At 60.3% G+C, this 40,933-nt stretch carries 42 protein-coding genes; 28 read left to right on the top strand and 14 right to left on the bottom strand.

The window, feature by feature from the left end; translation table 11 throughout:
• Positions 1 to 123: 123 nt before the first annotated feature.
• The gene (gene xerD / locus BFR47_RS10200; RefSeq protein WP_071472973.1) at positions 124 to 1,011 is read right to left on the bottom strand and encodes a site-specific tyrosine recombinase XerD; all 888 of its coding nucleotides are present in this window, start codon (positions 1,009 to 1,011) and stop codon (positions 124 to 126) included.
• 75 nt (positions 1,012 to 1,086) lie between these two features.
• Here xerD and fldB point away from each other — a divergent pair, with 75 nt between their 5' ends.
• The gene (gene fldB, locus BFR47_RS10205; RefSeq protein WP_071472974.1) at positions 1,087 to 1,602 is read left to right on the top strand and encodes a flavodoxin FldB; all 516 of its coding nucleotides are present in this window, start codon (positions 1,087 to 1,089) and stop codon (positions 1,600 to 1,602) included.
• Positions 1,603 to 1,669: 67 nt separating this feature from the next.
• On the opposite strand, the gene BFR47_RS10210 is transcribed toward fldB, so the two are convergent.
• The 3 genes from BFR47_RS10210 to BFR47_RS10220 form a co-directional block, all read right to left on the bottom strand.
• A complete protein-coding gene (locus BFR47_RS10210) occupies positions 1,670 to 3,004 on the bottom strand; it encodes a sensor domain-containing protein (protein ID WP_071472975.1) in 1,335 nt (444 codons plus the stop codon).
• A gap of 226 nt (positions 3,005 to 3,230) precedes the next feature.
• Positions 3,231 to 4,547 carry a branched-chain amino acid transport system II carrier protein gene (gene brnQ, locus BFR47_RS10215; RefSeq protein WP_175514096.1) on the bottom strand — a complete coding sequence of 439 codons (1,317 nt, stop codon included), beginning with the start codon at positions 4,545 to 4,547 and terminating at the stop codon, positions 3,231 to 3,233.
• Between the two features lie 152 nt (positions 4,548 to 4,699).
• On the bottom strand, positions 4,700 to 5,407 hold the full coding sequence (locus BFR47_RS10220) for a tRNA1(Val) (adenine(37)-N6)-methyltransferase (RefSeq protein WP_071472977.1): 708 nt from the start codon (positions 5,405 to 5,407) through the stop codon (positions 4,700 to 4,702).
• 70 nt (positions 5,408 to 5,477) lie between these two features.
• On the opposite strand from BFR47_RS10220, the gene srmB reads away from it, so the two are divergent.
• Together srmB and BFR47_RS18015 are read left to right on the top strand one after the other, a co-directional pair.
• Positions 5,478 to 6,842: an ATP-dependent RNA helicase SrmB gene (srmB, locus tag BFR47_RS10225; RefSeq protein ID WP_083399093.1), complete on the top strand. Its 1,365-nt coding sequence runs from the start codon at positions 5,478 to 5,480 to the stop codon at positions 6,840 to 6,842.
• A gap of 88 nt (positions 6,843 to 6,930) precedes the next feature.
• Positions 6,931 to 7,089, top strand: a complete 159-nt coding sequence (locus BFR47_RS18015; RefSeq protein ID WP_175514097.1) for a hypothetical protein — start codon at positions 6,931 to 6,933, stop codon at positions 7,087 to 7,089.
• A gap of 404 nt (positions 7,090 to 7,493) precedes the next feature.
• On the opposite strand, the gene yaaA is transcribed toward BFR47_RS18015, so the two are convergent.
• From yaaA to BFR47_RS10240, 3 genes are all read right to left on the bottom strand, one after another.
• Entirely contained in the window at positions 7,494 to 8,267 is a 774-nt protein-coding gene (yaaA, locus tag BFR47_RS10230) for a peroxide stress protein YaaA (protein ID WP_071472978.1), read from the bottom strand.
• A gap of 79 nt (positions 8,268 to 8,346) precedes the next feature.
• Positions 8,347 to 9,459: a PilT/PilU family type 4a pilus ATPase gene (locus BFR47_RS10235; RefSeq protein WP_071472979.1), complete on the bottom strand. Its 1,113-nt coding sequence runs from the start codon at positions 9,457 to 9,459 to the stop codon at positions 8,347 to 8,349.
• Positions 9,460 to 9,473: 14 nt separating this feature from the next.
• Complete coding sequence (locus BFR47_RS10240) at positions 9,474 to 10,508, bottom strand: type IV pilus twitching motility protein PilT (RefSeq protein WP_071472980.1); 1,035 nt, start codon at positions 10,506 to 10,508, stop codon at positions 9,474 to 9,476.
• Between the two features lie 34 nt (positions 10,509 to 10,542).
• Here BFR47_RS10240 and BFR47_RS10245 point away from each other — a divergent pair, with 34 nt between their 5' ends.
• From BFR47_RS10245 to BFR47_RS10295, 11 genes are all read left to right on the top strand, one after another.
• Positions 10,543 to 11,235, top strand: a complete 693-nt coding sequence (locus BFR47_RS10245; RefSeq protein WP_071472981.1) for a YggS family pyridoxal phosphate-dependent enzyme — start codon at positions 10,543 to 10,545, stop codon at positions 11,233 to 11,235.
• A gap of 10 nt (positions 11,236 to 11,245) precedes the next feature.
• Positions 11,246 to 12,067 (top strand): pyrroline-5-carboxylate reductase, encoded by an 822-nt coding sequence (gene proC, locus BFR47_RS10250; protein WP_071472982.1) that lies wholly within the window; start codon positions 11,246 to 11,248, stop codon positions 12,065 to 12,067.
• Between the two features lie 9 nt (positions 12,068 to 12,076).
• Complete coding sequence (locus tag BFR47_RS10255; protein WP_071472983.1) at positions 12,077 to 12,628, top strand: YggT family protein; 552 nt, start codon at positions 12,077 to 12,079, stop codon at positions 12,626 to 12,628.
• Entirely contained in the window at positions 12,616 to 12,927 is a 312-nt protein-coding gene (locus tag BFR47_RS10260) for a DUF167 family protein (protein ID WP_083399096.1), read from the top strand. Before BFR47_RS10255 ends, BFR47_RS10260 begins: the two co-directional genes overlap by 13 nt.
• Positions 12,928 to 12,962: 35 nt before the next feature.
• Positions 12,963 to 13,376 (top strand): DUF4426 domain-containing protein, encoded by a 414-nt coding sequence (locus BFR47_RS10265; protein ID WP_071472985.1) that lies wholly within the window; start codon positions 12,963 to 12,965, stop codon positions 13,374 to 13,376.
• Positions 13,377 to 13,483: 107 nt separating this feature from the next.
• Positions 13,484 to 14,083, top strand: a complete 600-nt coding sequence (locus tag BFR47_RS10270) for an XTP/dITP diphosphatase (protein WP_245748879.1) — start codon at positions 13,484 to 13,486, stop codon at positions 14,081 to 14,083.
• On the top strand, positions 14,083 to 15,228 hold the full coding sequence (hemW, locus tag BFR47_RS10275; RefSeq protein WP_071472987.1) for a radical SAM family heme chaperone HemW: 1,146 nt from the start codon (positions 14,083 to 14,085) through the stop codon (positions 15,226 to 15,228). Before BFR47_RS10270 ends, hemW begins: the two co-directional genes overlap by 1 nt.
• A gap of 51 nt (positions 15,229 to 15,279) precedes the next feature.
• Complete coding sequence (zapD, locus tag BFR47_RS10280) at positions 15,280 to 16,014, top strand: cell division protein ZapD (protein WP_071472988.1); 735 nt, start codon at positions 15,280 to 15,282, stop codon at positions 16,012 to 16,014.
• Positions 16,011 to 16,202, top strand: a complete 192-nt coding sequence (gene yacG, locus BFR47_RS10285; RefSeq protein ID WP_071472989.1) for a DNA gyrase inhibitor YacG — start codon at positions 16,011 to 16,013, stop codon at positions 16,200 to 16,202. The genes zapD and yacG overlap by 4 nt, the downstream gene beginning before the upstream one ends.
• The gene (gene mutT / locus BFR47_RS10290) at positions 16,192 to 16,608 is read left to right on the top strand and encodes an 8-oxo-dGTP diphosphatase MutT (protein WP_139215153.1); all 417 of its coding nucleotides are present in this window, start codon (positions 16,192 to 16,194) and stop codon (positions 16,606 to 16,608) included. The genes yacG and mutT overlap by 11 nt, the downstream gene beginning before the upstream one ends.
• A 153-nt stretch (positions 16,609 to 16,761) precedes the next feature.
• Positions 16,762 to 18,720, top strand: coding sequence for a methyl-accepting chemotaxis protein (locus tag BFR47_RS10295; RefSeq protein WP_071472991.1), 1,959 nt, complete (start codon positions 16,762 to 16,764; stop codon positions 18,718 to 18,720).
• Between the two features lie 88 nt (positions 18,721 to 18,808).
• Here BFR47_RS10295 and BFR47_RS10300 read toward each other — a convergent pair whose 3' ends face one another.
• Positions 18,809 to 19,546, bottom strand: a complete 738-nt coding sequence (locus tag BFR47_RS10300; RefSeq protein WP_071472992.1) for a FadR/GntR family transcriptional regulator — start codon at positions 19,544 to 19,546, stop codon at positions 18,809 to 18,811.
• 280 nt (positions 19,547 to 19,826) lie between these two features.
• Here BFR47_RS10300 and BFR47_RS10305 point away from each other — a divergent pair, with 280 nt between their 5' ends.
• The 8 genes from BFR47_RS10305 (at position 19,827) to BFR47_RS10335 (ending at position 27,573) form a co-directional block, all read left to right on the top strand.
• Positions 19,827 to 20,798: a TRAP transporter substrate-binding protein gene (locus tag BFR47_RS10305; RefSeq protein ID WP_071472993.1), complete on the top strand. Its 972-nt coding sequence runs from the start codon at positions 19,827 to 19,829 to the stop codon at positions 20,796 to 20,798.
• 3 nt (positions 20,799 to 20,801) lie between these two features.
• On the top strand, positions 20,802 to 21,422 hold the full coding sequence (locus BFR47_RS10310; RefSeq protein WP_083399094.1) for a TRAP transporter small permease: 621 nt from the start codon (positions 20,802 to 20,804) through the stop codon (positions 21,420 to 21,422).
• Positions 21,419 to 21,625 carry a hypothetical protein gene (locus tag BFR47_RS18210; protein WP_217645522.1) on the top strand — a complete coding sequence of 69 codons (207 nt, stop codon included), beginning with the start codon at positions 21,419 to 21,421 and terminating at the stop codon, positions 21,623 to 21,625. Before BFR47_RS10310 ends, BFR47_RS18210 begins: the two co-directional genes overlap by 4 nt.
• Complete coding sequence (locus tag BFR47_RS10315; RefSeq protein WP_217645523.1) at positions 21,625 to 22,719, top strand: TRAP transporter large permease; 1,095 nt, start codon at positions 21,625 to 21,627, stop codon at positions 22,717 to 22,719. The genes BFR47_RS18210 and BFR47_RS10315 overlap by 1 nt, the downstream gene beginning before the upstream one ends.
• Entirely contained in the window at positions 22,716 to 23,741 is a 1,026-nt protein-coding gene (locus tag BFR47_RS10320; RefSeq protein ID WP_071472995.1) for a 4-hydroxythreonine-4-phosphate dehydrogenase PdxA, read from the top strand. Before BFR47_RS10315 ends, BFR47_RS10320 begins: the two co-directional genes overlap by 4 nt.
• A 110-nt stretch (positions 23,742 to 23,851) precedes the next feature.
• On the top strand, positions 23,852 to 25,024 hold the full coding sequence (locus BFR47_RS10325; protein ID WP_071472996.1) for an L-rhamnonate dehydratase: 1,173 nt from the start codon (positions 23,852 to 23,854) through the stop codon (positions 25,022 to 25,024).
• 4 nt (positions 25,025 to 25,028) lie between these two features.
• Positions 25,029 to 26,024 (top strand): AraD1 family protein, encoded by a 996-nt coding sequence (gene araD1, locus BFR47_RS10330; protein WP_071472997.1) that lies wholly within the window; start codon positions 25,029 to 25,031, stop codon positions 26,022 to 26,024.
• A gap of 10 nt (positions 26,025 to 26,034) precedes the next feature.
• On the top strand, positions 26,035 to 27,573 hold the full coding sequence (locus tag BFR47_RS10335) for an aldehyde dehydrogenase (NADP(+)) (protein ID WP_071472998.1): 1,539 nt from the start codon (positions 26,035 to 26,037) through the stop codon (positions 27,571 to 27,573).
• Between the two features lie 99 nt (positions 27,574 to 27,672).
• Here the strand turns inward: BFR47_RS10335 and parC are convergent, their stop codons facing one another.
• From parC to BFR47_RS10360, 5 genes are all read right to left on the bottom strand, one after another.
• Positions 27,673 to 29,922 carry a DNA topoisomerase IV subunit A gene (parC, locus tag BFR47_RS10340; protein WP_071472999.1) on the bottom strand — a complete coding sequence of 750 codons (2,250 nt, stop codon included), beginning with the start codon at positions 29,920 to 29,922 and terminating at the stop codon, positions 27,673 to 27,675.
• Between the two features lie 12 nt (positions 29,923 to 29,934).
• On the bottom strand, positions 29,935 to 31,830 hold the full coding sequence (gene parE / locus BFR47_RS10345) for a DNA topoisomerase IV subunit B (protein WP_071473000.1): 1,896 nt from the start codon (positions 31,828 to 31,830) through the stop codon (positions 29,935 to 29,937).
• Positions 31,831 to 32,004: 174 nt separating this feature from the next.
• Positions 32,005 to 32,577 carry a YqiA/YcfP family alpha/beta fold hydrolase gene (locus BFR47_RS10350; RefSeq protein WP_175514098.1) on the bottom strand — a complete coding sequence of 191 codons (573 nt, stop codon included), beginning with the start codon at positions 32,575 to 32,577 and terminating at the stop codon, positions 32,005 to 32,007.
• Entirely contained in the window at positions 32,577 to 33,419 is an 843-nt protein-coding gene (cpdA, locus tag BFR47_RS10355) for a 3',5'-cyclic-AMP phosphodiesterase (protein WP_071473002.1), read from the bottom strand. The genes BFR47_RS10350 and cpdA overlap by 1 nt, the downstream gene beginning before the upstream one ends.
• Positions 33,416 to 33,913: a DUF1249 domain-containing protein gene (locus tag BFR47_RS10360; RefSeq protein WP_083399095.1), complete on the bottom strand. Its 498-nt coding sequence runs from the start codon at positions 33,911 to 33,913 to the stop codon at positions 33,416 to 33,418. The genes cpdA and BFR47_RS10360 overlap by 4 nt, the downstream gene beginning before the upstream one ends.
• 180 nt (positions 33,914 to 34,093) lie before the next feature.
• On the opposite strand from BFR47_RS10360, the gene BFR47_RS10365 reads away from it, so the two are divergent.
• The 5 genes from BFR47_RS10365 to BFR47_RS10385 all read left to right on the top strand — a co-directional run bounded on the left by BFR47_RS10365 (position 34,094) and on the right by BFR47_RS10385 (position 38,720).
• Positions 34,094 to 35,035 carry a LysR family transcriptional regulator gene (locus BFR47_RS10365; RefSeq protein WP_071473003.1) on the top strand — a complete coding sequence of 314 codons (942 nt, stop codon included), beginning with the start codon at positions 34,094 to 34,096 and terminating at the stop codon, positions 35,033 to 35,035.
• Between the two features lie 158 nt (positions 35,036 to 35,193).
• Positions 35,194 to 36,156: a TRAP transporter substrate-binding protein gene (locus BFR47_RS10370; protein WP_139215154.1), complete on the top strand. Its 963-nt coding sequence runs from the start codon at positions 35,194 to 35,196 to the stop codon at positions 36,154 to 36,156.
• 73 nt (positions 36,157 to 36,229) lie between these two features.
• Positions 36,230 to 36,691: a TRAP transporter small permease gene (locus tag BFR47_RS10375; protein ID WP_217645524.1), complete on the top strand. Its 462-nt coding sequence runs from the start codon at positions 36,230 to 36,232 to the stop codon at positions 36,689 to 36,691.
• Positions 36,688 to 37,974 (top strand): TRAP transporter large permease, encoded by a 1,287-nt coding sequence (locus tag BFR47_RS10380; RefSeq protein WP_071473005.1) that lies wholly within the window; start codon positions 36,688 to 36,690, stop codon positions 37,972 to 37,974. The genes BFR47_RS10375 and BFR47_RS10380 overlap by 4 nt, the downstream gene beginning before the upstream one ends.
• The gene (locus BFR47_RS10385) at positions 37,971 to 38,720 is read left to right on the top strand and encodes a M15 family metallopeptidase (protein ID WP_071473006.1); all 750 of its coding nucleotides are present in this window, start codon (positions 37,971 to 37,973) and stop codon (positions 38,718 to 38,720) included. Before BFR47_RS10380 ends, BFR47_RS10385 begins: the two co-directional genes overlap by 4 nt.
• On the opposite strand, the gene nudF is transcribed toward BFR47_RS10385, so the two are convergent.
• Positions 38,717 to 39,322, bottom strand: a complete 606-nt coding sequence (nudF, locus tag BFR47_RS10390) for an ADP-ribose diphosphatase (protein ID WP_071473007.1) — start codon at positions 39,320 to 39,322, stop codon at positions 38,717 to 38,719. The genes BFR47_RS10385 and nudF overlap by 4 nt on opposite strands.
• Positions 39,323 to 39,535: 213 nt before the next feature.
• Between nudF and tolC the strand changes: the two genes are divergently transcribed.
• Positions 39,536 to 40,837: an outer membrane channel protein TolC gene (gene tolC, locus BFR47_RS10395; protein ID WP_071473009.1), complete on the top strand. Its 1,302-nt coding sequence runs from the start codon at positions 39,536 to 39,538 to the stop codon at positions 40,835 to 40,837.
• The last annotated feature ends 96 nt before the right edge of the window (positions 40,838 to 40,933 follow it).

Here is a 40,933-nt window from a genome sequence, read left to right on the forward strand (position 1 = left end):
TCCTGATAGCCAAAAACACGGAAACCTCACTTGCGAAAAGCGAGGTGTCCATATAGGGTTCACGGCGAGTCGGCGGAGCTGGCCCTTTGTCCGACTTAATGCTGCAATCAGAGTCGAAAGAGGTTACCCCCGGGGGTGGTGCTCTTCGTGCAGGGCGTTGAGTCGGTGGGTCGCGACGTGGGTGTAAATCTGGGTGGTGGACAGGTCCGAGTGACCCAGCAGCAGCTGTACCACCCGCAGGTCGGCACCGTGGTTGAGCAGGTGGGTGGCAAAGGCGTGACGCAGGGTGTGTGGCGACAGTTCGATGCCGATACCGGCGCGCTGGGCATAGAGCTTGATGCGATGCCAGAAGGTCTGGCGGGTCATCTGCCGTGATCGCCGCGAGGGAAACACCACGTCGGACGATTGTTCACCCAGCAGCGTCGCCCGCGCCTCTTTCAGGTAGCGGGTCAGCCAGTACAGCGCCTCCTCTCCCATCGGCACCAGCCGTTCCTTGTTACCCTTGCCGGTCACCCGCACCAGCCCCTGACGCAGGCTGACGCTTTCCATCGTCAGGCTGACCAGTTCGGTCACCCGCAGGCCGGTGGCGTACAGCAGCTCCAGCATGGCCTTGTCGCGTAGTTCCAGCGGATCTTCAACCTCCGGCTCCTGCAACAGGCTGGAAACCTGCTGCTCGCTCAAATCCTTGGGCAGTCGTTTGGGCAGCTTGGGACCGGCGATCAGGATGCTGGGATCGTCTTCCCGCAACTGTTCGCGATGCAGGTACTGAAAAAAACGGCGCAGCACACTCAGCATGCGAGCGGTGCTGCTGGCCTTGAACCCCAGATCCAGCCGATGGGCCAGGTACTGCTGCAGGGTCAGGCCGTCCACCGCCAGCAGGCTGCTGCCCTCTCCGTCCAGCCAGGCGGCGAAGTGCGACAAGTCGCTGCGGTAAGAGGCCAGGGTGTTGTCCGCCAGACCTTTTTCCAGCCAGAGGGCATCCACAAATTGTTCCACCAGGGGGTAGCTCATCCATACTCCGGGCTCTGCCCTGTACACGGGCTTCTGTTATGATGGGGCCATTGTCTGAAGCGATAACGGAACCCCATGAATATCGGTTTATTTTACGGCTCTACCACCTGTTATACCGAGATGGCTGCCGAAAAAATCGGTGCCCAGCTCGGCGCCGATCTGGTCGACCTGCATAATATCAAGGATGTGCCGCTCAAGCGCGCCGAAGACTATCCTGTCCTGCTCTTCGGCATTTCTACCTGGGATTTCGGCGAACTGCAGGAAGACTGGGAGTCCCACTGGGACGACATCGACGACCTGGATCTGGAAGGCCGGGTCGTGGCGCTGTTCGGCATGGGTGATCAGCTCGGCTATGGCGAGTGGTTTCAGGATGCGCTGGGCATGCTGCACGACAAGGTCGTCGCCCGTGGCGCCACCCTGGTGGGCTACTGGCCCAACAAGGGTTATGAGTTCGAGGCCTCCAAAGCACTCACCGAAGACGGCGACTACTTCGTTGGCCTCTCGCTCGATGAAGCCAACCAGTACGACGACACCGACAGCCGCATCCAGACCTGGGTAGCGCAGATACTGGAAGAAATGGCCAGCCTGTAACGCCCAGGGTTTATCGGTCGGGGCTTCCGGGGCAGAAATATGTTCGGATCACTTTCGCCCCGGGGCCTCAGCTTTTTTTTGCCGAGTACATGGCGTCATCCGCATGGCGTAATAGCTGCTCTTCATCATTCCCATGAAGAGGAAAAAGCGCAATGCCGATACTCGGCAAAATATGCACCTGGCGCCCCGCCAGATCAAAGGGGCGGGCGAATACTTGGCGGATCTTTTCTGCCACCAGAGTGGCTTGCTCTGGCTGCTCGATGGACTCCAGCAATACCACAAATTCATCGCCACCCAACCGCGCCAGCGTATCGCACTCGCGTATACACAACTCAAGCCGCCGGGCCACTTTTTCCAGCAGAAGATCACCGGTCATATGGCCGAAGGTGTCGTTGATCGCCTTGAACTTGTCCAAATCCAGATAGAACAGGGCCAGCTGCCCCTGATGGCGTCGTGCCTTGGCCAGTGCCAGCTGCATGCGGTCATGGAACAGCGCCCGATTGGGCAAGCCGGTAAGCTGATCATGGAGGGCAATATGCTGCAGGCGGGCCATCATTTGTTTGCGCTCGATGGCATCGGCAACTTGCCTGGATACAAACTGCAGCAGTTCCCGATCCTTTTCCGTATAACGGCCATGCTCGGCACAACTCTGCACAATCAAGGCGCCGATAGTGCCATTGCGGGACTGAAGCGGAACACCCAGCGAGCTTTTCAAATAGTGGCCACACAGGGCACAAGCTACCGAGGCTTCGGCGCTCTCCGCTTCATCTTCCGGAGTCAGCAGCAAGGTCTGGCCACCACGAATGACCCGGTTGCAAAGTGTGTCCGAGTCTATCTGTTGCGGGGCTGGTAGGGGATCAGACTTGTCAACATGATAGGGAAAGCTCACCTCGCCGCTCGCTTCATCATAAAGCGCAATGTAAAAATGAGTCGTCGGCAGCAAGGCCCCTATGATCCGGTGAATCCGCTGGAACAAGGTGCCCAGATCATCCACCTCGTGAACGGCTTCGGAAATGGCGTACAGTGCCGCCTGCATCTGCTCCGCCTGCTTGCTGCGGGTGATGTCCCGGGCAACCGCAATTCGTACCTGGTCGGTTTCCGACCAGCGGGCCGACCACATGATGTTGACTACCTGGCCATCTTTACGTACATAGCGGTTTTCAAAGTGGGGCTGGGGTTCGCCGGAGATGACCTGGGCGGCGGTCTGCAGGGTACACTCCCTGTCTTCGGGAAAGACCAGTTCGATCATGGGCCTGCCGACCATTTCTTCCGGGGTATAACCAAATATACGCTCGCAAGCAGCACTCACGTAGACAAAGCGCCCTTCTTTATCCACCACGCAAATGGCATCGAGCAAGAGATCCATAAACTTGCTCGACGAGGCGAAGGTGTTTTCTGTCATGTTACATCCCTGTGATGGCGCAATAAGTCAGTCCCTCTGAGCCGATGCCGTGGCCGCCTGGCGCAGCCCGGTAAACCTAAGTCTAACCTACTGGCCCCATTTCAAAAATTTAGTAACCGATTTTATAAGTCAGCCCCTTGAGCCTATCTAAAAAACAATAAAAGACGGCCATTAAAAAGGGCGGCCTGCGCCGCCCCCTGGGGATGATACCGGAGTAACGTCCAGTTTATGCGATGGCTGCCTGCCTGGCCTTGCCGGCCGCCAGGCCAATCACGGCGGCGGCGAGGGTCGGCAGCACCCAGGCCATGCCGATATCGAACATCGGCAGGAAGGTGAAGACACTCATGTTCAGGCCGGCCGCCTGCATGCCGTCGATCAGGCCGAAGGCAAAGGCCACCGTCATGATCAGGCGGAAGGCGAACACCGGTGAACGCATCAGCGGCCGCAGATAGGTGGCCAGCACCAGAGCCACCGCCACCGGATAACAGGCCACCAGTACCGGAATGGACACCGAAATCAAGGTGCTCAGACCGACGTTGGCCACCAGCATACAGGCCAGGGCGTTGATGGCGACCCAGCTCCGGTAACTGCCCTTGCCGGTCAGGCGATGGAAGTAATCGGCACAGGACGACACCAGGCCCACCGCGGTGGTGATACAGGCCAGCGAGACGATGGCCGCCAGTATCCACAGGCCCGGCGCGCCGAACAGCGACAGCACATAGGCGCTGATGATCTCGCCGCCGTTGCTGGCCGACTCCACTACGCCCAGGCTGGTGCCACCCAGAATAAACAGGGATATGTAGACGAAGCCCAGACCGGCGGCGGCAATCAGCGCCGCTATCATCAGATAGCGGGACTGGGCACGGGTATCGGTCACGCCCTTCTGGCGCAACACGTCCAGGATCAGCATGCCGAACATCAGGGCGGCGAAGGTATCCATGGTGTTATAGCCTTCGATAAAGCCCTTCACGAACGGCTGAGCCAGATAGGCCTCGGCCACTTGTGGCTGAGTACCCTGGGGGCTGACGAATACCGCCACCGCCAGTGCCACCAGCAGCAGCAGCAGTATCGGGGTCAGCACCTTGCCCACCGCATCCAGCAATCGACCCTGATTGAGTGACAGCACCAGCACCAGACCGAAAAAGCCGATGGTATAGAGGGTCAGGGTCGTCTGGCCCGGATCATTCAAAAACGGCTTCAGGCCCATCTCGTAGGCCACCAGGCCGGTACGGGGTGCGGCGAAGGCCGGACCGATGATGATGAAGATGGCGGTGGCCATCAGGGTCACCACGGCCGCGGGCAGATAACGGCCCATGGTCGGCAAACCGCCACCGGCGAGGGCGGCGGCGATGAGGGTGACCAGCGGCAGACCGACGGCGGTGATCAAAAAGCCGAACATGGCGCTGTTCAGATTTTCACCGGCCAGAAAGCCGGCCAGTGGGGGGAAAATGATGTTCCCGGCCCCCAGAAAGAAGGCGAAGGTCATGAACCCCAGGCCCATCACATCAAACGTGGATAACGATCTGTTCACAGCAAACCTCATTGCGGCAGCGCGCATAATGAAAGTTTCGTTTGGAAACTAACGACATTAACGATATGGCTGACCACCGGAAATATGCGGAAAAATCCTGAAATCCGACAGCCGCCGAGCACGGCAGTAGCATAATGATGTGAAAAACAGATTCAAGGCGAAATTTACATCTTCAGGTAGAAGGGCGCCACCATTCCTTTGTATGTATCGCCATAACCATTATTTTTAGTATTAATGACAATACTTGATACCATTTTGCAGTGCTTAACTCTGGAAAATAACATCAAAAAACGAACCGGCTCCTTCCCCTCCCTAGTGATAACGTCTTGCCTTTCCACCAGATAGAAGTCATTTGAGTCAGCCTGAATCATCGCCTCCGCCAGCGCCTGTATCGGCAACACCACGGCTAAGCTGCCCGCCTCGGCCAGCAGGCGCCGACTATGAGAAAACAGCTCCGCCAGCGTCAGGCTGACCGTATGCCGTGCATCGGCCCGGGCGGCACAGCGGAAGTCCTGGCCATGCACAAAGTAAGGCGGGTTGGAGACAATCAAGTCGAAAGCCGGCGCCGAGTACTGTTGCAGGGCGCCTCGTTCGATGGTGACCTTCTCCGGCCAGGGCGATGCCAGCGCATTTTCCCGCGCCTGTCCGGCGGCGGCTTCATCCAGCTCTAATCCAACTATTTTTACCCCGGGATCGCTGCGCTGAGCCAGCATCAGTGCCACCAGCCCCGAACCGGTGCCCACGTCCAGAATGCGGCGGGCAGCGCCTGTCGGCGCCCAGGCACCGAGCAGAATACCGTCGGTGCCCACCTTCATGGCACAACGGTCGTGATTGATATGAAACTGCTTGAAAGTAAAGCCGTGGCTGCTCATGCTGATCCTGTCAGGTTTTTTTGTCCAAGTTCCCCTATAATACCCGCCTTTTAGGCTGACGAGACCGATCATGAGCAGTATGACCTTCGAGCAACTGGAACTGGATCCCATCCTGGTTCGCGCCCTGGCTGACATGGGCTATGCCAAACCGACCACCATTCAGAGCCAGGTCATCCCCGCAGCCATGAGCGGACGGGATATCATGGCTTCCGCCCCCACCGGCACCGGCAAGACGGCATCGTTTCTGCTGCCGATTTGTCAGCACCTGCTGGACTTTCCTCGTCGCCAGGCAGGTCCAGCCCGTATCCTGATCCTGACGCCCACGCGCGAGCTGGCCATACAGATCGCCGACGATGCCAAAAAGATATTGAAAAACACCGCGCTGCGGGTGGAAGTGATCACCGGCGGGGTACATGAAAGCCAGCACCTGCCTGCCCTGACCAAAACCACCGATATCGTGGTCGCCACCCCGGGCCGCCTGCTGCAATACATAGATGAAGAATCTTTCGACAGCCGCGATATCGAAATGCTGGTGCTGGATGAAGCGGACCGTATGCTGGACATGGGCTTCATCAAGGATGTGGACCGCATCGCCGCCGAGGCCCGCTGGCGCCGGCAGACCATGCTGTTCTCCGCCACCCTGGAAGGCCGCGGTCTGATGAAGTTTGCCGCCGATCTGCTGAAAGATCCGGTAGAGATTACCGCCGAGCCGCCACGCAGCGAACGCAAAAAAATCAACCAGTGGGTGCACCTGGCGGATAACCCCGAGCACAAGTTTGCCCTGCTGCTCCATCTGCTGCGCCAGCCCGACGTCACCCGCAGCATCATCTTCGTCAAGACCCGGGATCGGCTGATGGAACTGGCCAGCCGTCTGCAGCAGGAAGGGCTGCACAATGCCTGGCTGCGCGGTGAAATGGAGCAGGAAAAACGTATCGAGGCACTGGGTCGCTTTCGTATCGGCAGAGTCAATATTCTGGTGGCCACCGATGTGGCATCTCGCGGTATCGATTTACCCGAGGTGAGCCACGTGATCAACTACGATATGCCGCGCACCGCCGATGTCTACGTGCATCGCATCGGTCGTACCGGTCGTGCCGGTCAGAAAGGCACCGCCATCAGTCTGGTGGAAGCCCACGACATGCCCCTGCTGGTTCGGGTAGAAAAATATACCGAAGAAGTACTCAAGCGCCGGGTCATCGACGAACTGCGTCCCAAGCATAAAGAGGCCAAGGTCGCTTCACGCAAGAAGAAAGACGGCGACAGCAAAGGCAAGAAAACCGCTCAGCCCAAGAAAAAAGAGAAGGTGCGTCTGCGGGATACCAAAGCCAAGGGCAAACCGAAATGGGCCGTCGCCAAGCAGGATGCAACCAAGAAGCCGTCGGGCGCCAGAAAAGCCGGTAGCAACAAGGTGGAAGGCGGCAAGGACGACGAATAAACTCCTAGCCGCCGCTCGGCGAAACGCGCAACGGCGGCCGTTTCCTGCTCGACTATGCTTAGGCAACAGCAGGCAGGGAGGCATTCTGATGTTCAAGTATTATTCGGGTACGGAACGGCGGCGGCTGCAGCGCCGGCAGATCCTGGATCGACGGGATTTGCTCCGCTGGGAACCGGAACGGCAGGAACGCCGTCACCAACGCGGCAGACGCACCGTCGATAACGCCAAGACCCTGTGGGATCGGTAATATCCGCACCACTAAACATCTACTCAGACTTTAGGCCGTCTCACCAGAGGCAACACAACCGTCTCCCACGACACGCCATAAACTCATCCCTGAGGGCTCGGAAAATGCCATCCTTGGCATTTCACGGTCGTGGGAGATCGTCTCTGCTGCCTCTTCCTGAGCTCCGAGTTGCCTGCAGACAGTGCCAACAGACGACTCTGCAGCATCAAGAAGGACATGAGCATCAAAAAGATCGAAGTTTAATACGATAGGTATAAAGTGCAGCTCATAAAAAAACCGGTCCATTGGGACCGGTCAAAAAATGAAGAAGAGAGAGAATTCAAATTCAGTAAGCACACCTAATAAGAGAGCAGCCGGGACGAAAGGTTCAAGGTTTTTTGCTCTTTTTTGTGCCGAAGCCGCTTTTATTGCTCTTCCCGCCGGAACACCAGCTCGGTGGCCGTCGATTCCGCTTCCACAAAATAATAACCGGCACTGTCGAAGGCCGTCAGCTGACTCACCTCGGTCAGCCGGTGCTCTATGATATAGCGCGCCATCATGCCCCTCGCCTTCTTGGCATAGAAACTGATTATCTTGTACTGGCCATTCTTGCAATCCTTGAACACCGGCGTGATGATTTGCCCGTCCAGCTTTCTCGGTTTCACCGCCTTGAAATATTCGTTGGAGGCCAGATTGATCAGCACGTTATCGCCCTGTTCCGCCAGCGCCTGGTTGAGCCTGTCGGTGATGATATCGCCCCAGAACTGGTACAAATCCTTGCCCCGTTCGTTGTCCAGCCTGGTTCCCATCTCCAGCCGGTAGGGCTGCATCAGATCCAGCGGTCGCAGCACCCCATAGAGTCCCGACAGCATGCGCAGGTGCAATTGTGCGAAGGCGAAATCATCCGGGCTCAGACTCTCGGCGTCCAGCCCGGTATAGACATCGCCCTTGAACGCCAGCAGCGCCTGCTTGGCATTGGCCGGGGTAAAGTCCGGCTGCCAGTCGGCAAAGCGGGCGGCATTGAGCCCGGCCAGCTTGTCGCTGATCCCCATCAGCTTGCCAATCTCGGCCGGCGTCAGCCGGCGCGCACGCTCGACAAGCTCGGCCGAGTGCGCCAGCAGCTCGGGCCGGGTGAAGGCGTCGATCACCGGCGGCGTGTCGAAATCGAGGGTCTTGGCGGGGGAAACCACTATTAACATGGGGGTCCTCTGAATATCTATGACGGCTTGCTCCACCATGGCAACAGGCCACGCACGATGGGGCAAACCGCGGTATGAATTAATCGGTATCGATGGTCACGTTATCGAGCAGACCGGCATCCATGCCGCCGCCGCCCTGCAACTTGATCATCAGCCGCAGATCGTTGGGCGAATCGGCATAGGCCAGCGCTTCGGTGTAACCGATGTGGTGCTGGCTATAGAGATCAAACAACGCCTGATCGAAGGTCTGCATGCCCAGCTCGCGGGATTTGGACATGATTTCTTTCAGCCGGTGCATATCTCCCTTGCGGATCACGTCGGCCACCAGCGGGGTGTTCAGCAGGATCTCGAAGGCGCCACGGCGCTGGCGGCCATCCTGGGTCGGGATCAGCTGCTGCGCCACTATCGCCTTGAGGTTGAACGACAAGTCGAACTGCAACTGGCGATGCTTGCTTTCCGGCACCAGATGCATGATCCGATCCAGCGCCTGGTTGGCGTTATTGGCATGCAGGGTGGCCATGCACAGATGACCGGTTTCGGCGAAGGACAGCGCATAGCCCATGGTTTCTTCCGAGCGGATTTCGCCGATCAGAATCACGTTGGGCGCCTGTCGCAGGGAGCTTTTCAGCGCCGCATCGAAAGATTCGGTATCGGTGCCCACCTCGCGCTGGGTGATGATGGATCTTTCATGTTGATGGATATATTCCACCGGATCCTCGATGGTGAGGATATGCCCGTCCGAATGACGGTTGCGGTGGCCAATCATCGCCGCCAGGGAGGTGGACTTGCCGGAGCCGGTGCCGCCGACGAACAACACCAGGCCGCGTTTGGCCATGGCCACTTCCTGCAAGACCTCGGGCAGATACAGTTCCTCGAAGGTCGGGATCCGGCTCTCGATACGCCGGATCACCATGCCGGCCTGATCCTGCTGCCAGAAGGCGCTGACCCGAAAACGACCCAGTTGCTCGTCACTGATGGCGAAGTTGGCTTCTTTCTGCCGGTGAAAGCGTTCGCGCCAGTCATCGTTCATGCAGGATTCCACCAACGCCAGCGCCTCCTCCGGGCTCAGTGCCGTGTCGGTCACCGGCAGCAGCCGCCCCTGGCTTTTGACCGTTGGCGGCACGCCGACGGAGATGTACATGTCCGAGGCCTGCTTGTCCAGCATGGCCTGCAGCAAAGGCGTGAGTGTCATATTACCTCCAGCTATCAAATGCTTTGCGGATCCACCGCCTTGACGCGGGCTTCCACCGGGGCGACCATGCCGCTGCTGACCAGCAGTTTCAGGCACTGATCCATGGTTTGCATGCCGTGGGCCATGCCGGTCTGGATCACCGAATACATCTGCGCCACCTTGTCTTCCCGGATCAGGTTACGGATCGCCGGCGTACCGAGCATGATCTCGTGGGCGGCAATACGGCCCCCGGTTTCCTTCTTCAGCAGGGTCTGCGAGATCACCGCTCGCAGCGATTCGGAAAGCATGGATCGTACCATGTCCTTCTCGGCTCCGGGAAAGACATCGACGATACGATCGATGGTCTTGGCCGCAGACGAAGTATGCAGGGTACCGAACACCAGGTGGCCGGTCTCGGCCGCGGTCAGCGCCAGACGGATGGTTTCCAGATCCCGCAGTTCCCCCACCAGGATGATGTCCGGATCTTCCCGCAGGGCCGAACGCAGGGCGTTGCTGAACGAATGGGTATCACGGTGCACTTCACGCTGGTTGATCAGGCACTTCTTGTTGCTGTGCACAAATTCGATGGGATCTTCGATGGTGAGGATATGCTTGTTGTAGTTCTCGTTGATATGGTCAATCATCGCCGCCAGGGTGGTGGATTTACCGGAACCGGTCGGCCCGGTCACCAGCACCAGCCCACGGGGGAATTCGGAGATGCGACGAAAAATATCCGGCCCGCCCAGCTGATCCAGACTCCAGACCTCGCTCGGGATCACCCGGAACACCGCCGCCGCGCCACGGGACTGATGATAGGCATTAACCCGGAAACGAGCCAGGCCCGGCAGCTCGAAGGAGAAGTCGGCCTCGAGGTTTTCTTCCAGCTCCTTGCGCTGACGATCGTTCATGATGTCATACACCAGCCGTTGCACCTCGCGATGATCCAGCTCCGGCAGGTTGATCTTGCGCACCTCGCCGTCCACCCGTATCTGCGGCGAAACCCCGGCGGACAGGTGCAGATCCGATGCATTATGCTTTACACTAAACGCCAATAATTCCGTAATATCCATATCCTCTCCCTGTCGCTCTTGGTTTATTACCCATATGAATACTATCGTACAGCACCTGCAAAAAGTTCACGACAGAATCGCAGCCGCCGCCGCAATCTGTGAGCGAAGTCCCAATGATATCCAGCTGCTGGCGGTGAGCAAGACCAAGCCCGCCACCGACGTGCAGGCCGCCTACGCCGCCGGACAACGCCAGTTCGGTGAAAACTACGTGCAGGAAGCCGTCGATAAAATAAGTGCCCTGAAAGCAGAGTGCCCCGGCATCCGCTGGCACCTGATCGGCCCGCTGCAGTCCAATAAAAGCCGCCTGGTAGCCGAGTCCTTCGACTGGGTACAAAGTGTGGACCGGCTCAGAATAGCACAACGGCTCAGTGACCAGCGGCCCGGTAACATGCGGCCGCTCAACATCTGTCTGCAGGTCAACATCAGTGGCGAAGAAAACAAATCCGGCCTGCAGCCCGCCCAGGTGGAAGAACTGGCCCGGCAAGTCAGCCAGTTACCCGGATTATGCCTGCGCGGGCTGATGGCAATACCGGAGGCAACCGACAATTCCGACCGACTGAAGACGCAATTACTAGAGTTGAAGCAACTCTTTGATAGAATGGCGGAAAAATATCCTCAGATGGACACCCTGTCGATGGGGATGAGCACGGATCTCGAACTCGCAGTGGCCTGTGGCAGCACCCTGGTAAGGGTTGGCACGGCTATATTTGGCTCTCGCAACTATTGAGTGATCATTGATGGAACACAGAAAACTCGCCTTTATCGGCGCGGGCAACATGTCACGCAGCCTGATCTCCGGACTGATCCAGTCAGGCTATCCGGCCGATGCCATTATGGCGGTCAACCCGTCCCGGCCCAAGTTGGATGCGCTGGCCGCCGATTTCGGCATTCATACCTCCCAGAATAACGCCGAGGCCGCCAACTGGGCCCAGGCTCTGGTACTGGCAGTGAAGCCGCAGATGATGGCCACCATGCTGGAAGCGCTGGTACGCTCAACCGGCGGACTCGATGGCAAGCTGCTGATCTCCATCGCCGCCGGCATCAGTGTGACCCGCCTGGAGCAGATGGCCGGCCAAAGCCGCATCGTACGCACCATGCCCAATACCCCGTCGCTGCTGGGACTGGGCATGACTGGCCTCTATGCCAGAGAACATGTCGAGCAGGCGGACCGGGACTACTGCGAGCAGATGATGCAGGCGGTAGGCAAGACCCTGTGGGTGGCACAGGAAGACGGTATCAATCAGGTCATCGCCGCCGCCGGCAGCGCCCCCGCCTATTTCTTCCTGTTCATGGAAGCCATGGCGACGGAAGCCGTAAAACAGGGTTTCACCGAACAGGAAGCCCGCTTGCTGGTACAGCAAACCGCCCTGGGCGCCGCCAATATGGTGGCTGCCAACCCCGATACCAGTCTGGGTGATCTGCGGGCCCAGGTGACCTCCAAGGGGGGCACCACCGCCGAGGCCATACGCAGCTTCCAGCAGCAGGGGCTGGAACAATTGGTGGCCGATGCCATGGCCGCCGCCGTGGCGCGGGCGCGGGAACTGGAAACGCAGCTCTAAGGAAACATGATGAATACCGCTTACTACCTGATTAACACCGTGTTCGACCTCTACCTGATGGTGGTGCTGCTGCGGATCTGGCTGCAGCTGGTCAGGGCGGATTTTTATAACCCGTTCAGCCAGTTCGTGGTCAAGGCCACCAATCCGGTGCTGAAACCGCTGCGCCGCTTCATCCCCGGCTTTTTCGGTATCGACTTTGCCGCCGTGGTACTGGCGATATTGGTGGCCACCGCCAAGCTGATGCTGTTCAAGGCCATGAACCTGCTCTATGCGGACTGGAGCACGGTCGTGCTGGTGGGACTGATCACCGTGCTGAAAAAGGCCGGGGTCATGCTGTTCTGGATCCTGATCATCCGTGCGCTGCTGAGCTGGGTCAGCCAGGGCCGCAGCCAGATTGAATACGTGATGTTCCAGCTGACCGAACCGCTGCTGGCGCCCTTGCGCCGTATTATTCCGCCGATGGGTGGCCTGGACTTATCCATGCTGCTGGCCTTTATCGGCCTGCAGGCCCTCAACTGGTTGATGGGAGATCTGTTCGGCCAGCTGTGGTGGCAACTTTAACTCGGCCGGTCCGGCTGGAGCAGGGCCGGCTCTATCTCAGCCTGTATCTGCAACCCAAGGCCAGCCGGGATCAGTTCCTCGGCCTGCACGGCGAGGAACTCAGGGTCGCCATTACCGCGCCACCGGTGGACGGCAAGGCCAATGCCCACCTGCTGAAATGGCTGGCCAAGCAATGCCGGGTGGCCAAGTCGCAGGTGGTGTTGCTGGCGGGCGAAAGCAGTCGTCACAAGAAGCTGCTCATCGAGTCCCCACGGGAAATCCCGCCGATGCTGGCGGAACTCCTGGCCAACTCGGCCTAAACTAACAATAACGCCCTCTGAAATAAGGAACGGCTATGTTCAAAGCTATTTTTTCGGCCCTGGTGCTGCTGTTTGCGTCTCACAGTCTGGCCACGGAAATCAAGGTCGGCGACTGGACCGTTCATTACAGTGCCCTGCCCTCCACCTTCCTGACTCCGGAAGTGGCTCGTACCTACCAGATAGAGCGCAGCCGCTATAACGGCATCCTGAATATTGCGGTACAGGATCAGGACGGCACGCCATTGCAGGTAAACCTCAACGGCGAAGGCAAGACCCTGATCGGCACGGTGCGCAAGCTGGAGTTCCAGACGGTGCGCGAAGGTGACGCCATTTACTACATCGCCGAATATCCTTACCGCAACGAAGACAACGTGCTGTTCACCATCGATATTCAGAGCCCGACCCAGGGTGGAGAGTTTTCCTTCCGTCATACCTTCTATACCGACTAAGGCTTCGCTGGGGAGGAGTAACCCGTTTTACTCCTCCCCCCTTTCGCCTCACATCTTTCCCCTACAGTGGTATCATGCCCGCTCGCGGTATTCCTCAGGAGCGAAAGGTGACTCAACAAATCGTACTGGCCTCCGGCAACGCCAAAAAAGTTGCCGAACTGCAAAGCCTGCTCGGCGAGCTGGGCATGACCGTGACGCCCCAGACCGAACTGGGGGTGAGTGACGCCATTGAGACCGGCACCACCTTCGTGGAAAACGCCATCATCAAGGCCCGCCATGCAGCCGCCGTGACCGGACTGCCGGCCATCGCCGACGACTCCGGACTGTCGGTGGAGGCCCTCGACGGCCGCCCCGGAGTCTATTCCGCCCGCTTTGCCGGAGAGGGAGCCAGCGATCAACAAAACCTGGAACTGCTGCTGTCCGAACTGAAGGGCGTGCCCACCGGGCAACGTCAGGCCACCTTCTGGTGTGTGCTGGTCTACATGCGCCATGCCTACGACCCCACCCCGCTGATCTGCAGCGGCTCCTGGGAAGGCTGCATTACCGAGCAAGCCCAGGGCGAGCAGGGCTTTGGCTACGATCCCGTCTTCTTCGTATCCGAGGCCGGCAAAACCGCCGCCGAGCTCAGCGCCGCCGAGAAAAACCGTCTCAGTCACCGCGGCCAGGCCCTGCGCCAGCTGCTGACCCAGCTACAAGAGCAAGTCTGATGCTGCAGTTGCCTCCGCTCAGCCTCTATATCCATATTCCCTGGTGTGTGCAGAAGTGCCCCTACTGCGACTTCAACTCCCACACCATGAAAGACACCATTCCCGAGCAGGCCTATGTGGCGGCACTGCTGGATGACCTGCGCCAGGATCTGCATCTGGCGCAGGGGCGTCCGTTGCACAGCATCTTTATCGGCGGCGGTACTCCCAGCCTGCTGACGCCCGAGGCCATCAGCCGGCTGCTGAGCGGGGTGCAATCCCTGATCCCCTTCGAGGACAACATCGAAATCACCCTGGAAGCCAATCCGGGTACGGTGGAGGCCGGCCGCTTCGCCGGTTTCAGGGCCGCCGGCATCAACCGTATCTCCATCGGCATTCAGAGCTTCCAGTCCGACAAACTGCACCGCCTCGGTCGTATCCACGATCCGGAGCAGGCCCGCTTCGCCGCCCGGGAAGCGGCGAGCGTGGGGCTGAACACCTTCAATCTGGATCTGATGCACGGCCTGCCCGAGCAGAGCCTGAACGATGCGCTTTCGGATCTGGAGCAGGCCATCGCGCTGGCACCACCGCATCTGTCCTGGTATCAGCTCACCATAGAGCCGAATACCCCGTTCGCCTCGCGCCCGCCGGCGCTACCGGAAGACGAGGTGCTGGCCGATATCTACGAACAGGGCCACGCCCTGCTGCTGGCTCATGGTTATTGCCAGTACGAAGTCTCCGCCTACGCCAAACCGGGGCATGAGGCGAAGCACAACCTCAATTACTGGCGCTTCGGCGACTACCTGGGGATCGGCTGTGGCGCCCACGGCAAAATTACCCTGCCACTGGAGGGCAAGCTGGTGCGCACCGTCAAGGTCAAGCATCCCAAAGGCTATCTGGAGCCGGCCCGCCCCTACCTGGATCAGTACTGGCCCATAGCAGCACAGGACCTGTCGCTGGAATACTTCATGAACCGGCTGCGACTGTTCGAACCCATTCCTCAGCAAGAGCTGCAAAACCTGACCGGACTGTCTGCCGACCGGCTGCAGGCCCCGCTGGCGGAGGCATTGCGACTGGGGCTGCTGGACGATGACGGTTCACACTGGCAGGTAACGCCGCTGGGACGACGCTTCCTCAACCGGCTGCTCGATTTGTTTATTACCGACTGATGCGGGTAAACTTGCCGTTATTACAGCCTTCACTCTGCGGGCCGGAGCTTTATGTCATCACTGGTTTACGAATTTCCTCTTAACGAAAAGTGCCGCAACTATCTGCGCCTCAGCGAGCTGCTGCTGCAGATCCAGCACTGTCGCAGCCTGACCGCCAGCGGTCAGGCCACCGCCCTGTTCAAGGCACTGCTCGATATCATGGAGCTGCTGGAGCGTTGCGACGTACGCACCGATCTGGCCAAGGATCTGGAGCTCCAGAAAAACAAGCTGGCCGCCTGGGCCCAGGCCCCCGGCATCGATGCCGCCGCCCTGGCCCAGCTGGAACAGCAGCTGGGCCAGCTCGGCCAGCAATTGCCCCGTGCCGCCCGTCTGGGCCAGCAGTTGCGGGAAGACAAGCTGCTGTCGGCCGTGCGCAGCCGGTTCGCCATTCCCGGCGGCCTCTGCGCCTTCGACGTGCCCCAGCTGCATTACTGGCTGAATCAGGCCCGGGAAAATCAGCAACGGGATATCGACGGCTGGCAGGCACAACTGCAGTTACTGCAGCAAGGCCTCGACTTGCTGCTGACCCTGTGGCGTGAAGTCGGCCAGTTTCGCCCCCAGCAGGCCATCAACGGATTCTTTCAGGACAATGCCGAACTGACCGAAATGATCCGCCTGCAGTTGCCGACCGATGTGCCGGCCTATCCGGTGGTCAGCGGCAACAAGTACCGCTATACCATTCGCTTCATGCCGATCGGTAATACCGATATCGGCAACATCGACTTTGAACTGGCCAATATCAAATGAACAAGATCACAACCGTTTTCTGCCCCACCTGCAAAAAACCGGTGGAGTGGACCGAACAAAGCCCCTTCCGTCCCTTCTGCAGCAAACGCTGCCAGCTGATCGACCTTGGCGAATGGGCCGACGAAGAAAAACGCATTCCCGGTGACCCCGCCTGGCTGCCGGAGCAGGATGATGAAAATGAGGTCTGACACCATTAAAAAATCGGTGCTGGTGGCCGTCGGCGTCATTGAAAATACCGATGGCGAGATCTTTATCTGTCGCCGCGGCGCCAGCCAGCACCAGGCTTACAAGTGGGAATTTCCCGGTGGCAAGGTGGAAGCCGGCGAGAGCGTGGCCCAGGCCCTGGCCCGGGAGCTGGCCGAGGAAATCGGCATTGCCGTGCGCTCCTGCCAGCCTTTCATGCGTATCGAGCACGACTACGGCGACAAGCAGGTGATACTCGACATCCGCAAGGTCACCGCCTTTACCGGCAAACCACAGGGCCTCGAAGGCCAGCCCAGCCGCTGGGTGCCGGTGACCGAGCTGCACAGCTACGACTTTCCCGCCGCCAACAGCCCCATCGTCGACAAACTGCTGACCGAAGCCGGAAACTGAGGCCACTCCATCTCCACCAGCTGTGGCCGGCGAGTGCTGTTATTCCGACGGTGGTCGCAAACGGAACAGATCACGACGTATTCAATACAGCGCCAGGTGCCGCCTGGCGCAACTCTAGTGCACTTTCAACTCGTCTCGTGAATCATCGCTCCCATGCGCATCCAACACAAACTGATCCTGGCCTTGCTGCTGACCACGCTGCTGCCGATAGGGCTGCTGTCCACCTTCACCATCCATCAGGCCCGCCAGCTGGCAGAGCAGCGTTTTCTGGAGCAGGGGCGAAGTGAAATTCACAAGCTGGATCAGGCGTTCAGTGCCCATTTCGATCAAATAGGCCAGAACGTGGACTTTCTCGCCTCTTCCCCCCTGCTGGCCCGGGCCGACACCAGCCTGAGCACTTATCATCAGGGACCAGCTCTGCGGATGACGCCGGATCGTAACGGCGGCATCGAGACCGAGATTTACCGGGAATTCGAACGCTTCGCCGACAGCCATCCGGGGCTGGCCTACGTCTACATGGGCACCCGGGACGGCGGCTATGTGCAATGGCCACTGGGCGAAGTAACCTCCGGCTATGATCCCCGCCAGCGCCCATGGTACCAGAAAGCCCAGTCATCCCCCGGCCAGGTGATACGTACCGGCGCCTACTACTGGGCGGCAGACGACAACACCATGATCGGCGTATCGCGCAGCTTCAAGAATAGTGATGGCCAGGACTATGGAGTCATGTCGATGGACGTGTCTCTGAAAGAGCTGACCAGCATGGCTCAACAGGCCCGGCTCGGAGAGCGGGGCTACCTGATGCTGATCGAAGACAGTGGCACCGTGCTGGTGGATGCCGCCAGGCCGGAACACAACTTCCGTCTCCTGGCCAGCCTGGAGGAAGAAGGTTACCGCCGTCTGTCCGACACCAGCGAAGGCCGGCTTGAGCTGGAACTCGGCGGTGAGGGCTTCCGGGCTCTGGTATACCCCTCACCCTCCCTCGGCTGGAAGTTCATTGCCCTGATGCCGGAACACGAGATCCTGGCTCCGGCCCGGCAGATGCTGTGGACGACGCTGGGCAGTACCGCCCTGGTGGTGGTTCTGGTGCTACTGCTGGCCTGGTGGCTGTCCGGACTGCTGGTCAAACCCATACTGGCGGTGAGCCGGGGGCTCAAGGACATCGCCCAGGGCGAAGGAGATCTGACCCGGCGCCTGACCATCGGCAGCCGGGACGAAACCGGCGAGCTGGCTCGCTGGTTCAATCAGTTCCTGGAATCCATCCAGCAGCTGGTGGTCCGCATCAAGGACACCGCCCATCAGGTCGACGCCGTGTCCACTCTCGGTCGCGAAAATGCAACGGCGGTAGACACCGCCAGCGGCCATCAGCTGGAGGAAGTAGAGCGCATGGTCACCGCCCTGACCGAGATGTCGGCCTCCGCCAACGAGGTGGCCCGCAGTTGCACCAGGTCGGCCCAGGCGGCGGCGCTGGGCCAGCGTGCCGGCGATCAGGGCAAGGCCGTGATGCTGGACACCGAGGCCAGCGTGCGGGCCCTGAGCGATCAGCTGAGCCAGTCGGCGCTGCATATCCACCAGTTGGAAGCGGAAAGCGGTCGCATCAACTCCATTCTGGAGGTGATCCGCGGCATCGCCGAACAGACCAACCTGCTGGCACTCAACGCCGCCATCGAGGCAGCCCGGGCCGGAGAGCAGGGCCGTGGCTTCGCGGTGGTGGCAGACGAGGTACGCACCCTGGCACAGCGCACCCAGGTGTCCACCGCCGAGATCGACAGCCTGCTGGCCAGCCTCAACCTGCAGACCCGTCAGGCAGTGGAAAACATGAAGGCCAGCCAACAGCAGTCGGAACAGGCGGTGCTACGCTCGGGCCAGGCGCGGGAGGCATTCGAGACCATCAAGGTGTCGGTCGACGAGATCACCGACATGACCACCCAGATCGCCAGCGCCGCCGAGCAGCAACACCTGGTGACGGAAAGCATCAACGCCCATATTGGTGCCATCCATAGCGCTGCCAGCGAGGTCAATCAGGTGTCGACCCGGGTGGCCGATCACGCCGGCCGCCAGGCCGATCTGGCCGGTGAGCTGGGGCAACTGGTCAATCAGTTCCGGATCTGAACCGGGAACGAGGAGAAGGAAGCCGCAAGCCAAAACAGCTTGCGGCTTTTTTGTGCCTGTGAGCGTCCGGCATTGTCTGCCGGCCGCTTCAGTCCGGCATTTTTTCCCGGGTGGTGCGGTAGACACTGTTCAGATGGCCGAGCATGGCCTGCTCGGCCGCGTCCTCATCGCCCCTGGCCAGGGCTTCAACGATCTGGCAGTGCTCCCGGTAGCTGCGGGCGATGGAGCCGGACTCCAGCATGACGCTGCGGCGAATATTCAAGCCGTAGGAATACAGTTCTTCCGAATACTTGAGCAACAGCTCGTTACCGGCGTATTCGGCAATCAGCTTGTGAAAGTTCTTGTCCGACAGCTGAAAGTGCACCGGGTTGTCGAACATCTCCGCTTGGGCGGCCAGCATCTTGTTCAGCTGTTCGAGCCCCTTCCTGTCGATGCGCTTCGCCGCCTTGCGGGCAATGGCGGCTTCGATCAGGCTCCGGCTTTCGAACACGGTGTCGATATCGTAGCGGTTGACGCCAGCCGAGCTCATATGGCCGTAGCTTTCGTGGAAACGGGCCAGCTGGGCTTCACCCGCATTAATCCGGGTCTTGCTGCCGTGAGAGACCGAGATCAGGTCATAGGCCACCACCAGCCGCAAGGCACCCCGCACCGTTTCCCGGCTGACGCCGAATAACTGGGACAGCTCCCGCTCGCTGGGCAGCACATCATTGTCCCGCAACAGGCCGGTGACAATCATCTCGATGATCTTTTCCGCCAGAATATCTTTCTTGGTCTTGTTTTCCAGGGTCTGCTCAAAGGCAAACACCGTCTCTTGTGTCGAACTCATGGTTGCCTCCCCAAGCAAACTGGACTGAATACTAGACCACTCAATTTAACATAGCAAGACATCACATTTTTTCACAAGCAGAAATTTGAAACATTAACGAAAAGCAAAACAAACAAAAAATTAACAATCCTGCTTGACACCTTTCACAGTGCCTGACTAAATTGAATGCCAACTGGTACGGTAAACCAACCAGAATACCAGTTGAGTTTTATCACCGGATACGAGTAGGACACTCTTCCCTGCCGAGCTCCGGCTCACAGGAACCACAAGGAATCATGCCATGTTCAAGAAACTGCTTACCGCCTCTGCCCTGACCCTGGCGCTGGCCTCGACCCAGGCCCATGCCGACAAGATAGTGTTCGCCATCGGTGGCAGCCCGCAGAGTCTTCAGGGACAGACTGCCAAGCTGTTTGCCGACAAGCTGCAACAACGACTCGGCGATGCCCACCAGGTGGAATATTACGACAGTGCCCAGTTGGGTGACGAACGTCAGCTGGTGCAGAAAATGCGCCTGGGTACCGTGGATCTGGCGGCTATTTCTTCCATCATGTCATCCATTTCCGATGACTTCGCGCTGTTCGACCTGCCCTTCCTGGTACAGGACCGGCAGCACCTGCTCAAGATAGACGAACAGATAGTGATGACCGAGCTTGCCACCTCGGCCGAGGCCCGCGGACTCAAGGTGTTGTCCACCTGGGAAAACGGCTTCCGTCAGATCACCAATAACGACAGGCCCATCAATACCCCGGAAGACCTGAAAGGTCTCAAGATCCGTACTCCGCAAAGCGAATGGCGCACCATGATGTTCACCCAGTGGGGATCCAACCCCACCCCCATGGCCTTCTCCGAAGTCTTTGTCGGCTTGCAGACCGGCGTCGTGGACGGCCAGGAAAACCCGCTGACCAATATCGAGGGCGCCAAACTCAACGAGGTGCAGAAGTATCTGTCGATGACCGATCACGTCTACTCCCCCATCTGGCTGATGGCCGGCATGGGCAACTGGAGCAAGTTCCCGGCTGAGGTACAAAGCGCGATCAGGGAAACCGCCCGGGAAGCCCAGCAATGGTCACTGAGCGAAGGTGAACGTATGGACAAGGATCTGCTGGCCTCGTTCCAGGCCGCCGGCATGAACGTCAATCATGCCGACAAGGCCTCCTTCATCGCCGCCAGCCAGCCGGTCTACGACCGCTTTGCCGAGCAGGTTCCCAGCGGCAAACAACTGGTCGAGCAAGCCATCGCCCTGGGGAAATAACTCATGCCTCGAATCCTGACCCACGGTGCCGCCACGGCGGCACCTTATCAAACTCAAGCAACAAGGGTGCCAGTCTTGTGCTCGTCCCTGAAAACCTGGCTCGAGCGGGGACTGGAGGTGTTCACCATCGGCCTGCTGCTGGCGCTGACCACCATAGTGCTGGCGGCGGTATTTTACCGGGCCTTTGGCAGCTCGCTGATCTGGTATGACGAGGTGGCTTCCATCGGCCTGGCCTGGCTCAGCTTCTATGGTGCCTGTCTGGCTGCACTCAAGCGGGCGCACATGGGCTTTCCCGGCCTGATCACCGCCGCCCCCGTCGCCCTGCGCAGCCTGCTGTTCGCCGTCTCGGAAATCATCGTGGTCGGCTTTTTCGCCATCATGGGCTGGTTCGGCTACCAGGTACTGGAAGTGCTGTCCTGGGACAGCATGGTGTCCCTGCCCGGCATCACCATGGACATTACCCAGTCGGTCATTCCGATCAGTGCCGCGCTGTTCATTCTCTGCGAGCTGGTCAGCCTGCCCGGCGCCTGGCAGAAGATGCGCAGCGGCATCGATCCCGAGCACGAAGCCATCGACGAGGCCATTCGTCAGGCCGAGGAAGATCTGAAGGAGAGCAAGTCATGATGCTGCTGATCGTCATACTGGCGCTGTTTGCCCTGGTACTGATCAACGTGCCCATCGCCGTGGCCATCGGCGTGGTGGCGGTGGTCGGTGTCTGGTTCACCATGGGCTGGGATGCCCTGGTCAACGCCCCCCTCACCCTGTACAACGGCGCCACCAGTTTCCCGCTGATCGCCATCCCGCTGTTTATCTTCGCCGGCGCCTGATGAACACCTCGGGTCTGTCGAAGCGGCTGATCAACCTGGTCACCGCCGTGGTCGGCTTTGTGCGCGGCGGTCTGGCCATGGTTAACGTGGGGGTATCGCTGTTCTTCGCCGAGATCTCCGGCTCGGCGGTGGCGGACGTGGCCGCCACCGGCTCCATCCTGATCCCCGAGATGAAGAAGCGCAAATACAACAAGAACTTCGCCGCCGCCATTACCTCGTCTTCGGCTTCGCTGGCGATCATCATTCCTCCGTCGATCCCGATGATCCTCTACGGTGCCATCTCCAACACCTCGGTGATCAAGCTGTTCGTGGCCGGTATCATTCCGGGTCTGCTCGGCGCCACCATGCTGGCCGGCTTCTGCTATTACTACGCGGTGAAGTACGACCTGCCGCGGGAAGAAGCCTTTTCCCTGAGCCGGCTGGGCAAAGCCTTCCGGGAAGCCTTCTGGGCCCTGCTGTTACCGGTGATCATCCTGGGCGGTATCTTCGGCGGCTTCGTTACCGCGACCGAAGGCGCGGGTATCGCCGTGCTGGCGGCCATCGTCATCGGCGGCTGCATCTACCGGGAATTCAACCTGCAGTTGCTGTACCGGGCGGTGCTGGACGGCGTGGTGCAGACCGCGGTGGTCATGCTGCTGGTGGCCACCTCCGCCATCCTCGGTCTCTTCCTCACCGAGATGCAACTGCCCCAGCAACTGGCCCGGCAGATCCTGGCGATCACTTCCGAGCCGGTACTGGTGCTGGCACTGCTCAACGTACTGCTGTTGCTGCTGGGCATGTTCCTGCACGGTGCCGCCGCCATCATACTGGTGGTGCCCATCGTGATGCCGCTGATACAGCAGATCGGCATCGATCCCATCCACTTCGGCATCATCGTCACCCTCAACCTGGCCATCGGTCAGCAGACCCCGCCGGTGGCCTCGGTGCTGGCCACTTCCTGCTCCATCGCCAAGGCGGACATGTGGGAAGTAACCCGGGTCAATCTGCCGATGATTCTGGTGCTCTTCCTTATTCTGATGCTGGTGACCTATGTACCCTTTATCCCCATGGGGCTGGTTGACTATCTCTATCCCTCTTCCGGAGCTGCGTTATGACTGAACTGAAACCCGTTATCGCCCTGACCCTGGGCGATGCCGCCGGCATCGGTGCCGAACTGATCGCCAAACTGCTGGCCGAGCCCGGCGTTACCGAGCAGGCCCGGATCGTGCTGGTGGCCGACGAATGGCAATGGCAGCAGGGCCAGCAGGTGGCCGGCACCGCCCATCGCCTGCCCACCGTTAGCCGCTTTGCCGAGGCCCATGAACACCAGGGCCCGGTGCTGCTGCCGGTCAACACCCTGGCCCCGGAACAGGCCCGATATGCCGAGGTAAGTGGCGCCTGTGGCGCGGCCACCCTGGAAATACTGCGCCAGTGCATGGATGCCGCCCAGGCCGGCGAGGTGGATGCCATCTGCTTCGCCCCGCTCAACAAGCACGCCATGAAGCTGGGCGGACTCGAACATGAAGACGAGCTGCACTTCTTCGCCGAATACCTCGGGGCCGAAGGTTACTTCTGTGAGTTCAATACCCTGGGCCACCTCTGGACTTCGCGCATCTCTTCGCATGTGCCACTGAAAGAGGCCTATCACTATCTGACCGTGGACAGGGTCAAGGCCGCCTCCAAGCTGATCTACCAGGCGCTGCAACAAGCCGGTTTCACCGCGCCCCGGGTGGCGGTGGCCGCCTTCAATCCCCACGCGGGCGAAGGCGGTACCTGCGGCCGGGAAGAAATCGACGTGATCGCGCCGGCGGTGGCCCAGTGTCAGGCCGAAGGCTACCCGGTGAGCGGTCCCTATCCGGCCGACACCCTGTTCATCCGCGCCCGGGACGGTGACTTCGATGCCGTGGTGACCATGTATCACGACCAGGGCCAGATCGCCATCAAGCTGCTCGGCTTCTCCCAGGGAGTGACGGTGCAGGGCGGCCTGCCCATTCCCATCACCACCCCGGCCCATGGCACCGCCTTCGACATCGCCGGCCAGGGCAAGGCCAAAGTGGGTCCGACCCGCAACGCCTTCGATATCGCCTGTCGCATGGGTATTGCGCAGCGAAAGCGGACCCTGGCCGCCACCGGTTAAGTACAGAGCCCAATGAAACAACGCGGGCCCGAAATCGGGTCCGTGCGGGCAGGCTTTGCTCGCAGGAAACGTACAATTAACAACACTTTGTTTTATAGGGAATAAATAACATGAAAATCATCAATGTACGCGCTAGGGTATTCGAATGGAAAGGTCACACCGTACCGCCTCAGCCCCATTTCTGCTCCAACGCCATGGACCTGTTGTGGGACAAGGGCGACTCCATGGGCACCTTCCGTTTCCACGGCTGGACAGTGGTAGAAGTAGAGACCGATGACGGTCTGGTCGGTATCGGCAACGTGGCCCTGGCCCCCCGCATCGCCAAGGCGATTATCGACCAGTACCTGACCCCGCTGGTGCTCGGCCACGACCCCTTCGATTACGAATACCTGTGGCAGCGCATGTACCGTTCCACCCACGCCTGGGGTCGCAAGGGCGTCGCCATGGCCGCCATTTCCGCCATCGACATCGCGCTCTGGGATCTGATGGGCAAGGCCACCGGCCGGCCGGTGTTCAAGCTGCTGGGCGGCCGCACCAAGGAGAAAATCCCCTGCTATGCCTCCAAGCTCTATCGTACCGATCTGAACGAGATGCAGGCCGAGGCCCAGCGTTATCTGGATCAGGGCTTCACCTCCATGAAGATGCGCTTCGGTTACGGCCCCAAGGATGGCCCGGAAGGCGTGCGCAAGAATCTGGACAGCGTCGCCGCGGTACGTGAGGTGATCGGGCCGGACGTGGATCTGATGCTGGAATGCTACATGGGCTGGAATCTGGAATACGCCAAGCGCATGCTGCCCAAACTGGAAAAGTTCGAACCGCGCTGGCTGGAAGAACCGGTGCTCGCCGATGACATCGACGGCTACGCCGAGCTGAATCAGCTGACCAGCATTCCCATCTCCGGCGGCGAACACGAGTTTACCAGCCACGGTTTCAGGCAACTGCTCGACAAGCGGGCGGTGTCGGTAATCCAGTACGACACCAACCGGGTCGGTGGCATCACCGCCGCCCACAAGATCAACGCCCTGGCCGAAGTGTATGGCGTACCGGTGATCCCCCACGCCGGACAGATGCACAACTATCACCTGACCATGTCCACCCTGGCCTCGCCCATGTCCGAATACTTCCCGGTACACGACGTCGAGGTGGGCAACGAGCTGTTCTACTACATCTTCGAAGGCGATCCCACGCCGGAAAACGGCTTTATCGACCTCGACGAGCACAAACCCGGTCTGGGACTCACCCTCTCCCAGCGTTACCTCGACCAGTTCAACATAATGGAGTAAGACCATGCGCCTGATTCAATTCGAATATCAGGGCCGGCTGGCCGTCGGGGCTGTAGAAGACGAGCAGCATATCCGCCTGATCCAGGTGGACGGCGGCACCTACCAGCTGGCCCGGGACGCCCTGGCCAATAACCGTGCCCTGGCGGAAGAGGCCCGGCTCCGGGCCGGCGATACCCGTCTCTACTACGAGCAGATTGTAAATGAAGGACGGCTGCGGGCGCCCCTCAGCCATCCGGATCCGGCTCATTGCCTGGTGACCGGCACCGGCCTGACCCACCTGGGCAGCGCCGATACCCGCTCCGCCATGCACGCCAAGCTGGCGGTGGGCGAGGAGCAGCTGACCGATTCGATGAAGATGTTCAAACTGGGGCTGGAAGGCGGCAAGCCGGTGGCCGGAGAGACCGGCGCCCAGCCCGAGTGGTTCTACAAGGGAGACGGCAGTATCGTCGTCAGCCCGGGGGCGCCACTGCCGGTGCCCGCCTTCGCCGAGGATGCGGGCGAGGAACCCGAGCTGGTGGGGCTCTACCTTGTCGACGACCGGGGACAGCCCTGGCGTCTGGGCTATGCGGTGGGCAACGAGTTCTCCGATCATGTCACCGAAAAAGCCAACTACCTGTGGCTGGCCCACTCCAAGCTCAGAAGTTGCAGCTTCGGCCCGGAATTGCTGCTGGATCCGCTGCCGGCGCGGCTCGAGGGACAAAGCCGGATCCTGCGCGACGGCGAGGTATTGTGGAAGAAACCCTTCGTCACCGGCGAGGACAACATGGCCCACAGCTTCGCCAACCTGGAGCATCACCATTTCAAATATGCCCAGTTCCGTCGTCCGGGGGACATACACGTGCACTTTTTCGGCACCTCGACCCTGAGCTTCGGCGATGGCATCCAGACCCGGGACGGCGATGTGTTCGAGATCAGCCTGCCCGCCTTCGGTCGCCCGTTGCGCAACCCCCTGACCTGGCAACAGGAAGAGGCTTCTGCCACCGTCAACCACTGGAACTGAGGAGGAAAACATGACATTACGCGCACAACTGTTGCTGGGCGGGCAACCGGCGAACGGCGAGGCCGCCGCCATTCATGGCATCAATCCGGCCACCAATGAGCGACTCGAACCCGGCTACCCTGGCGCCAGCCCGGCCCAGGTGGCGGAGGCCTGTGCCCTGGCCGAAGCTGCCCTCGAGCCCTACCGCCACACCCCGCTGGAGGCCCGGGCCGTCTTTCTCGAGACCATCGCCGAACAGATACTGGCGCTGGGTGATGAACTGATCGAACGGGCCATGCTTGAAAGCGGCCTGCCCCGGGCCCGACTGGAAGGAGAGCGGGGCCGCACCATCGGCCAGTTGCGCCTGTTCGCCGATGTGGTGCGCGCCGGCGACTGGCAGGGCGTGCGTATCGATCCGGCCCAACCGGAACGCACGCCCCTGCCCCGATCCGATCTGCGGCTGCAATATATTCCCCTGGGGCCGGTAGCCGTATTCGGTGCCAGTAATTTTCCGCTGGCGTTTTCGGTGGCCGGCGGCGACACCGCCTCGGCCCTGGCTGCCGGCTGCCCGGTCGTGGTGAAGGCCCACTCGGCCCATCCTGGTACCTCCGAGCTGGTCGGTCGGGCGGTCGTGGCCGCGGCCCGGGAGAGCGGCATGCCGGACGGCGTCTTTTCCCTGCTCTACGGCAGCGGCAACAGTGTCGGCCAGGCACTGGTGGCGGATCCGCGCATCAAGGCGGTCGGCTTTACCGGCTCCCGCCGAGGCGGCCAGGCCCTGCTCGCCACCTCCCAGTCCCGTTCCGAACCCATCCCCGTCTATGCGGAGATGAGCAGCATCAATCCGGTCCTGCTGTTGCCCGCCGCCCTGGACAGCCGCACCGAAACGCTGGCTGCAGGATTCGCCGGTTCACTCCAGCTCGGTGCCGGTCAATTCTGTACCAATCCCGGACTGATACTGGGGCTGAAAGGTCCGGCACTGAACCACTTCGCCGAACTGGCTGCCGAGGCGCTGTCACAGGCCGACGCCCAGACCATGCTGACCCCGGGCATCCATCAGGCCTATCAAGAGGGCGTCGATGCCCTGGGCCGGGTCGAGGGTGTGGAAACCCTGGCCACCGGCCGGGAGGACGCCAGGCCGAATGGCTGCAAGCCCCGGCTGTTCCGTACTACCGCCACGCACTTTCTGGCCAACGAACAGTTGCAGCAGGAGGTGTTTGGTGCCAGCGCCCTGATCGTGAGCTGCCGGGACGAAGCCGAGCTGGTGATGGTGCTGACCGCACTGGAGGGTCAGTTGACCGCCACCGTCCAGATGGACGATCAGGACCATGCCCTGGCCCGGCGGCTGCTGCCGCTGCTCGAACGCAAGGCGGGCCGGGTGCTGTTCAACGGTTTTCCCACCGGAGTCGAAGTGTGCCACGCCATGGTGCACGGCGGCCCCTGGCCGGCCACCTCCGACAGTCGCACCACCTCGGTCGGCTCGGCGGCGATACAGCGCTTCCTGCGCCCGGTCTGTTACCAGGACTGCCCACCAGAACTGCTGCCCGAGGCACTGCAGGACGACAACCCCTGACACCTGCGCCAACTGCTGGACGGACGTTACTGAATCCCATAAAGCACCGGGGCCCACACTGTGGGCCCCGGCTCGTTTGGGCGATGTGAACACAGAAGGTCAGGCTTCGATTTCCAGGCTGTCCACCCGTTGCAGGCCGCGGGGCAACAGCGCACCGCGACGACCGCGCTCGCCCTGGTAATGGGCCAGATCGGCGGGCTTCAGGGTCAGCTTGCGCTTGCCTGCATGCAGGGTAACGCTGGCGTTTTCCGGCACCACGACCAATTGCTTGATGAAGTCTTCCCGTGCCTGCACCTTGGCGCCGGGAATGCCGATGATCTTGTTGCCCTTGCCCTTGCCCAGCAGCGGCAAATCCTTGAGCGGGAACAGCAGCATGCGACCCTCGTTGGTCACCGCCAGACACTGGCTGCTGTCCAGCTGATCGATGGCCACGGGTTTCAGCACCACACCGCCGGCGGGCACCGTCAGCAACGCCTTGCCGTTCTTGTTGCGGCTGACCATGTCACCGTAACGGCAGACAAAACCGTAACCGGCATCGGATGCCAGCAGGAACAGCCGGTCGTCATCGCCCATCAGCACGAAGCGCGCCTGCTCGCCCGGACTCAGGCTGCAGCGCCCGGTGAGCGGCTCGCCCTGGCCCCGGGCCGAGGGCAGGCTGTGGGCATCCTGACCGTAGGCCCGGCCGATGGTCGAGAGGAACACCGCCATCTGGTTGCTGCGGCCGGCAGCCGCATCCAGAAAGGCGTCGCCGGCCTTGTAGCTCAGGGCAGTACCGTCCACCTCATGGCCCTTGGCCGAGCGGATCCAGCCCTTGTCCGACAGCACCACGGTCACCGGCTCGCTCGGGATCAGCTCCTTCTCGCTCAGGGCACGGGCTTCTTCCCGCTCCACCAGCGGCGAACGGCGGTCGTCACCGTATTTCTCGGCGTCGGCCAGAATCTCTTTCTTCAGCAGGGTGCTGAGTCGGCGCTCGGAGCCCAGCAACAGCGCCAGCTTGTCGCGCTCGGCGGCCAGCTCGTCCTGCTCACCACGGATCTTCATTTCTTCCAGCTTGGCCAGGTGACGCAGCTTCAGTTCGAGGATGGCCTCGGCCTGGGTTTCGGTGAGTTCGAAACGAGCCATCAGCACCGGCTTGGGCTCGTCCTCGGCTCGGATGATCTCGATCACCTCATCGATATTGAGGAAGGCGATCAGCAGGCCGGCCAGGATATGCAGCCGGGCCTCGACCTTGTCCAGCCGGTATTGCAGCCGGTTGCGCACCGTCTGCCGGCGGAACTGCAACCATTCACCGAGGATCAGATCCAGGCTCTTCACCTGAGGCCGGTTATCCAGTCCCAGCATGTTCAGGTTGACCCGGTAGCTCTTCTCCAAATCGGTGCTGGCAAACAGGTGCTGCATCAGCTGATCCACATCCACCCGGTTGGATCGGGGGATGATCACCAGTCGGGTCGGGTTTTCGTGATCCGCCTCATCGCGCAGATCCGCCACCATCGGCAGCTTCTTGGCCTGCATCTGGCCGGCGATCTGCTCCAGGATCTTGCCGCCGCTGGCCTGGTGGGGCAGCGCGGTGATCACGATATCACCCTGCTCCATCTGATAAACGGCGCGCATCTTGATGCTGCCCCGGCCGGTCTCGTAGATCTTCTGCAGATCAGCCCTGGGGGTGATGATCTCGGCCCGGGTCGGGTAATCGGGACCGGACACGAAGGTCATCAGCTCTTCCACCGTGGCCTTGGGGTTTTCAAGCAGGTGCACGCAGGCATGGGCCAGCTCACGGGCGTTGTGAGGCGGAATATCGGTGGCCATGCCCACGGCGATGCCGGTCACGCCGTTGAGCAGGATGTGCGGCAGCCGCGCCGGCAGCATGCGCGGCTCTTTCATGGTGCCGTCGAAGTTGGGGATCCACTCCACCGTGCCCTGACCCAGCTCCGACAGCAACAGCTCGGAGAAGCGGGACAGCCGCGCCTCGGTATAACGCATGGCGGCGAAGGATTTGGGATCGTCCGGCGCCCCCCAGTTACCCTGACCGTCCACCAGCGGGTAACGGTAGGAAAACGGCTGTGCCATCAGCACCATGGCCTCGTAACAGGCCGAGTCGCCATGGGGATGGTATTTACCCAGCACGTCGCCCACGGTACGGGCGGATTTCTTGTGCTTGGACAGGGCCGACAGCCCCAGCTCGCTCATGGCGTAGATGATACGGCGCTGCACCGGTTTGAGACCATCGCCGATATGAGGCAGGGCCCGATCCATGATCACGTACATGGAGTAGTTGAGATAGGCCTGCTCGGTGAAGGTGTGCAGCGGCAGGCGCTCCACCCCTTCCATGGTAAAATCGTTGTTGCTCATTCAATTCTTTCCTCAGGCCAGGGGGTCGACCAGGTTGCCCTTGGTTTCGAGCCATTCCCGGCGGTCGCCGGAACGCTTCTTGGCCAGCAGCATGTCCATCAGCTTCTCGGTGGCCTCACTGTCGTCCACCGTCAGCTGCACCAGCCGGCGGGTATTGGGATCCAGGGTGGTTTCGCGCAATTGCTTGGGATTCATCTCGCCCAGACCCTTGAAACGGGTCACCTGCACCTTGCCCTTTTTCTTCTCGGCCCGGATCCGCTCCAGCACGCCATCGCGCTCGTCTTCGTCGAGGGCGTAGAAGACCTCCTTGCCCACGTCGATGCGGTACAGGGGCGGCATGGCCACATAGACATGCCCCTGCTCCACTAGGTGGCGGAAGTGACGCACGAACAGGGCGCACAACAGGGTGGCGATATGCAGACCGTCGGAGTCCGCATCGGCGAGGATACACACCTTGCCGTAGCGCAGATCGGACAGATCCTGAGAGTCGGGATCCAGGCCGATGGCCACCGATATGTCGTGTACTTCCTGGGAGGCCAGCACCTGTCCGGATTCCACCTCCCAGGTATTCAGGATCTTGCCACGCAGCGGCATGATGGCCTGGAACTCCCGATCCCGCGCCTGCTTGGCACTGCCGCCGGCGGAGTCACCCTCCACCAGGAACAGCTCGCCCCGCATGGGGTCGGAGCAGGCACAGTCGGTCAGCTTGCCGGGCAACGCCGGCCCCTGGGTGACCTTCTTGCGCACCACCTTCTTAGCCTGACGCAAGCGGCGCTGGGCGCTGCTGATGCACAATTCGGCAATCTGCTCGGCCAGCTCGGTATGCTGGTTCAGCCACAGGCTGAAGGCATCCTTCACGATGCCGGAGACGAAGGCCGCACTCTGACGCGACGACAGTCGCTCCTTGGTCTGACCGGCAAACTGGGGATCCTGCATCTTGACCGACAGAATATAGGCGCAGCGCTCCCAGATATCGTCCGGGGTCAGCTTGACGCCGCGCGGCAGCAGGTTGCGGAACTCGCAGAAGTCACGCATGGCATCGAGCAGGCCCTGGCGCAGGCCGTTGACATGGGTACCGCCCTGGGCGGTGGGGATCAGATTGACGTAGCTTTCGCCCAGCCCCTCGCCGCCGTCGGGCAGCCAGGTCAGGGCCCACTCCACCGCCGAGTGTTCGGCGGTAAAGTTACCGGTAAACGGCTGTTCGGGCAGGCAGGTAAAGTCTTTAACCGACTCCACCAGATAGTCTTTCAGGCCGTCCTGATAACACCATTCCAGGGTTTCGTCGTTGACCTTGTCCTGGAAGCGGATGCTCAGCCCCGGGCACAGCACCGCCTTGGCCTTGAGCAGATGCTTGAGCCGGCTGACCGAGAATCTGGGCGAATCGAAGTAGCCAGCATCGGGCCAGAACCGTACCCGGGTGCCGGTGTTGCGCTGGCCGCAGGTGCCGGTGACGGTGAGTTCGCTCACCTTGTTGCCGTGCTCGAAGGCCATTTCGAACACCTGGCCGCCGCGACGCACGGTGACGTCCACCCGGGAGCTCAGGGCGTTGACCACCGAGATACCCACCCCGTGCAGACCACCGGAAAACTGGTAGTTCTTGTTGGAGAATTTGCCACCGGCATGCAGCTTGCAGAAGATCAGTTCGACCCCGGAGATGCCTTCTTCCGGATGAATGTCCACCGGCATGCCGCGACCGTCGTCGATCACTTCCAGCGACTGGTCTTCGTGCAGTATCACCTCAACCTTACTGGCATGGCCGGCCAGGGCCTCGTCCACGCTGTTGTCGATGACTTCCTGACCCAGATGGTTGGGCCGGCTGGTGTCCGTATACATGCCGGGGCGACGCCGCACCGGCTCAAGACCATTGAGTACCTCAATGGCGTCGGCAGTATATTGATTCGATGTCATATTGACCTTCGCAATCAGAATTCGTTGGCCGCATCTTACTACCTGCGGCCTCAGGCGCAAAGCGGCCCAAAAACCGGTGGCCGATACTTGAGTCCAAAAATCGGATAAAGGGCCTCGATTGACTGCGGCCATCAGCGGCAACAGAAACGGGTAACCAGGAAAGAAATGGCTGGCCTACAGTTCCAGAAAACGCACGACCTGGGCGCAGTAGTGTTCGAAGCCGACGAAGGCGTGATCGCCCCCCTTCTGGATGCAGACCCGGGCGAAACGGTAGTACTCCAGCGCTTCCCGGTAGTCGAGCACCTCGTCACCCTGCTGCTGCAACAACCAGATGCGATCCAGACAGGAGGGCGCATCGACCCGCAGGGCTTCCAGCTCGGCCATGTGCGCCTCGTTCAGCTGATAGTGCTCATCCGTGTAGGGATTTTGCTGCTCGCCCAGATAGTCACGCAGCAGGATATGGGGATTGACCGCCGGATTGATCACCACGGCCCGCACCCCGAACCGCTCGGCCACCCGGGTGGCCCAGAAACCGCCGAGGGAGCTGCCGGCCACGCCGAAAGGCCCCTCAATCTGGTCACAGATGGCCGCGATCTGGGCCCAGGCCGCCGCCGGCGTGGCCGCAATCTGCGGGCAGACAAAATGGATATCGGGTCGTTTCTGCCGCAGGTGCTCCAGCATCAGCCGGGCCTTGATTGAATTGGGCGACGAGTTGAACCCGTGCAGATACAGCATGGTCGGCATGATCAATATCCCTTGGCACTGAAATCGGGTACGAAGGTATCGGGCGGCAGCCGCCATACCTGGGTGCTGAGGCGACCATCCGGGTACAGCGACAGCGCGCGCCAGCCCGGTGAGGTATGTTCAAGGGCAAAATCGTCGGACAGGGGCTTGAACTGGATGCAGGTAGAGGGGCTGGCCAGATAACGCACACCGTCATGCACCTGATCGAACCCCTGATGTACATGGCCGAACAGCACCACCCGCTGCGCCCGATGGCGGGCGAGGATGGCGCGAAAGGCATCCGCATTGCGCAGGTTGTGCTGATCCAGCCAGGCACAGCCCACCGGCACCGCCTGATGATGTACCGCCACCAGCAAATGATGATCCGGGTAGCCTGCAATCGCCTGCTCGAGCAGCGCCAGCTGGGAAGCAGACAGCTCGCCGTGGGTGGCGCCGGGGATCTGGGTATCGAGCAGCAAGATCTGCCACTGCCCGCACAGCAGATGCTTGGTATCGCTGATGCCGGCCTGGTCCAGCTCCGCCTGCATCACCGGCGCATCGTCGTGATTACCCGGCAGCCAAAACACCGGCGGCGCCAGCCTGCTCATCAGCTCGGCAAAGCGGCGGTAAGAGCCGGCACTGTGATCCTGAGACAGATCACCGGTTGCCAGCACCATGTCACGCGGTTTTTGGTCTTCCAGAATGGCATCCACTACCGCCTGACAGCTGTGCCAGCTGGCAATGCCCAGCAAGTCCGTGTCTTTATCGGCAAACAAATGGGTATCGGTGATTTGCAGTAACTCCACCACCCCATCGGCGCGGTGGGGGCTGAGCTCTGTGGTATCTAAGGTACTGGCCTGGTTCAAAGCTGCTTAACCGTGCTGAATCCGTGGTATAGGCAACATTTCAGCCACTCGGCCAGAAAGAGGTTAACCTGCTCTTTTTCATTGGGGTGATGCATGTTTTCATTGGGGTAATGGTAACTTGGCTGCAGGGCGAAAATCTGCTGACTGGCACACACTTCGGCCATCCGTACATCGTGATACAACCGCACCTTGACCTTCATTCGCATAAAACAGGGCAGGCCCGGCGTGCATTGCTCGATGGAGACATGCCAGGTATAGGGCGCCGTTTCCAGTACCCGCAGCACGAACAGCACCTGTTCGCTGATGCCGACCGACACGCTCTCACCCACCGCCGCCCCGTTGGGCAGCAGTTTCATCAGGGCCAGATAGTTGACGTCGCAGGTACGCTGCAACGCCTTCAAATCCGGTACATGTTTGCGTGTATTCTCCCTGGCAATCACATTAACCTCTCCTTGCGATACCGCATGCCAAACCAACTTACCTCCAGGATGCATTCTCTCCAATGTGGACCCATTGTAGTGAAAACCCTTTCCATGCGTCCATTACAACAGGTTTTGGCCTCCGCGGCCAAAACCCAGGAAAAACAGGGGCGATGTCGGGGGGTTAACATGGTTATGCTATCCCTTCCCATACCGGCGGCCCAATTGCCGCCTTGCGAATACAAAGGATCTGATATGTGGAAACTCAACCCACGGGCGCTGCGTTACCTCAACGAGGTTTCCCACCAGGGCTCTCTGCGCAAAGCGGCCGCCCGGTTGAACGTGGACGCATCGGCCATCAGTCGTCAGCTGACCCAACTTGAAGAAGAGCTGGGCTGCCCGGTGGGTCATCGCCATGGACAGGGCTTTACGCTCACGGCGGCGGGAGAAGAGCTGATCTCGCTGTTTCGTCAGCAACAGGCGAGTGAAATCGCCACTCTTTCACGGATAGAAGATCTGCAGAATCTGCGCAGGGGGCAGGTCAAGATCGCGGTAGGAGAAGGTTTTATCGCCGATCTGATCTCGGCGCCACTGCAAAGTTTCATGCAGCGTTACCCGGATATCCAGATCACGGTGGAAATGGCCGGAGCCAATGAAGCGGCGCGGCTGGTAAAGGAAGACAAGGTAGACCTGGCGCTGGTCTATGCGCCATCACCCGATCCGGACTTGCTCTCTCATGCGACCAGCCACCAACCGCTCGACCTGATTACGCCCCCCGCTCATCCCCTGACCCGGGCGCACAGCATCGCCATCAAACAGATACAGAGCTATCCGCTGGCACTGCTGGATCAGCAGTTCGGCATGGGGCAGCTGATTAGCCTGGTAGAAGAGCTGGAGCATCTTCGTTTTAAACCACAATTAAAAACCAATTCGGTGGCGGTACTGAAGAATTTTGTGCTGTCGGGAATGGGGGTGACATTCATGCCTCGCCTGACGGTTCAGGAGGAAGTGACCTCGGGAAAAATCGCCTGTATTCCGGCACCACACCCTGTCCTTTCGGGGGCCAAGGCGCATATCGTCAGCCACCGGGGCAGAGAGCTGACCGTATCGGCCGTGCAGCTTACCCGCCACCTTAACGACGGCATGTTATTCTTCACCAAACCAAAAAAACAAACAATCAACCAATCGTTGACTTAAATGCAACGCTTGCTGTATTGAAAAGTCAACATCGCAACACCTATGCTAGCTCGACTGGTATGACACCCTCGTTTAGATATGGAGATCAGACTGATGCACAAAGAGAAAAAAAATATTCTGGCCAAACTGGTTGCTGCTTCTTTCGGCGCCGGCGCCTCATGATGTCGGGGCTGGCCAGTGCGGCGACCACCATCGACCTGTCCTATAACGGCGCCCCCGACGCAGACAAAAACGCCGTTCATTTGTTCGCATCCAATCTGAAGCGCCTGGTAGAAGAGAAGACCGGCGGCGAGCTGGAACTCACCCTGTATCCCAACAGCATGCTGGGTGAAGAAGTCCAGCGCATGGAACAGGTGATGAGTGCTCCCGGACTGAATATCGCCTCCTTTGCCGGTATATCACCGCTGTTCCCCGAGATTTACGTCAGCTCCATCCCCTTCCTGTTCAAGGACTTCGCGCATGCCCGCGAATTCTTCGACCAGGGCGAATACTGGAAAGCCGCCCAGGAAGAGTTTTTCCAGCGTACCGGCACCCGCATCATGGCGGTGGTGGAAGAGGGTGGTTTCCTGGCCTTCACCAACAACAAACGCCCCATTCGCAAACCGGAAGACTTTGCCGGCCTGCGCTTCAGAGCCATGGACAAGAGCCAGGTTGCACTGTACGACGCATTCGGCGCCTCCGGCACTCCCATTCCCTGGACCGAGGTCTACATGGCGCTGCGTACCAACGTAGCCGATGGTCAGATGAACCCCCCCATGTACATCATCCTCGGCAGCCTGCATGAGGTGCAGAAGTATCTGACCCTGGCCAACATCCAGTATTCGGATCAGTTCCTGGTGGCCAACGATGAACTGCTGAAGTCGCTCTCTGCCGAGCAGAAACAGGCGCTGGAGGCCGCGGTGCAGGAAGCAAACCAGCTGAACAGAGAATCGGTTGAAGCCAAGGTGGAAGAGCGGGTGCAATTCCTCGCAGACAAGGGCATGGAAGTTTACCGCCCCACCGCCGAAGAACTGGCTCAGTTCCAGCAGAAGGCCAAACCCTCCTATGTCAGCTGGCTGAAAGAACAGAACATCGAACAGAAATGGATCGATCTGGCCCTGACCGATGCGACCCGTCCCTGAACCCTGACTCATTAACCTCTGGTCTGTTGGCGGTACCCGCGGGTACCGCCCTGCTTCCCCTATGAAAACAATCATGATTCGAAATCTGAGCAAGGCCATCGAGCTGGTGGTCGGTCTCATGGTGCTGAGCAATCTGCTGGTGCTGCTCTATGGTGTGAGCGCCCGCTATCTGCTTGGCCGTTCTCCGATCTGGATGGACGAACTGTCGCGCTTCCTGATCATTGGCTGTGCCCTGCTGATGGCCGGAGTGGTCTGGGTACGCAATGAACACATGCGCATCGGCCTGCTCGAAGAGCGGCTGCCTGCTTCCCTTGCCACCATACTCAAGCTGTATCAGTGGCTGCTGGTGCTCGCCGTCAGTGCCGGTTTCGCCTGGTTCTCCTGGCACTACGCCTTCTCCGTCAGCCGCTTTTCTACCATGGGCCTTGGCATCAGCCGCACCTGGCCCATGCTGTCCATGCCCATCGGTTTTGGCCTGCTGTTCGTCTTCGCGCTGCTACGCGGCCCCTTCAATGCCAAGGATGCCTCATCATGACACTGGCGATGTTTGCCTCATTTCTGATCCATGTGCTGCTGGGCCTGCCGTTATTCATCGCCCTGCTGGTCACCGCCGTCGTCGGCTTTCTGTTTATCGACCCGTCCATGATCGGACGCATGGTACCGCAGCAGTTTTTCGGCGGTATTAACGTTTTTTCCCTGATGGCCATCCCCTTGTTCATCCTGGCGGGCAACCTGATGAACAGCGCCGGTCTGACCCAGCAACTGATGACGCTGGCCAGGGTACTGGTCGGCCACCTGCGCGGCGGCCTGGGCTATGTCAATGTGGTGTCGAGCGTGTTCTTTGCCGGGGTCAACGGCTCGGCCGTGGCCGACACCTCGGCGCTGGGTTCCCTGCTGGTACCGGCCATGAAAAAAGAAGGTTATTCGGCCTCTTATGCCGCCGGTCTGACCGCCGGAAGCTCGCTGATCGGCCCCATTATTCCTCCCAGTATTTTCATGATTCTCTACGCCTCGCTGACCAACACCTCGGTCGGTTCCCTGTTTCTGGCCGGGGTGATCCCCGGGCTGGTACTGGGGATGGCTTTCATGGGGATGAACTGGCTCTATGCCCGCAAGGCCCAACTGCCGGTATCGGAACAACGCCCCAGCCGCGCGGTCTTTCTGCAGGCATTGCTGGGGGCCATTCCGGCCTTGCTCGCGCCCTTTATCATCGTGGGTGGCATCGTGTTCGGCGTGGTCACGCCGACAGAATCCGGTGCCCTGACCGTCGCCTACGTGGCACTGGCCGGATTGATCGGCCGTCAGTTATCCTGGGATCGCCTCTGGTCGGCACTGGTGGAAACCGCACGACTGACCAGCGCCATTTTCCTGATCATGGCGGCGTCTGCCGTGATCAGCTGGCTGCTGTCCTATGCCCAGGTGCCCAAGGCCTTTGCCGTCCTGTTTGACCCCCTGCTCGAACAACCGATACTGGTCCTGTTGCTGCTGAGCCTGATCACCTTCGTCACCGGCATGTTCATGGAAGAGGTGTCGGCACTGATGCTGCTCACCCCCATTTTCCTGCCCGTGGCCATGGCCGCCAATATCGATCCGGTTCATCTGGGGATTATCATTACCCTGAACATTACCATCGCCCTGATCACGCCGCCCATGGGAGCCTGTGTCTTTGTTGCGGCCGCCGTCAGCAAGCTGGAAATCACCGCGCTGTTCAAAACCATCTGGCCCTTTGTGGCCGTGGCCCTCGGCGTATTGCTGCTGCTGATCCTCTTTCCGTCACTCACCCTGTGGTTGCCTACCGTACTGGGAGCAGATTCATGATCCATTCCATCCCGCAACAACCGGATCCGGACTGGAAACAGATCTCGGCCATCGAGATCTGCGACAATGCCGAGCCCCTGGTGCCGGTCAGCCTGGCACCGGGAAAGCTGAAATGTTATCCGGCCTACTACAAACTCGGCATCCCCAACGCCATTCCGGAATGTCATGTACGCAAGGGGGTATATCTGCGCCTGTTACAGGCCGCCGAGCTGTTGCCGGAAGGCATCTCCCTGCTGGTACTGGACAGCTGGCGTCCCTATGCCGTGCAGCAATATCTGTACGACACCCTGTATAACGCCATCGAAACCCGCTGGCCGGATAAGTCGCCAACGGCGCTGGAGCAGCTGACACGCGAATTCGTGTCTCTGCCCAGCACTCATCCTCAGACTCCCAGCCCCCATCTGACCGGTGGCTCGGTCGATGTGACCCTGATCGATGAGCAGGGGCTGATGCTCGACATGGGAACCCTGTTCGACGAGGCCAGCAGCGGCTCTCATAGCGGCGCCTTCGAGCTGCTGGAAAATCCGACCCCGCACGAGCAGCAGATTATCGGCCATCGCCGACTGCTCTATCGGGTGATGACGGCGGCGGGGTTTACCAACCTGCCCAGCGAATGGTGGCATTACGACTTCGGCAACCAGTTGTGGGCCTGGTACAGCAACAGCACCCAGGCCTGCTACGGTGTGGCTCAGCCCGACAACCTGGAAAGCCGCTGGCGCAAGGAGCTGGACAGCCAGAAAGACTAGGATCTGCGCTGCAGCTCCAGCCATTGCAGGGCGATCACGCTGGCGGCATTGTCGATCCTGCCCTCGGCCAGCCACTGCATCGCCTGCTCCCGGGGCAGGCGATGCACCCGGATGTCTTCGCTTTCGCTGGCCAGCCCGGCGTGGCTGGCCGCCTCGCTGGCATCCACTTCGCCGATAAAAATGGTGATGCGCTCGCTGCAGCCGCCGGGGCTGGAAAAGTAGCTCATGGCCCGGGTCAGGGTTTTCAGGGTCAGACCCGCCTCCTCCTGAGCCTCACGACGGACCACGGCTTCTTCCGACTCCCCTTCTTCCACTATGCCCGCGACAATTTCCAGCAGCCAGGGGTTGCCCTCGGCATAGACGGCGCCGACCCGAAACTGCTCCACCAGCACCACCTCGTCACGCACAGGATCATAGGGCAGTACCGCCGCCGCATGGCCCCGGTCGAACAGTTCGCGGGTAATTTCCTGGCTCCAGCCACCGGCAAACAGCCGGTGTCGCAACCGCAGCCGCAACAGGCGGAAAAATCCCCTGTACCCCACCTCTTCGGCCAGCAGTTGCATATCTTCCCGGCCAAAACCAACGCGATTATTCGTGCTCATTGAGACTCCTTTCTTGACATTTAACCGGCAGATTTTAGACTACCATCAAAAGTGAATGAACGTTCATTCATGAGTTATTCAGCATGGTGCTGATATCCATCGGCATGATACCGAACCAGTAACCGCGATGTTATCGTTATACTGAATGAACAAAACCAGATGCCTGCCCCCAGCACGGCGATAATTGCTCACCCTGTTATGAAAGGCTACACCATGAAAAAAACGCTGTTGTCGACCCTGATATTGCTCTGTGCGGCGGGCCCCGCTCATGCCGAAGACTTGCTGGAGGTCTACCAACAGGCCACTCTGAACGACCCCCAGGTACGCGAAGCCAAGGCGGTGCGTGATGCCGCCTTCGAAAAAATCAATGAATCCCGGGCTCCCCTGCTGCCCCAGATAAGTCTGGATGCCGGAGCCGGCTACACCAAGAGCAACCAGGACGACGTGACCACTGGCAGCAGCACCAATGCCGGCGTCAACCTGAGCCAGGCCCTCTATCGCCAGTCCAACTGGATCAATCTGGACATCACCGAAAAGGCTGCCACCCAGACCGAGGTCAGCTACAAGCAGGTGCAGCAGACGCTGATCCTGCGTGCCACCCAGGCCTATTTCGACGTACTGAACGCCGAAGATGCCCTGAGTTTCGTGCAGGCCAACAAGGAGGCGGTCAGCCGTCAGCTCGACCAGACCAAACAGCGTTTCGAAGTGGGCCTGAGCGCCATGACCGATGTGCACGAGGCCCAGGCCCAGTTTGACCAAGCCCTGGCCGAAGAGATTGCCGCCGAGAATGCGGTCAACAACGCCAGGGAAGCCCTGCGTGAACTGACCAACATGAATTACAGCCGGCTGAACAAGCTCAATACCGACAGCTTCAGCCCTCAGGCCTCGGTGACGACAGCCGATGCCTGGCTGGAGATCGCCCTGGAACAGAACCTGGAACTGCACCGCCAGCGCATCGGCAAGGACATCGCCAACGAGCAGATTGGTCTGGCTCAGTCCGGTCACCTGCCCACCCTGGATCTGAGTGCGGGACTCAACAGCTATTACACCAATTACGAGCAGAGCGACTCCAGTGATGGCACCCTGAACGAAGGCACCGTCGGGCTGACGCTCTCCCTGCCGGTATTCAGCGGCGGCGCCACCAGCTCGCAGGTGAAACAGGCCCGGCACAACTATGTGGCGGCCAGCGAGCAGCTGGAGCGCAGCTTCCGCTCGGTACAGAGCCAGGTGTACTCTTCGTTCAACGACGTGAATGCGTCCATCGGATCCATTCGCGCCTTCGAACAATTCGTCATCTCGGCCCAGAGCGCACTCGACGCCACCGAGGCGGGTTACGAAGTGGGCACCCGCACCATCGTCGACGTACTTGACGCCACCCGCCAGCTGTACGATGCCAAGCAGAATCTGTCTGCCGCTCGCTACAACTACATCCTGAGTCAGCTGCAGCTGAAGCAGGCCGCCGGCAACCTGACCGAACAGGATCTGGTGGATATCAACAACGGTCTGCAACGCTGATAGAAGGCCCGAAGCACGGATAAAAAAGGGAAGGCATCACGCCAAGCCATTCCCCTTTCGTGTGCATAAGGTGAGTGGTTGATAACACATGGATGC

Source organism: Oceanisphaera psychrotolerans (assembly GCF_001870485.1).
GTDB lineage: Bacteria > Pseudomonadota > Gammaproteobacteria > Enterobacterales > Aeromonadaceae > Oceanimonas > Oceanimonas psychrotolerans.

Coding starts and splice junctions, on each gene's coding strand:
- xerD (WP_071472973.1), bottom strand. CDS start 1,011: ATGAGCTACCCCCTGGTGGAACAATTTGTGGATGCCCTCTGGCTGGAA.
- fldB (WP_071472974.1), top strand. CDS start 1,087: ATGAATATCGGTTTATTTTACGGCTCTACCACCTGTTATACCGAGATG.
- BFR47_RS10210 (WP_071472975.1), bottom strand. CDS start 3,004: ATGACAGAAAACACCTTCGCCTCGTCGAGCAAGTTTATGGATCTCTTG.
- brnQ (WP_175514096.1), bottom strand. CDS start 4,547: ATGAGGTTTGCTGTGAACAGATCGTTATCCACGTTTGATGTGATGGGC.
- BFR47_RS10220 (WP_071472977.1), bottom strand. CDS start 5,407: ATGAGCAGCCACGGCTTTACTTTCAAGCAGTTTCATATCAATCACGAC.
- srmB (WP_083399093.1), top strand. CDS start 5,478: ATGAGCAGTATGACCTTCGAGCAACTGGAACTGGATCCCATCCTGGTT.
- BFR47_RS18015 (WP_175514097.1), top strand. CDS start 6,931: ATGTTCAAGTATTATTCGGGTACGGAACGGCGGCGGCTGCAGCGCCGG.
- yaaA (WP_071472978.1), bottom strand. CDS start 8,267: ATGTTAATAGTGGTTTCCCCCGCCAAGACCCTCGATTTCGACACGCCG.
- BFR47_RS10235 (WP_071472979.1), bottom strand. CDS start 9,459: ATGACACTCACGCCTTTGCTGCAGGCCATGCTGGACAAGCAGGCCTCG.
- BFR47_RS10240 (WP_071472980.1), bottom strand. CDS start 10,508: ATGGATATTACGGAATTATTGGCGTTTAGTGTAAAGCATAATGCATCG.
- BFR47_RS10245 (WP_071472981.1), top strand. CDS start 10,543: ATGAATACTATCGTACAGCACCTGCAAAAAGTTCACGACAGAATCGCA.
- proC (WP_071472982.1), top strand. CDS start 11,246: ATGGAACACAGAAAACTCGCCTTTATCGGCGCGGGCAACATGTCACGC.
- BFR47_RS10255 (WP_071472983.1), top strand. CDS start 12,077: ATGAATACCGCTTACTACCTGATTAACACCGTGTTCGACCTCTACCTG.
- BFR47_RS10265 (WP_071472985.1), top strand. CDS start 12,963: ATGTTCAAAGCTATTTTTTCGGCCCTGGTGCTGCTGTTTGCGTCTCAC.
- hemW (WP_071472987.1), top strand. CDS start 14,083: ATGCTGCAGTTGCCTCCGCTCAGCCTCTATATCCATATTCCCTGGTGT.
- zapD (WP_071472988.1), top strand. CDS start 15,280: ATGTCATCACTGGTTTACGAATTTCCTCTTAACGAAAAGTGCCGCAAC.
- yacG (WP_071472989.1), top strand. CDS start 16,011: ATGAACAAGATCACAACCGTTTTCTGCCCCACCTGCAAAAAACCGGTG.
- mutT (WP_139215153.1), top strand. CDS start 16,192: ATGAGGTCTGACACCATTAAAAAATCGGTGCTGGTGGCCGTCGGCGTC.
- BFR47_RS10295 (WP_071472991.1), top strand. CDS start 16,762: ATGCGCATCCAACACAAACTGATCCTGGCCTTGCTGCTGACCACGCTG.
- BFR47_RS10300 (WP_071472992.1), bottom strand. CDS start 19,546: ATGAGTTCGACACAAGAGACGGTGTTTGCCTTTGAGCAGACCCTGGAA.
- BFR47_RS10305 (WP_071472993.1), top strand. CDS start 19,827: ATGTTCAAGAAACTGCTTACCGCCTCTGCCCTGACCCTGGCGCTGGCC.
- BFR47_RS10310 (WP_083399094.1), top strand. CDS start 20,802: ATGCCTCGAATCCTGACCCACGGTGCCGCCACGGCGGCACCTTATCAA.
- BFR47_RS18210 (WP_217645522.1), top strand. CDS start 21,419: ATGATGCTGCTGATCGTCATACTGGCGCTGTTTGCCCTGGTACTGATC.
- BFR47_RS10315 (WP_217645523.1), top strand. CDS start 21,625: ATGAACACCTCGGGTCTGTCGAAGCGGCTGATCAACCTGGTCACCGCC.
- BFR47_RS10320 (WP_071472995.1), top strand. CDS start 22,716: ATGACTGAACTGAAACCCGTTATCGCCCTGACCCTGGGCGATGCCGCC.
- BFR47_RS10325 (WP_071472996.1), top strand. CDS start 23,852: ATGAAAATCATCAATGTACGCGCTAGGGTATTCGAATGGAAAGGTCAC.
- araD1 (WP_071472997.1), top strand. CDS start 25,029: ATGCGCCTGATTCAATTCGAATATCAGGGCCGGCTGGCCGTCGGGGCT.
- BFR47_RS10335 (WP_071472998.1), top strand. CDS start 26,035: ATGACATTACGCGCACAACTGTTGCTGGGCGGGCAACCGGCGAACGGC.
- parC (WP_071472999.1), bottom strand. CDS start 29,922: ATGAGCAACAACGATTTTACCATGGAAGGGGTGGAGCGCCTGCCGCTG.
- parE (WP_071473000.1), bottom strand. CDS start 31,830: ATGACATCGAATCAATATACTGCCGACGCCATTGAGGTACTCAATGGT.
- BFR47_RS10360 (WP_083399095.1), bottom strand. CDS start 33,913: ATGCATCCTGGAGGTAAGTTGGTTTGGCATGCGGTATCGCAAGGAGAG.
- BFR47_RS10365 (WP_071473003.1), top strand. CDS start 34,094: ATGTGGAAACTCAACCCACGGGCGCTGCGTTACCTCAACGAGGTTTCC.
- BFR47_RS10370 (WP_139215154.1), top strand. CDS start 35,194: ATGATGTCGGGGCTGGCCAGTGCGGCGACCACCATCGACCTGTCCTAT.
- BFR47_RS10375 (WP_217645524.1), top strand. CDS start 36,230: ATGATTCGAAATCTGAGCAAGGCCATCGAGCTGGTGGTCGGTCTCATG.
- BFR47_RS10380 (WP_071473005.1), top strand. CDS start 36,688: ATGACACTGGCGATGTTTGCCTCATTTCTGATCCATGTGCTGCTGGGC.
- BFR47_RS10385 (WP_071473006.1), top strand. CDS start 37,971: ATGATCCATTCCATCCCGCAACAACCGGATCCGGACTGGAAACAGATC.
- nudF (WP_071473007.1), bottom strand. CDS start 39,322: ATGAGCACGAATAATCGCGTTGGTTTTGGCCGGGAAGATATGCAACTG.
- tolC (WP_071473009.1), top strand. CDS start 39,536: ATGAAAAAAACGCTGTTGTCGACCCTGATATTGCTCTGTGCGGCGGGC.